Annotated in this window: 31 protein-coding genes and 1 pseudogene (1 of these 32 cut by a window edge); 24 read left to right on the forward strand and 8 right to left on the reverse strand. The window is 43.9% G+C overall.

The features are described 5' to 3' along the window. From BUC01_RS01325 to BUC01_RS01395, 13 genes and pseudogenes are all read left to right on the forward strand, one after another. On the forward strand, positions 1 to 82 hold the final stretch of the coding sequence (locus tag BUC01_RS01325; protein ID WP_025833218.1) for a hypothetical protein. It extends 350 nt beyond the left edge of the window; only the last 82 of its 432 coding nucleotides appear in the window; the start codon falls outside the window, past its left edge; its stop codon occupies positions 80 to 82. A 453-nt stretch (positions 83 to 535) separates the two neighbouring features. Beyond that, positions 536 to 718 (forward strand): hypothetical protein, encoded by a 183-nt coding sequence (locus BUC01_RS01330; protein ID WP_025833217.1) that lies wholly within the window; start codon positions 536 to 538, stop codon positions 716 to 718. Positions 719 to 1,172: 454 nt separating this feature from the next. Beyond that, the gene (locus BUC01_RS01340) at positions 1,173 to 2,066 is read left to right on the forward strand and encodes a helix-turn-helix transcriptional regulator (RefSeq protein WP_230327111.1); all 894 of its coding nucleotides are present in this window, start codon (positions 1,173 to 1,175) and stop codon (positions 2,064 to 2,066) included. Between the two features lie 201 nt (positions 2,067 to 2,267). Next, positions 2,268 to 3,281, forward strand: a complete 1,014-nt coding sequence (locus tag BUC01_RS01345; protein WP_025833214.1) for a DUF3871 family protein — start codon at positions 2,268 to 2,270, stop codon at positions 3,279 to 3,281. Between the two features lie 312 nt (positions 3,282 to 3,593). Continuing rightward, positions 3,594 to 4,181: a tyrosine-type recombinase/integrase gene (locus tag BUC01_RS01350; protein ID WP_025833212.1), complete on the forward strand. Its 588-nt coding sequence runs from the start codon at positions 3,594 to 3,596 to the stop codon at positions 4,179 to 4,181. 579 nt (positions 4,182 to 4,760) lie between these two features. Further along, a complete protein-coding gene (locus BUC01_RS01355; RefSeq protein ID WP_025833210.1) occupies positions 4,761 to 5,213 on the forward strand; it encodes a hypothetical protein in 453 nt (150 codons plus the stop codon). A 414-nt stretch (positions 5,214 to 5,627) separates the two neighbouring features. Next, positions 5,628 to 5,876, forward strand: a pseudogene (locus tag BUC01_RS25015) (peptidoglycan recognition protein family protein); the annotation flags it as partial. 20 nt (positions 5,877 to 5,896) lie between these two features. Beyond that, positions 5,897 to 5,998, forward strand: a complete 102-nt coding sequence (locus tag BUC01_RS25360) for a smalltalk protein (protein ID WP_159106514.1) — start codon at positions 5,897 to 5,899, stop codon at positions 5,996 to 5,998. A 164-nt stretch (positions 5,999 to 6,162) separates the two neighbouring features. After that, on the forward strand, positions 6,163 to 9,786 hold the full coding sequence (locus tag BUC01_RS01365; protein ID WP_073312472.1) for a hypothetical protein: 3,624 nt from the start codon (positions 6,163 to 6,165) through the stop codon (positions 9,784 to 9,786). Positions 9,787 to 9,832: 46 nt separating this feature from the next. Then, positions 9,833 to 12,919, forward strand: a complete 3,087-nt coding sequence (locus BUC01_RS01370) for a DUF6443 domain-containing protein (RefSeq protein WP_083595420.1) — start codon at positions 9,833 to 9,835, stop codon at positions 12,917 to 12,919. Between the two features lie 448 nt (positions 12,920 to 13,367). Continuing rightward, entirely contained in the window at positions 13,368 to 14,387 is a 1,020-nt protein-coding gene (locus BUC01_RS01380) for an Imm65 family immunity protein (protein ID WP_073312477.1), read from the forward strand. Positions 14,388 to 14,556: 169 nt separating this feature from the next. Beyond that, positions 14,557 to 15,771 (forward strand): RHS repeat domain-containing protein, encoded by a 1,215-nt coding sequence (locus BUC01_RS01385; protein ID WP_073312479.1) that lies wholly within the window; start codon positions 14,557 to 14,559, stop codon positions 15,769 to 15,771. A 338-nt stretch (positions 15,772 to 16,109) separates the two neighbouring features. Further along, positions 16,110 to 17,138, forward strand: a complete 1,029-nt coding sequence (locus tag BUC01_RS01395; RefSeq protein WP_025833202.1) for an Imm65 family immunity protein — start codon at positions 16,110 to 16,112, stop codon at positions 17,136 to 17,138. A gap of 163 nt (positions 17,139 to 17,301) precedes the next feature. Here BUC01_RS01395 and cysK read toward each other — a convergent pair whose 3' ends face one another. Beyond that, positions 17,302 to 18,249, reverse strand: coding sequence for a cysteine synthase A (gene cysK, locus BUC01_RS01400; protein WP_073312483.1), 948 nt, complete (start codon positions 18,247 to 18,249; stop codon positions 17,302 to 17,304). A 163-nt stretch (positions 18,250 to 18,412) separates the two neighbouring features. Between cysK and epsC the strand changes: the two genes are divergently transcribed. The 11 genes from epsC (at position 18,413) to BUC01_RS01455 (ending at position 33,068) form a co-directional block, all read left to right on the forward strand. Next, positions 18,413 to 19,312 (forward strand): serine O-acetyltransferase EpsC, encoded by a 900-nt coding sequence (gene epsC / locus BUC01_RS01405; RefSeq protein ID WP_025833200.1) that lies wholly within the window; start codon positions 18,413 to 18,415, stop codon positions 19,310 to 19,312. Positions 19,313 to 19,522: 210 nt separating this feature from the next. Further along, entirely contained in the window at positions 19,523 to 21,028 is a 1,506-nt protein-coding gene (locus tag BUC01_RS01410; protein ID WP_073312484.1) for a THUMP domain-containing class I SAM-dependent RNA methyltransferase, read from the forward strand. Between the two features lie 207 nt (positions 21,029 to 21,235). Further along, the gene (locus tag BUC01_RS01415; protein ID WP_139261780.1) at positions 21,236 to 23,401 is read left to right on the forward strand and encodes a S9 family peptidase; all 2,166 of its coding nucleotides are present in this window, start codon (positions 21,236 to 21,238) and stop codon (positions 23,399 to 23,401) included. A gap of 23 nt (positions 23,402 to 23,424) precedes the next feature. After that, complete coding sequence (purD, locus tag BUC01_RS01420) at positions 23,425 to 24,699, forward strand: phosphoribosylamine--glycine ligase (RefSeq protein ID WP_073312485.1); 1,275 nt, start codon at positions 23,425 to 23,427, stop codon at positions 24,697 to 24,699. Positions 24,700 to 24,775: 76 nt separating this feature from the next. Beyond that, positions 24,776 to 25,774, forward strand: coding sequence for a hypothetical protein (locus BUC01_RS01425; protein ID WP_073312517.1), 999 nt, complete (start codon positions 24,776 to 24,778; stop codon positions 25,772 to 25,774). After that, positions 25,759 to 26,235, forward strand: coding sequence for a YqaA family protein (locus tag BUC01_RS01430; RefSeq protein ID WP_073312486.1), 477 nt, complete (start codon positions 25,759 to 25,761; stop codon positions 26,233 to 26,235). The genes BUC01_RS01425 and BUC01_RS01430 overlap by 16 nt, the downstream gene beginning before the upstream one ends. An 18-nt stretch (positions 26,236 to 26,253) precedes the next feature. Next, positions 26,254 to 26,940 (forward strand): tRNA (5-methylaminomethyl-2-thiouridine)(34)-methyltransferase MnmC2, encoded by a 687-nt coding sequence (gene mnmD, locus BUC01_RS01435; RefSeq protein WP_025833198.1) that lies wholly within the window; start codon positions 26,254 to 26,256, stop codon positions 26,938 to 26,940. 13 nt (positions 26,941 to 26,953) lie between these two features. Then, complete coding sequence (locus BUC01_RS01440) at positions 26,954 to 27,886, forward strand: metal ABC transporter solute-binding protein, Zn/Mn family (RefSeq protein ID WP_025833196.1); 933 nt, start codon at positions 26,954 to 26,956, stop codon at positions 27,884 to 27,886. Between the two features lie 163 nt (positions 27,887 to 28,049). Beyond that, positions 28,050 to 28,901 carry a metal ABC transporter ATP-binding protein gene (locus BUC01_RS01445; protein ID WP_073312487.1) on the forward strand — a complete coding sequence of 284 codons (852 nt, stop codon included), beginning with the start codon at positions 28,050 to 28,052 and terminating at the stop codon, positions 28,899 to 28,901. A gap of 139 nt (positions 28,902 to 29,040) precedes the next feature. Further along, positions 29,041 to 32,385 carry a protein O-mannosyl-transferase family gene (locus tag BUC01_RS01450; RefSeq protein ID WP_025833194.1) on the forward strand — a complete coding sequence of 1,115 codons (3,345 nt, stop codon included), beginning with the start codon at positions 29,041 to 29,043 and terminating at the stop codon, positions 32,383 to 32,385. A gap of 68 nt (positions 32,386 to 32,453) precedes the next feature. Further along, on the forward strand, positions 32,454 to 33,068 hold the full coding sequence (locus BUC01_RS01455) for a polysaccharide deacetylase family protein (RefSeq protein WP_073312488.1): 615 nt from the start codon (positions 32,454 to 32,456) through the stop codon (positions 33,066 to 33,068). A gap of 93 nt (positions 33,069 to 33,161) precedes the next feature. On the opposite strand, the gene BUC01_RS01460 is transcribed toward BUC01_RS01455, so the two are convergent. From BUC01_RS01460 to BUC01_RS01490, 7 genes are all read right to left on the reverse strand, one after another. Continuing rightward, positions 33,162 to 33,725 carry a hypothetical protein gene (locus BUC01_RS01460; RefSeq protein WP_073312489.1) on the reverse strand — a complete coding sequence of 188 codons (564 nt, stop codon included), beginning with the start codon at positions 33,723 to 33,725 and terminating at the stop codon, positions 33,162 to 33,164. Positions 33,726 to 33,733: 8 nt separating this feature from the next. Then, positions 33,734 to 34,126, reverse strand: coding sequence for a hypothetical protein (locus BUC01_RS01465; RefSeq protein WP_025833191.1), 393 nt, complete (start codon positions 34,124 to 34,126; stop codon positions 33,734 to 33,736). A gap of 21 nt (positions 34,127 to 34,147) precedes the next feature. Beyond that, a complete protein-coding gene (locus tag BUC01_RS01470) occupies positions 34,148 to 35,146 on the reverse strand; it encodes an RHS repeat domain-containing protein (RefSeq protein WP_025833189.1) in 999 nt (332 codons plus the stop codon). Positions 35,147 to 35,152: 6 nt separating this feature from the next. Next, on the reverse strand, positions 35,153 to 35,707 hold the full coding sequence (locus tag BUC01_RS01475; protein ID WP_073312490.1) for a hypothetical protein: 555 nt from the start codon (positions 35,705 to 35,707) through the stop codon (positions 35,153 to 35,155). Between the two features lie 372 nt (positions 35,708 to 36,079). Further along, positions 36,080 to 39,274: an Lcl C-terminal domain-containing protein gene (locus BUC01_RS01480; RefSeq protein ID WP_073312491.1), complete on the reverse strand. Its 3,195-nt coding sequence runs from the start codon at positions 39,272 to 39,274 to the stop codon at positions 36,080 to 36,082. A 29-nt stretch (positions 39,275 to 39,303) separates the two neighbouring features. Beyond that, entirely contained in the window at positions 39,304 to 40,623 is a 1,320-nt protein-coding gene (locus tag BUC01_RS01485) for a PEGA domain-containing protein (protein ID WP_025833181.1), read from the reverse strand. A gap of 33 nt (positions 40,624 to 40,656) precedes the next feature. Next, on the reverse strand, positions 40,657 to 41,238 hold the full coding sequence (locus tag BUC01_RS01490) for a hypothetical protein (RefSeq protein WP_025833179.1): 582 nt from the start codon (positions 41,236 to 41,238) through the stop codon (positions 40,657 to 40,659). Positions 41,239 to 41,600: the final 362 nt, after the last annotated feature.

The following is a 41,600-nucleotide window of genomic DNA, read 5'->3' on the forward strand; positions in this document are numbered from 1 at the left end:
TGAAGAGTGGAATGAAAATCTGTCACAAGAAGATAGAGATAAAGAAATGGAATTTGTCCGAACTTGTGTCGGACTGGATTAAACTTGCTTATTTCAAAAACAGGTTTACAAAGGCAGCCGGGCAACTGACTGCCTTTTTTTATTGCCGTTTTTTACCTACTAACCAAGTTATATAGCACCTACTTCGATACGTTAATTAATCGCTAATATACAGTTATTTAACTATCTATTCCGAATATCGCCTATCCGTCAATAGCCATAAATATAAACTATTGACAAAAGAAGTGCATAAAGTCACTATTCTTGTCTGCCAGCTTATTCAGAGAAAGGAATAACGGCAATATGGCGATATAGACAAGCTATCTATAGAAAGTGTTCCTTTGATTAGGTACACCGTCCAGAAATGAGTATAATCGTATAGAGATAAAAAGATAAAGAGTTACCACGAGCAGGGGTATATCCAGAACTGCCTAGAATAATTCAAGCACTATAGATTTTACAGTATATAATGAAACTAACCTAAAACAATTCAATTATGGAGTATTACACGTTTGAACAATTAAAGGAAATGGCTTTTAGTGATGGAATTACTGGTAATAAGGTAGCTATCGGTATATGGGCTAAAATGAACGGCTTTCTAAAGAAAAAGAAGCAGATAAACAAGCGTAGAATTACATTCTACTTTAAACTGGATAATTGGCAGTCTCGTAATTTATGACTACCGGAGCCTCTCTATAAAGCCGTATCAAGAACTGCATATAATACTTGTTCCGGCATACATAGCCAGCCAGATAACACAAGGAAGTAAATTACAGATGTTTTTTAAAGATAGTCTTAGTAAAGTGGTACTAAGGAAAAATGAACCGTAGTCTATGGGAAATTTGACACCAAGTATAGGGGAAAAATGATACTCTATACATTACTACAATACTAACATTACAACTTAGATAATTCAGTGCTTCGCACTTCATTATCAGATTTTGAGCTTTCGTAGATAAGTAACTAATAACAAAAACGTAACATTATGATGATATACAACAACAGACTGTTCAATACCAGAAAGGAATTGAAGCGGTATCTAGGTGGGACACGTAAATACAACAAGGCTCTGAAAAACGGAGAGATTTATAACATATACCAAGAAGAATCAAATAACCAACCGTTTGCGCACAATGGAACAACAATATACGACACTGACAAAAGACATTAATAATATAGATAATAAGGACGCCATAGTATATGCCTATATAAAATCAAGGATGAATTATAAAACTTCCATTGCGGATAATGTTACGGAAAAGGAGATTTCCGAAAAACTAGGCATATCATTAAGCACTGTAAAAAGAAGCGTTGCAAGGCTAAAGAAGAATAAGAATCTTGTTGATAAAGTAATAAGTAACAATGTGATAGCAGAGGGAAGCTACAAGACGTACAACAAATATCATGTGGCAAAATGTAATGAGAACTTCTTCTATATTTATAACAGTTTCTTTAATGATGATATGAACATAGCAAAAGCCAGTGAGAGAATCAACGTAAAGAACTTCTTGCTTAAAATAAAGGCAATATGTAAAAAGGAAACGAACAAGTATATAAGTGAAAGTCCGTATCTGGATGGGCTTAACAAAACGGAACTATCTAAGAAACTGGGCATTGATGCAAAGACATTAAATAAATATCTGGAAATGGCAGTCAATGCAGGACAGATAAAATATATAACTAATGGTTTACTGATACTGAACAAGTCCATTATTCCAGATTTTAAAGAGGCTGATTCAGATACAAGAATCTATCATATTATCTATGACTGGTGCATTGATAACGGTGTTGTTCCACCAGATAGAAACGATGAAATAACAGTAATGGAAGATGGCAGTGTCAGAAGAAGAAACAGATTGCTTGCTGAACTAGCTTGTAAACTGGTTTATATGAAAGATGAAGAAATTAGGAGTTTGCTAACTAATAGAATAACTTCCGAAGAAATAACTTTGGAGTATATAGCTAAAGTGCTGAATATAAATAACAAGAAGAAAGAAGATATACAGTATTCCGTCATGCTTGACTAAACTAGCTAATCACCTATATTCAGTTTAGCTAAAAGTCAAGAGAGCAAATATATAAGGTACTTCATATAAGAATCCCCCTCCCCATTCAATCAGTAACCTTAAATATATAAGAGTGTCTGCCTTTACGGACTACGTGCCCCTTAGTCCCCCTCTGTATATTGATATAAAAAAGAATTATTAATCATTTAAACTTTTATCAATATGAATAATTTAGTTATCATGCCAACGGAGAAAAGAACTTTGAATTTAGGTGAGTTTGCAGAAGAAGCTACTATAATTGTGGAAGAAACTGCAAAGCCAAATATTACTTTCTTGGAAGCCAATACAGATTCTATTACACTGGAAGAACTTGCAAACAAATGCGTTGTGCCTACTTGGGCTAACTTGGAATCAACCATTTCACACCAAGACTTTGTTTCTTGTGTGCATGAAGCTGCAAACTCATTCTATGCAGGTGAAAAGGTGAGCTTTCCCGAAATACGAGTTTCACATATAGTACGTGGCAGAATACCGTCCGCACTTGGTAAGAAAGCAAGTGAACTGTTGGAATGTGAAAAGACACAATTCTATCAAAGACTTGCGTTTGCTTTTACTGTTCCAACCATTTTTGAAACGATAAGAGGGCAAAAACTTGAACTGTGCATAGGTGGGGTAAGAAATTACAGTGACTTGAATCTGTACCGTTCTTCCAAAGGCTTAGAAAAGTTTTCCGTCTTTATTGGCTGGAGAATGAAAATTTGTTCCAATCAGATTCTTACCGGTGAGGGTGTGAGGTTCAACATGGAAGTAACCAATATCAGTGAACTTTACAGAAATGTACTGGAATTGCTTAACAGCTTCAATGCTGCCAAAGAAATACATTTGATGCAGACATTATCAGATACTTATCTATCTGAAACACAGTTTGCACAAGTGGTAGGCAGAATGAGAATGTACCAGGCACTTTCACCTGCAAGACAGAAAGCAATACCAAGACTTCTAATCACTGACAGCCAAATAAACAGTGTGTGTCGTGATTATTACACCAATGAAGTTTTTGGAATGAAAGACAATGCCATATCTCTTTTTGATTTTCATAATTTACTCACACAATCAAACAAGAACAGCTACATAGACAGCTATCTACAACGTGGGGTAAATGCTACAGAGGTAAGTGTTGGACTGAACAATGTATTACAAGGACTGGATAATAAATATTCTTGGTTCTTGGGCTAAACTAACTGAAAGGGCATCTATTTATTAGGTGTCCTTTCTTTTTTAATAACTTAAAAATACTACAGAATGAATGATAATGAAAAACTAGTACTATGGGGCATACTAGTAGTACTGTTACTAATAATAATTGGTGTTATCAATCCCTTTTTTCTGATACTGATTTTATCTATCTTTATTTATATACAATCATAGAATATTCACTAATATGCAAAGTGAATGTTTTGCTAGAAATCAACACATTAACTAATTGGCTAGTATGTTGGTAGTGGTAAAATATTCACTTTTATTTATTTACATATAAAACAGAACATTATGAGTTTAAAATATTCAAGCACTACAGCAGATTATCTGGTTTGGTCTGATGCAATGAATTTAATAAGGAAATTGGCTAAAGATGGAAATTACAAAATTTCACTTCTTATTGCTTTGGGGTGTTTCACTGGTCTAAGAATATCTGACATTCTAGCTTTGAGATGGAAACAGATACTATATACCAGTGAATTTACAGTAATAGAGAAAAAGACAAATAAGGTGAGAACTATTAGGATAAATGCCCAACTTGGGCAGCACATTAAAGAATGCTATGAACAGATAAAGCCTATAGGAATTAACGCACCTATTTTAGTGAGCCAAAAAGGAACTGTTTTCACTATCCAAAGAATCAATGTGATACTAAAAGAGATAAAGAAGAAATACCACTTAAAAGTGAAAAACTTTAGTTGTCATTCACTTAGAAAGACTTTTGGCAGACAAGTTTATAACATGAATAGTGACAATTCAGAACTAGCCTTAGTTAAACTTATGGAACTGTTTAATCATTCCAGCGTAACCATAACTAAAAGATACTTAGGTTTAAGGCAGGAAGAAATTCTACAAACTTATGACTGTTTGAGTTTCTAATCTTTAGCTAGGTAGAATTATTCAGAAATTTGCTTTTATATGCCGACTTCTGAATTTTCTACCTACTTGAAGTTATAAGGAAGAACAGCTTACCAGGTGATTTAATAAACAATAGTTCTTGCTAATCAAACGTAATTTAGTAACTTTGTGCCAATTCCAGACACCTAATGAGTTAGGGACTGGAAGGACATATTAGTTAATAAAGAGCGTTATTGATATTATCCCTTATTGGAATCTGGACAATTTCAAAAGTCAAGGATAATAAGCAAGGACGCTCACGTCAATGTTATATACCTATCTATAAAGATGGTCTATATATCGTTTGGCGTGGGCTATTGTTTATTACTTGACTTGGGCAGTCCAGAGCCTCAATAAGATAATACTCAATAGTTCCCACGCCTCTTTTATTTTGTAACAGTCAATAGGGAACATTGGCTATAATACTATGGTAAAAACAGACAGTCTATCTATCAATTAATAAGTATGCAGCTTCTTGTTGTGTTCCTCATGCTTATTCTGAACTTATTTATTAATGCTATCTATTGGGAACATAGAGGCACAAATAAACTTAGATTAAAAATGAAAACTTTTAGATTAATTGGAATGGCTTTATTAGCCGTAGTAATGTGCGTGAACTTTACTTCTTGCAGTAGTGATGATGATGAAGAAGAAATATCCGCTTCATTGGAAGGAACTTGGTATTATGACTATGGTGAAGGATGGGAATTATACAACGGTAATAAAGAACCTTGGAGTACAGACCCAGACCCTTATAATCCCAATGACCGCGATGCAAGTACAAAAATGGAAATAAAGAAAGTGGGAGAAAACCAATATTCTATTTCTACCTATTACTATGATAATGGTGCTTGGCAGTATAGCGAATCGGAAACAATCACACTAAATGGGAAGAGTTTTAAATATGATGGTGAAAACTGTACAATCCTAACTTTAACATCTAAAACTTTGATTTATGAAGTAGTAGAACCAAACGGAAAATATTACGATAAATATACTTATATTAAGATGTAACATTATCTATTCTGTTACAAGCAAAAAGCCAACCTACCCATTATAAACAAATGGATAAGTTGGCTTTTTCAGTTCTGAACAAATCATTAACGCTTTCTCCTTTTGAACTTCATGGATGGGGTAAGTCCATACGCACTTTCAGGAAAATATGTGCGGAGAAATTTGTCACTTGCTAATCTATAAGTGGTAATAGTGTGCGTTTCCATGTAATCGGGTATAAGGCATACCCTTGCATCTTTTCTTATCTAATTTTTCATAGCTATAAAATTTTGAGTTTCACATATACAACTGTATTCTGGATTATGGAAAATTCAAAGCAAACAAAAACAATATTTTGATATACAGCATTTTAAGTCTACAATTAGCTTTTTAGTTTATTATATCATAACACGATATCTAAAATATACAAAATAATACAACGCTCATTCCATCGGCCTCTGTTATGAGGGCGGTCTGGACTGCGACGGAAAGCCTGCAGATACCCGCACTCCAGAGCAAAGAAGCGCGCTGCGGCTGCTCGTGTGCCAGTTGCTGAAGCGCTTCCGCAACAGTTACGTCTGCGGACACCGCGATCTCAGCCCGGACCTGAACGGGAACGGGGTGGTGGAACCGGAGGAATGGGTAAAGGAGTGCCCGTGCTTCGAGGTAAGCAACGATTTATAAATGACTAAATATTGAACATTATGAAAATAAGTAAAAATACTTGGAAGACCATCCTGAAAGTAATTGTTACCATAACTACGGCTATCGCCGGAATACTTGGGGTGAAAGCTGCAGGGTTATAAAAACTTTTTAGAAGGAGGCATCCGGACAGTTTGCCTCCTCCCCTATAGAGTTTGAAATAGAAATCATAGATATTATAAACAATAAAGACTAATGAATAATGAAAAAACTACAATGCTTTTGTAATATAAAAAGAGTGTTACAACGCTCTATTGCAATGATATGTATGGCTTGTGTAATTCCGACAAGCCTGCAAGCACAGATCACACAAAAGTCTGATGACTATTCGTTGAACCGTAATCCCAATAACTATTCTATTGCTACTCCCAATGCAGCTACTTTCAATAAATACATGGATAGCCCGGTAGATCTCTATTCGGGAACTGCACAAGTTAATATTCCGGTGTATACGTTGAAAGACGGTTCTGTGGAACTTCCTATCAGCTTGTCATATGCCACATCGGGAATTAAAGTGAATGAGGAAGCAGGCTGGGTAGGATTGGGATGGATGCTGGATGTCGGTGGATGCATCACCCGCAAGGTTATCGGAGAAATAGATCGTTACAATCCGGAACCTTACTATAAAAATGTAATGGCAGCCTATGAGCAAACCGGAAAACTGAGTAATACGACTCATATCAAAGGCCCGTGGAGTTCTGATATGCGTCTGGCTATGGACTGGTTCTTGACAGAGCCTTCTATGCGTAAAGCCCATTACGAGGGTAGATTCAATCCTGATGTATTCTGTTACTCATGTCCCGATGGAAAGGGGCGTTTTGTTATAGACAGCCGGAATGACAGCATTTATCTGTTGGACCGTCGAGAGGATGTGAAGATAGAAATAATGACAGAGCGGTCGTTTTCTAATGGCCAAGTTGTAAATGCCTTAGGCAGTAGACTGGTAGGATTCAAGTTAACTTTCCCTAATGGAGTAGCGCATAACTTCACGCTTATGAGTGTGATGAGTACCAACTTTCCTGTTTATATGGGAGTTCAGTCCGAGTTTTATGCCCTTTCGCAGACAGTTTATCCTAACGGGCAGAAGGTGGATTACAGCTATGACACTACGGCGGTTAACTGGGGATTCAGCTATGGGGAAAATCTAAAATCAGTCATTCTTTCTTCAAGCGTAAGGGTGGACAACAATCAGGCGTGTGGTGACAATCGCGTGGCACGAAGCCACAGTTCCCGAAATTTTATAGATTGTACGGGACGGGAGGTAAACTTGACCCAAATAAAGACCGACAACTATGAGGTGCATTTCGTATCCAGCTTGCGCGATGATTTGCCCGAAGTGAAGAAACTGGATAGGATTTACGTGAAATCACTGGCAGCTGTTCAACCGGCGGATACCTGTTGTTGGGATTATCGCTTCTCTTACGATTATTTTATCAGTGAAGATTCCGGTAATTGTTGGAGCAAGTATGCATCCCACCTTTCCGTTTACCGACAAAAGGAGCATATGCTGAAACGGCTCAAGTTGAATACCGTATTTGCTACGGTAGGCGGGCAGGAAACAGAAAAATACCGTTTCTTTTATAATGCAAAAACATTGCCTCGGAAGGATTCTTATGCAGTGGACTATTGGGGGTATTATAACGGTCAGCTGAACAATACCTCATTTATTCCGGATATCTATTATCTGATGTGGCACGATCCAATTCAATATCAAAAGATACAAGATTTGCCACGAGACAATTCGGAACCTCTATCCAAAGCCATGCGTGCTTACGATTTTGAAAATAGTAAGGCTTCTATTCTGACCGGTGTGCAATATCCTACCGGTGGCTATTCGGAGATTGTGTATGAACCTCATCACTTTGTGGACTATTTTGTGCCTACTTTATTGCAGACGCGGACAGATCTACCTATGGAAAGCCTGACGATTTATGATAATAATTCCTTCGACGACCATGGCAGTGATTTGTATTCTACCCCCAAAAATCATTTCTACTCTTTCAAGGAAGACAAAGTGGTGACAGTGACTCTTAGTCTTTTTAGGGGTAAAAACACTTGGAAATCAGTAGCCGCGCACCGCGCATATCTTTATTACATAGAAAATGATAAGCCTGTGCAGAAAGATCTTTCGTTGAAGAAAGAATGTGAAGCGTTACACATCAAGGAGGAGATAAATCATCAGTCACTTCCTTCTACCACCGTGTCGAAAAGCTATAAGCTGACCGTGAAGAAAGGTACGGGCTATTTTGTGGTGGACTTGCCTGACGAGTTGGGCGACCAGACCATAGGGAGTGGGACAGATGCCAGGATTTCCATGCTCATCAAGTATGACAATAAGGTAGAGGGAAAACGTGAATCGGAGGGAGCCGGAGTCCGTATCAAGGAAGTGAATTTCTACGATTCACCATCTAAAGGCACCTGCTTGCAGCAGATATCTTATGAATATGTCAATCCGGAAACCAACACTTGTAGTGGATTACTACTGAATAAACTCCAGTTCGTTAATTATTATCCGGGAACTTATGATAAACTTGGTCAGTATTTTACTACGGCGTGCAATTTTCAGAAAGTAGAATCTATTGCTTGCCGGTCGGATAAATTGGAATTGTCGGGTAGCAACTTTTTTTCTTCACCCTATCAGGCGTCGGCCAATGTCGGTTATACTTATGTCAAGGAGACAAAACACAAAGACGGGCAAGAAGGCTATACTTGGTACAAGTATCATAACGAAGAACCACGGATGGAAGAACATTCTATTCCGGTTTATAGTCCATTGAACGGTAGTTTGCTTGAAACGGCGGTTTACAATGCTGCCAAGGCACTTGTACAAAAGACGCAATTCGCTTATGAAGCTCCTGTTTATCGTTATTATTTCGGAATGAACTTTTACGACCGGATAAATCTCTTCCCGGAACTGTTCTATCAGTCGGGATGGCAATGTATGGCTATGAGCGATAATAGTGATGGGGCATCGTATTATTTAAGGTGTAACAACTTTCTTTTCTATGCACAGATGGCGTTCTGGCAAGCAGGTTTCGAGAACACCTATGTGGGCAGTATCAATCGCCTCGCTATGGTAGTCCATCCCTTGAATTTTCACAATATCCGGTTGAAGGAGAAGAGAATGTGGAAGGACGGAGTAGAGATCTGCGAAACTTACAACTACAATTTGCAGACACAGCAATTGAAGGAAAAACAGATAGGACTTTCGGATGGCAGTACACTGAAAATAACTTATACTTATCCTAACGATTGTCCTTGGGGAATCTACACAACAATGACTCGAAAACATTGTATTTCTCCTATAGTCGAAGAGAAAAAGTTCAAGAATGGTCGGCTGATGGAAAGTATTTTAACGGAATATCTGCAAGTATCTGAAGGATTGTATCTTCCGTCGGTGCAGCATTACTCGGAAATAACAACCCCACTTGTCGCTTCTACCATGACTTTTTCGTCAGCGGGGCGTAATAAAACAGTCTATCCGGCAGATAACATCATGTATCATCATTACGATAAATACGGGCATATACTCAACTTATCTGTTAATAACCGGGAAAGTACTTATTTATGGAGCTATAAAGGGCAATATCCTGTGGCAGAGATAGACAATGTTTCTTATGATACCGTGAAAGCGGCTCTTGGCTCTGTTACTCCCGAGAATTTGTCGAGTATGCCGATTCCTAATATGGATTTGTTACGCAGCCTGCGTACTAAGCTTCCGGCTGCTCATGTCCGGATATACGAATACAAGTCTCCGGCCGGAGTTTCCCGGGCGATGCTTCCCAACGGTAATACTGTTGGCTATGAATATGATTCCCTTAACCGTCTGGTGAAAATGAAAGACTATAATGGAAAGACGACCGGAGAATATAACTACCATTACAAGCCGTGAACACTACATCTTTTTGATTTGAAAGAACTTGAAAAAAAGTATGATTATGAAACGATTCAGTATATTTTTATTGTTATTAATAGCTGCCTGCGTCATGAATGCGCAGGTCAGCACAGAGAACTACATCCGCACGCGCAAGATGCTGAATGATACGGGGAGTTCTTATTTGGATGATATTGCTTATTATGACGGACTTGGCCGACCTTTCCAAACAGTGCAGAAAGCTGTGAAAAATGGTAGTCCTGTAAATAAAAACCTCGCTACTTTGCAAGAGTATGACGCTACAGGGCGTGAGGGGAACAGCTGGTTACCAATCCCCACCGGCTCTTCCGTATATCTGGCTCCTGCCACTTTTAAGAACAGTGCCCCGGGGAAGTATAGTAATGACAGTCGCCCTTACAGCCAGCCCTTTTATGAAGCCTCGCCTTTGAACCGCATACTACAACAGTACGGTCCCGGAACTGCATGGTACAATGCCGGTCGACCGGTAAAGACGGAGTATTTGACAAATACTGCCACTTTGCCGCTGAATTGCCGTTATTATACCGTAAATGATTCTTATACATTGAGCGGTGGCAGTAGTAGCTATGCTGCCGGACAACTTTCAGTAGTAAAGACTATGGATGAGGATATGAATGTGAGCTATAGTTTCACCGATAAGCTGGGACATCTGGTATTGACCCGGCAGATACAAGGTAGCGAACCGCATGACACCTATTATGTATATGATGAAAAGGGAAATCTGTGTTTTGTGTTACAACCTATGTATCAGAGTTCAGCGAATCTTGATTTGTATGCTTTTCAGTACAAATACGATGGTCGCAACCGCTGCGTCTATAAAAAGCTACCGGGTGCCAAACACATCACATACACCTACAACGACGACGACCAATTGATTTATTCGCAGGACGGCAGACAGCGTTCCCAGAAGAAACTGACATTTTATGAATACGACCTATTGAGACGCTTGATCCGTCAGGGAGAATGTACAGATGACCGTTCTTCTACTTCCGATCATCCAGGGCCTAATGGTGAAATCCCGACTTCCGCTTCAATGGTATATATACAGAATTACTACGACGATTACAGCTTTGCAGGAGGAAGCGGCTTCCCAACAGCCTCTTTCACCAAAGATACTTCAGGGCATGGTAAGGGATTCCTGACAGGAAGCAGTATTACAGTATTTGGAACCGATATGAAGATTTATGTTGCACATTACTACGATATAAAGGGACGTGAGACGAAAACCGTACAAAGTAACCTGCTGGGTGGATATGACGTGACAGTTACCACTTATACATTTACTGACAAACCTGCTACTGTGACACACACGCATACAGCAAACGGAAAGAGTACATGGACAGAAGTATGTACTTATACCTATGACCATGCGAACAGAATAAGTAAGGTGCAACATACGTTTGGGGGAACTACAATTACTTTGTATGATGCTCTGTATGATGATCTTGGCCGTTTAAAGACCAAGTCCTTGCACGGTTCTACCACGAATAAGCTGACTTATACTTATAATTTGCGCAGTTGGCTGACGGAAATCACTGGTACTCGCTTTACACAGAATATGTATTACAATACGGGTGTCAGCACAGCGAAGTATAACGGTAGTATCAGTAGCATGACGTGGAAGGCGGGTAATGAAAGCACTGTGAGAGGTTACAAGTTCACTTATGATGGTTTAGACAGGTTGCAAAATGCCATCTACGGTGAGAGTGCGAATATTAACGCCAATACCAATCGCTTTTCGGAGAAAGTGACAGCTTACGATAAGAATGGAAATATCCTTGCCTTGCAACGCTATGGACAGACTTCTGCCAGTGTTTACGGTTTGATTGATAATTTAGCCATCACTCTGAACGGTAACCAGTTGAAAGCGATAAATGATGCGGTTACAACTATGGCCTACAATAACAGCTTCGAGTTTAAGAATGGTGCAAACGCCACTACAGAATATATGTATGATGCCAACGGCAATTTAACGAAAGATTTAAATAAGAATATAACTGATATTCAGTATAATTTTTTAAATTTGCCGGAGACAGTCACGTTCTCTGATGGGAGTACTATTTCTTATCTATATAGTGCGGATGGAGTGAAGCTTCGCACGATTCATAAGATTGGCAGCACTACCACGACTACGTACTATTGCAACAATGTGGTCTATGAAAATGGTGTTCAGAAGCTGTTGCTGACGGAAGAAGGGTATCTTTCTTTGAACGATAGCAAATACCACTATTATCTGAAAGATCATCAAGGGAATAATCGGGTAGTTATCAACCATAATGGCAATGTGGAGGAGACGAATCATTACTATCCATTTGGTGGTGTGTTTGCTTCATCTCAGAATGTTCAGCCTTATAAATATAATGGCAAGGAACTGGATACAAAGAAGGGGCTGAACTGGTATGACTATGGGGCGAGACATTATGATGCAACACTGGGAAGGTTTACGACGACGGATAGATTTGCAGAGAAATATTATTCAATCTCACCATATCAGTATGGAGCGAATAATCCGATTGGAAATATTGATATCAATGGAGATAGTATTGTTGTTTTAAATCATGGTGAAGGGATGCATATGGCAATGCTAATCCAAAATAATGATAATAAATGGCAATATTTCTCTGTAAATGGAGATAATGTTTATATATCAGGAAAGTTCTTTGGTGGACGGAAGTCTGATGATATTGCTGTCGGTGAATTTAATAGCCCACAAGATTTCTTTGAAAGTTCTTATAATTCAGCAGGAAATGGAAACGAGGATGCTAATTCTATTAATGGTTATGGATTCTCCGAGGGGTATATCATTCCAACAACTGCAAAACAAGACAATATGATGCGTACTACTTTTGAAAATATTAGTCAAAATGAAGAATATGACCTTTTAGGAAATAATTGCAGTACCACAGTACAGCGTTCGATGGAGGCTGTTGGGATTAAAACATATGATATGAATATGAGAAGCTATAAAGTGCCTGCTAGTCATAGTATCGGAGAGTCATCTTTTGTTGTTACTCACGCTGATGCACGTCCTATTATTCCTCGGTCTTCCTTTAAATCAATAATAAAGCATAATCCACAAGGGAATATGATATATAGAATAAAAAAAAGATAACTATATGAGAAGAATAAAATGGTCTCCTATATTAATTCTATTTCCTTTCATAATAACATTACATACTTTATGGAGAGCGTATGTTTGTGTCTGGACTGCATTTAGTTTTTATATTATAATAGGATTTATTGCGGCAATGCTTATTGTACTTTTATTAGATCGTTTTTTTGTAATGTGTGTAACGATTAAAACGCTCTGGTTAACCGAGATTTTGGTTATATTATTTGCTTTGTTGATGTTTTTAAATAAATGTACATAAATTGTTGCTTTTTGATATAGTTGGTTCTTGTTCAATCAAATATCCTATCTGTTCGTTTCGATTATTAGGGTTTTAATTCGCCTAAATTACAATTGAGGATGTGTCACTTCAATCGAAGATAAAAGAAATGCCTATCAAAACATCTGATGATATTCTGAAACATATGGGATTAAAATAAATATTGTGAATATGAAGAAAAGGGAGATTTTATTGTTTAGCCTATTATGGTTATTCTCAGGATGTATGTCTAGGCCTTCTGATATAGATATATATCAGAAAGCTATAGGCTATATAATGCCTCTTGTAGACAGTGGGTGTATTACTAAAGAATATGTTCATATATATGAACATTCTGAAAATGATTCCAATAGTGTGTATTCATTTTTTGAGGGAGATGATCCATTTGCAAATTTTGCAGAATTCCCATCTAAAATAATTAAAGTAAGGGGCAGATATTTCTGTTTTATAGAATTGGATGAACCGGAATTGTCCTTAGAGCAAATAAACCGAATTACTAATCGCGACAATGATGTTGTCCTGAATTGTCTGGATGTAAATGGCGATATTTGGTTTATGGGGGTCTCAAAATATGCAAACGATGGAGCTGTGGTAAAAAGAACACCTGATGTAGATTATATAATTGACTATGCGGAGTTGTGGCCCTATTTTTCGGGCGGACATCCTGTCGAGAGAAATTTTTATATGTGTTTGTACAATCATAATGTGGTTTTGTCAGATCCTAAATATTTAGAATCTGATAGCTTGAAGTTTCATATTAAAAAGGTATGTGGATATATATATGTGGCAAATAAAACTGACTCTACAGTTTTCTTATCTCCTAATGTTTTTGATAAGACTTTTATAGTTGCAAATGGAACTGATACTCTTCTTTTTTCTCTGCATGACTCACTACCTGTTAAAATTGCTGCTAATGGATTAAGGGCATTGCATTATGAAAGTAAAGAAAATAGTTCTTTTTTTCAAAGGTTGCCGTGTGAAAATGCGTGGATGGCTTTGTATAGGTTGTTAAGTGACTCTACTTATTGCCTATTGAAGATAAATAATGAAGCAAAAGCGATCCGTTTATTACACCATGATAATCATGCCAATCTTCTTATAAATGATTCGGGTAAGACTTTGAAGACTATTTGGAATGAAGGAGTATTCGACAAGGATAAGCGGAATTCTAGGTTTTTCAGTCTGGAATAATTAGGCTTGGACATTTTATCATGAATAATTGGAAAGTAGAAGAAGTTAATCTATTCATAGTTAACTCTCTTTTGACCTTCCAATTATTATAATTATATATAATGTGAAAACCCTTGAACGTCATGGACGGATAGGCGCTAATACTTATGGAGTAGTGGATCAGTGAGCGATGAAGCTGAACGACAACCGGTTGAGTCGTGTTGACGATAGTTCTACGGCTACTTCTGTGGGTGATGGAACTGTTTTCAGAAACGGTGCCGGTACTGAGGGTGACTTTGCTTATGATGTCAATGGAAATTTAACGAAAGATTTGAGCAAGGATATAGTGGGTATTCAATATAATGTGCTAAATTTACCTAGTCTCGTAATATTCAGGGATAATAGCGCTTTTACCTATATCTATGCAGCTGACAGCAAGAAACTCCGCACACTCCACCACATAAAAGATATTGGCACCACCCAAACGTACTATTGCAACAATGTGGTCTATGAAAATGGTGTTCAGAAGCTGTTGCTGACGGAAGAAGGATATCTTTCTTTGAACGATAGCAAATACCACTATTATCTGAAAGATCATCAGAGAAATATCAGGGTGGTTGTTGACCAGAGTGGAAATACGGAAGAAGTGAACAATTACTATCCCTTCGGAGGTATATTTGAGAATACGGGTAATGTGCAGACTTACAAGTATAATGGCAAGGAACTGGATACGGAGAAGGGACTGAACTGGTATGATTATGGGGCGAGACAGTATGATGCGGTGCTGGGAAGGTTTACGACGATGGATAGATTTGCAGAGAAATATTATTCGATGTCGCTATATCAGTATGGAGCGAATAACCCAATAAAGAACATAGATGTGAATGGAGATAGTATTGTCGTTTTAAATCACGGAGAAGGCGTACATATGGCTATGTTAATTCAGAATGATGTAAATAAATGGCAGTATTTTTCGGTTAACGGAGATAATGTTTATTTTTCTGGACAGTTTATCGGAGGACGTACATTTGATGATATTGAAGTTGGTGAGTTTAACAGCCCGCAAGATTTTTTAGAAAGCTCTTATAATTCATCTGGAGATAAAACTGACGTATCTATAAATGGATACGGATTCTCAGAAGGGTATATTATTCCAACAACGGAGGAACAAGATATTATCATTCGTAGTACTTTTACAGAAATTAGTCAAAAAGAAGAATACAATCTTTTATGGAACAATTGTAGTACTACCGTACAACGCTCAATGGAAGCGGCCGGAATTAAAACGTATGATAAAAATAAAAGAAGTTATAGAATACCAGCTAATCACAGCTTGGGAGAGTCTTCTTTTACAGTAGTTCATGGTAGTGCTCGTCCTGCTATTCCTAAAGTTTCCTTTAAATAAATTATAAAAAACAATCCGCAAGGAAAGCTTATACATAGAATTAAAAGCCGATAGTTATATGAAAAAGATAAAATGGTCTCCAATACTGATTTTATTCCCTTTTTTGATAGTACTACATACGTTATGGAGAGCGTATATATGTGTGTGGACTGCTTTTAGCTTTCCTCTTATAGTTGGTTTTATGATAATGATGCTTATTGTAGTATTATTAGATCGCTTTTTTGTCATGTGTGTAACTATTAAGATTGCCTGGATAATTGAAACTGTGATATTAGTGGCTACAATATTACTATTTTTTAGTAAATGCGTGGGACAAGCATAAAATAATATTGCAGAATATGAAGAGAAAAGAGATTATACTATTTGGTTTGTTATGGCTACTTATAGGGTGTATGCATAAAACCAATGATATCGATATGTATCAGAGGGCTATAGGATATGTAATGCCTCTTGTGGATAGTGGGTGTATTGTTGATAAATACATTCATATATATGAACATTGGGAGAATGATTCCAGTACTCTATATTCCTTTTTCGGGGGATATTCTCCGATCTCGGATCTTGCCGAATTTCCATCTAAAATAATCAAGGCCAACAATAGGTATTTTTGTTTCATAGAGTTGGATGAGCCAGAGTTATCCATAGAGCAAATAAATCAAATAACTAATTGTGACAGTGCTGCTGTCATGAGTCGTACTGATGTAAGTGCCGATATATGGTTTATGGGAGTTTCAAAATACAAAAATAGCGGAGCTGTTGTGAAAAGGTCTCCGTATGCAAATTATATATTTGAGTATACAGAGCTATGGCCTTATTTATCAGGAGGTCAACCGGAGAAAACCGACTTTTATATGTGCTCGGTCGATCATGATATGATCTTGTCGGGCTCTAGCTATTTGGAGTCGGATAGCCTAAAATTTTATATAAAGAAAATATGTGGACAAATATATGTGGAAAATAAGACTGATTCCACAATTGTCTTATCTTCTGATGTCCTCAATAGAACTTTTATAATTGCAAATGGATCTGATACTCTTAGTTTATCTCTGCGTGACTCACTGCCTATTGAGATTCCCGCTAATGGTTTTGAGGTCTTTTCTTATGAAAGTAGCGAGAACAGTTCTTTTTATCAAAAATTGCCGTGTAAAAACACATGGATGTCTTTGTATAAAATACTGAGTGATTCAACTTTTAGTTTTCTGAAAATAAATGGCAAAGCAAAAACGATTCGCTTATTACATGAAGATTCTCCAACTCATTATATAAGAAATGATTCAGGCGAGATTTTGAAGAAGTTTCGGAATAAAGGAGTGTTTGATAAGGAAAAACGAAATTCTAGATTTATTGGTACACTCTTATATAGCTGAATATTTGATTGGTAGGTGAATTCTTGTTTCATTTTTTGCTGGAATATTTATTGGGGTGTCTCATCTCTTTGGATTTCCAATCCTTTAATTTGAGTTTTCCCTGTCTCCTATTCTGAAATATGGGTAGAGACAGGGATCATTTATTCACCCCATTACAATTGTATTACAACGGATATTCATCAAACGCATACAGCAACGTCGAAAGATAACGTTCGCCCGTATCCGGCAATAATGCCACTATTGTTTTCCCGGCATTTTCAGGAAGAAGCGCCAAGCGGGTAGCCGCACTGACTGCCGCACCGGAAGATATGCCAACCAGCAAACCTTCCCGCTGTGCCAGTTCACGTCCCGCACGGATGGCATCATCATTCGTCACCTGCAATATCTCATCCACTACCACCGGATTGTAATTTTTAGGAACAAAACCGGCACCGATACCCTGTATCTTATGCGCTCCCGGAGCACCTCCTGAGAGCACCGGAGAGTCAGTCGGCTCCACAGCCACAACCTTCACACCCGGATTGTGCTTCTTCAAAGCAGCGCCTACACCGCTCACCGTTCCGCCCGTACCTACACCGGCAACAAAAATATCGACCACTCCATCCGTATCGCGCCAGATTTCCTCTCCTGTGGTACGCTCGTGCATGGCAGGGTTGGCAGGGTTATCAAACTGCTGAAGAATCACCGCACCGGGCGTGGCAGCTTTCAACTCCTCGGCACGGGCAATCGCACCTTTCATGCCATTGGCACCCGGCGTAAGCACCAACTCGGCACCAAGAGCTTTCAGCAGATTGCGGCGTTCGATGCTCATAGTGTCAGGCATCGTAAGAACCAACTTATACCCTTTGGCGGCGGCAACGAAAGCAAGCCCTATTCCGGTGTTGCCACTGGTAGGTTCTATAATCGTGGCTCCGGGTTTCAGTAAGCCGGATGCTTCGGCATCTTCAATCATGGCCAGCGCCACACGGTCCTTCACGCTTCCGGCAGGATTGAATGACTCCAGTTTCACTACCAGACGGGCTTTCAGTCCCTTCGATTTATTGTAATTACTCAGCTCCAGCAAAGGAGTGTTGCCCACGAGATCGGTGAGCTGTTTAGCTATCTTTTTCATCACTTATTTGGTTTTAAATTATACTCTTCTTTCTAAATGACAAAGATAATGGGTTAACGGTTCACAGGAAATACCATATTTGTGGGATTTTCGTACTATAAATGAGGGATTTTCGCTGAGAATAGTTACCTTTGCCCCACCTTATTATAAAAAGGATATCCCAATGAGTCCATTGAACTTTACTCACATTTTGACACAGGCAGTCGATGAACTATCGGAAAGTTCGTCTTACAAAGGACTGTTCCATCAGCACACGGACGGCACTCCATTGCCTTCGGCCCGGGCACTGCAAGACATTGTAGAGCTATCACGTGCTATTCTCTTCCCCGGATATTTCGGCAATTCCACAGTCAACAGCCGCACCGTCAAGTACCACATCGGCGTAAACATCGAACGCTTGTTCGACCTGCTGACCGGGCAAGTACTCGCCGGCCTTTGCTTCACGGGAGACGGTGAATGCACTTGCTGCACCGAACTCCAACGCGAAGAAGCCGCGCTCATTGCCGCCAAGTTCATCAGCCATCTGCCGGAAATGCGCCGCACACTGGCCACGGATGTGATGGCCGCCTACAACGGTGACCCTGCGGCACATAGTTTCGGAGAAGTAATCAGCTGCTATCCCGCCATACGCGCCATCAGCAACTACCGCATCGCGCATGAGTTGCTGAAACTCGGTGTGCCCCTTATCCCGCGCATCATCACCGAGATGGCCCATAGCGAAACGGGAATCGACATCCATCCGGGCGCAGCCATCGGCAGCCACTTCACCATAGACCACGGTACGGGCGTAGTGATTGGCGAGACGTGCATCATCGGCAACAACGTGAAGTTGTACCAGGGCGTCACGCTGGGTGCCAAGAGCTTCCCGCTGGACGAGGACGGCAAGCCCATCAAGGGAATCCCCCGCCACCCGATACTGGAAGACAACGTCATCGTTTATTCCAACGCCACCATCCTGGGACGCATCACCATTGGGCAGGGTGCCACGGTAGGCGGCAATATCTGGGTAACGGAAGATGTACCGGCAGGTGCAAGAATCGTACAGACCAAAGCCAAGAAATGACCGGCTTTAACAGATAGTTTCCGGAATATACAGATGCGACGTATCGGATATATAGATGCAACACGCCGGATATATAGATGCAACACACTGGATATATAGATGCAGCACGCTGGATATATAGATACAAGACGTTGGATATATAGATGCGATACTCTGCCGGATAATAGAGAAAATCAATATAAAACAGAATAGTCAAACAGTAATAAATAAATGAACGAACAATTTCAAATGATTGCCAAAACCTTCCAAGGACTGGAAGAAGTACTGGCACAAGAACTGACTGCATTAGGGGCAAACGACATAGAAATAGGCCGACGCATGGTGTCTTTCAGTGGAGACAAGGAAATGATGTATAAGGCAAACTTCTGCCTGCGCACAGCTATCCGCATTCTGAAACCTATCAAGAACTTCACCGCCAAGAATGCCGATGAAGTTTACGAACAAATCAAAGCCATCCATTGGGAAGATATTCTGGATGTGGAGAAGACGTTTGCCGTGGACGCCGTTGTGTTCAGCGAAGAGTTCCGTCACTCCAAATTCGTCTCTTATAAGGTAAAGGATGCCATCGTGGATTATTTCCGCGAGAACTTCAACAAGCGCCCGTCCGTGCGCATCAACCGTCCGGATGTGTTGCTGAATATACACATTGCACAGACCACATGCACGCTTTCACTCGACTCATCGGGTGAGTCGCTGCACCGCCGCGGCTACCGGCAGGAAGCGGTAGAAGCCCCGCTGAACGAGGTGCTGGCTGCCGGAATGATATTGATGACGGACTGGAAAGGGGAATGTGACCTGATTGACCCTATGTGCGGTTCGGGAACGATACCCATCGAAGCGGCGCTGATTGCGCGTAACATTGCTCCGGGAGTGTTCCGCAAGGAGTTTGCGTTTGAGAAGTGGAACGACTTCGACCAGGAACTGTTTGATATGATTTACAATGACGACAGTCAGGAACGCGAGTTTACGCATAAGATATATGGTTACGACAACAATCCGCAGGCCAATGAGATAGCCACGCATAATGTCAAGGCGGCGGGCGTATCGAAAGATATCGTATTGAAGTTGCAGCCTTTCCAGCAATTCGAACAGCCGGCGGAGAAGTCCATGATTATCACAAATCCGCCCTACGGAGAACGTATCTCCACGAATAATCTGTTGGGACTATACCAGATGATAGGCGAACGCCTGAAACATGCTTTCATCGGAAACACGGCATGGGTGCTTTCTTACCGTGAAGAGTGCTTCGACCAGATAGGGCTGAAACCAACCCAGAAGGTGCCTTTGTTCAATGGTGCACTGGAATGTGAGTTCCGTAAATACGAGATTTTCGACGGGAAATATAAGGAGTTCAAGAGACAGGAAAGTGAGGGCGAAGGCGAAAACGAAGAATCTGGTTTCAAGACAAGAGAACCGAGAGAATTCAAGCCGAGAGAAAGCCGGGAAAACCGGGACTTCAGACCGAGAGAACCGCGTAAACCGGGTGAGTTCAAGTCCAGAGATGACAGACCGAGAGAGTTCAGGCCGAGAGACGGTAAACCCCGGGAGTTCGGTTCGAGAGAGGATAAGCCCAGAGGCGAGTTTAAGCCGAGGGAGTTCCGCAAGGATGGAGACAGGGAACGGAAACCGTTCGACAGGGAACGCCGTCCGGAAGGAAGCGGGGAGTTTAAGCCGAAAAGGGAATTCAAGCCGAGAAAAAGGGAAGAAGGGGAGTAAGTCGCTGCCCCCCAACTTGGGGTTCCAAATTGGAACCTCAAGTAATGATTAAAAAATAAGTTGGGATATATTCCTTGAGAGTATCTGTCATCCTGAGCATAGCCGAAGCAAGAGAATGAGTGCTGCGGTGCAAGTGAAAAGTTCCCCTTTGGGCAGAATAGAAATAAAAGGATTCAGAAAAGAGAATGAATGATAAAGACAATGAACATGAAGATAATCAGTAAATGGATGGGAATAGCACTACTGGCGTTCCCCACCCTCTTTGCAACAAATAGTATGGCACAAGATTTAAAGAAACCGACGCTGGAAGATCTGCTTCCCGGCGGAGAAACCTATCGCTTTGCTGAAACCCTCCATGGAATACAATGGTGGGGAGACACATGCATCAAGCCCGAAATAGACTCCTTATTTACAATAAATCCCAAAACCGGGAAAGAGACCTTACTCGTAACACGCGAGAAAATCAATCAGGCTCTGGCACAGGAAAAGCTGGGCAAACTGAGCCACCTTTATCAGGTAAGACTGCCCTGGGCCGACAAAACGCAGATACTCGTCAGCCTGCCCGGAAGCTACGCCGTCTACGACTGGAAAGCGGACAAGATTATCAGCAAACGTGAATTCCCAAAAGAAAGCGCCAACCAAGATTATCATACCACAAGCGGCAACGTGGCCTATACCCTCAAGAACAACCTCTTCGTGAATGGCACTGCCGTAACCGACGAACCCGACGGCATCGTATGCGGGCAAAGCGTACACCGCAACGAGTTCGGCATCAGCAAAGGAACTTACTGGAGTCCGCAAGGCGACCTGCTCGCCTTCTACCGCATGGACGAAAGCATGGTGACGCAATACCCGCTGGTAGACATCACCGCACGGGTAGGCGAAGTGAACAATGTCCGCTATCCGATGGCAGGCATGACGAGCCACAAGGTGACCATAGGCATCTACAACCCCAAAACGCAGAAGAGCATCTATCTGAATGCAGGCGACCCTACCGACCGTTATTTCACTAACATCAGTTGGGCCCCGGATGCCCGAAGCCTCTACCTCATCGAGCTGAACCGCGACCAGAACCATGCCAAACTCTGCCAATACAATGCCGAGACAGGCGAGTTGATGGCCACCCTCATCGAGGAAACACACCCCAAATACGTTGAGCCCCAGCATCCCATCGTATTCTTGCCGTGGGACAGCAGCAAGTTCATCTACCAAAGCCAGCGCAACGGCTTCAACCACCTATACCTCTACGGCACAGACGGCAAACTGCTCAAGCAGCTGACCGAAGGGAAATGGTTAGTAAGCGACATCCTGGGATTCAACACCCAACGGAAAGAAGTCATCTTCAATGCCATCGACGCTTTGAGAAGTGCCAACTTCGCCGTTAACGTAACCAGCGGAAAGCGCAGTCTGCCCTTCAACATCAACACCACTACCGAGGGTGTGCACACAGGATTGCCCAGTGCATCCGGCACGTACATCATCGACCGCTATTCGTCGCCCACCGTGCCTCGTAATATCGACATCATCAACACCAAAACTTTCAAAAGCATCAACCTGCTGAGGGCTAAGAACCCCTTCGAAGGCTTCACCATGCCCAGCATCGAAGTAGGCACTATCAAGGCAGCCGACGGCGTGACCGACCTTTACTACCGCCTCGTAAAACCCGCAGACTTCGACCCGGCCAAGAAATATCCCGCCATCATCTACGTCTACGGAGGGCCTCACGCCCAAATGGTTACCGGCGGATGGCAGAACGGTGCCCGCGGATGGGACATCTACATGGCCGGCAAAGGCTACATCATGTTCACCCTCGACAACCGCGGCAGCGAAAACCGTGGACTGGAATTTGAGAACGTCACCTTCCGCAACCTCGGCATCGAAGAGGGAAAAGACCAGGTGAAGGGCGCCGAATTCCTGAAAAGCCTGCCCTACGTAGATGGCAACCGCATCGGCGTGCACGGCTGGAGCTTCGGCGGACACATGACTACGGCACTGATGCTCCGCTACCCGGACGTGTTCAAGGTAGGTGTCGCAGGCGGTCCGGTCATCGACTGGAGCTATTATGAAATCATGTACGGAGAACGATATATGGACACCCCGCAAAGCAATCCGGAAGGTTACAAGAACTGCAACCTGAAGAACCTTGCCGGCAACCTGAAAGGACACCTTCTGCTGATCCACGACGACCATGACGACACCTGTGTGCCGCAACACACTCTCTCGTTCATAAAGGCCTGCGTGGATGCCCGCACGTATCCCGACCTGTTCATCTATCCCGGCCACAAACATAACGTCATGGGACGTGACCGTGTGCATCTGCATGAGAAGATAACACGGTATTTTGAAGATAATTTACAAACAAAACAGAAATAGTAATTAAAATAAATAGATATAAGATGAAAGTATTATTATTAGGAAGCGGCGGCCGCGAGCACGCCCTGGCATGGAAAATTGCCCAAAGCCCGAAAGTAGAGAAACTTTTTATCGCCCCCGGTAATGCCGGCACCAGTGCGGTAGGCGAGAACGTGGCCATCAAGGCAACCGACTTCCCCACCCTGAAAACTTTTGCCCTGGAACAGAACATAGACATGATCGTGGTAGGCCCCGAAGACCCGCTCGTAGAAGGCATCTACGACAGCTTCACCGAAGACGCCACCACCCAACATATCGCCATCATCGGCCCCACCGCCAAAGGTGCCCAACTGGAAGGCAGCAAGGAGTTTGCCAAAGGCTTTATGGAACGCCACAGCATCCCCACCGCCCGCTACAAGAGCATCACTGCCGATAACCTCGAAGAAGGCCTCGCCTTCCTCGAAAGCCTCGAAGCCCCCTACGTGCTGAAAGCCGACGGCCTCTGCGCCGGAAAAGGCGTGCTCATCCTCCCCACCCTCGAAGAAGCCAAGCGGGAACTGAAGGAAATGCTCGGCGGCATGTTCGGCCAAGCCAGCGCCACGGTGGTTATCGAAGAATTCCTCAGCGGCATCGAGTGCTCCGTATTCGTGCTGACGGACAGCAAGCACTACAAAGTCCTCCCCGTAGCCAAAGACTACAAGCGCATCGGTGAAGGCGACCGCGGTCTGAACACCGGCGGTATGGGAAGCGTCACCCCCGTTCCTTTTGCCGACGAAGAGTTCATGGAGAAAGTACGCACCCGCATCATCGAACCCACCATCAACGGACTGCAAGAAGAAAGAATCCTCTACAAAGGTTTCATCTTCCTCGGACTGATCCGAGTGAAAGGCGAACCGATGGTGATAGAATACAACGTCCGCATGGGCGACCCGGAAACAGAAAGCGTCATGCTGCGCATCCAGAGCGACTTCGCCGAACTGCTGGAAGGTGTGCGCGACGTGAACCTCGACACCAAGACTTTGGTAATGGACCCGCGTACAGCCGCTTGTGTCATGCTCGTCAGCGGCGGTTATCCCGAAGCCTACGAAAAAGGCAAGGTAATGACCGGATTTGAGGCTGCCGCAGCCACAGACAGCATCCTCTTCCATGCCGGAACCGCCCTGAAAGACGGAGAAGTGGTGACCGCCGGAGGCCGCGTGATTGCCGTATGTTCATACGGTGAAACCAAGGAAGAGGCCCTTGCCAAAAGTTATAAAGTAGCGGATATGATCAGCTTCGACAAGAAGTACTTCCGCCGCGACATCGGATTCGATTTATAAAAGCAAGTGTCTGTCATCCTTCGACTACGCTCAGGATGACAGACACTCCGAACCATAAAATTATTATATTGCTTTGATACGAAGTAAACGATTACAGAACCGGATTACCGCGGGACGCTTCACGCTTCCCGTAGCCATCCTTTTATCCCTGTTCTGCTGGGTACTGACCTCTGTTTTATTACCCGAAATTCCGGTAATGAAGAGCGGTTATCCTTTGTGGGAGAGCATCGACAATGGCTACATTCCGGCATGGGCAAACGCGCCGTTGAGCTTCCTCCTCTATGGCATCATCGGTTACTTCCTGATAGAACTGAATAACGCCTTTGCCATCATCCGCATGCGTGCATCCGTGCAGACAGCCATCTATTTTCTGCTGATATCCGTCTGCCCCGCCCTGCACCAACTATATGCCGGAGATATTGCTTCTGTGGCATTCCTGATATCCCTGTTTTTCCTGTTCAAAGGCTACCAGCATCCACGCCCGGCGAGCATCCTGTTCTATTCATTCCTGTTCATCGGAGCGGGCAGCCTGTTCTTCCCGCAACTGACATTGTTCATTCCGCTTTTCTGGATAGGCGCACACAGTTTCCAGGCACTCACCCCGAAGAGCTTTTTCGGAAGCCTTGTAGGTTGGAGCCTGCCCTACTGGTTCTTGCTGGGACATGCCTATTTTTACGATGAAATAGAGCTTTTTTATCAGCCTTTCATCGAACTGGGCACCTTCCAACCCGTCACCCTGCAAGATTTCCCATTGTGGGAGATTGCTACGCTGGGCTATCTGTTTGTAATGTTTACAGTAAGTTCCGTACACTGCCTGGTGGCAGGCTACGAAGACAAGATACGTACCCGCAGTTACCTGCATTTCCTCATCTTCCTGAGCTTTTGCATCTTCGGGTATATCCTGTTGCAACCGGCACAGACGGTTCATCTGCTGCCCCTGCTGCTGATAGGCGTCAGCATCCTGACGGGACATTTCGTGGTACTGACGAACAGTCGGGCTTCTAATGTGTTTTTCATTTGCGCCCTTGTGGGGCTTGTACTTTTATTCGGATTTAACGTATGGACGCTTTTATAGATTCACTCATTCAACTCATGATAGACTGGGGCTATCTTGGTCTTTTCATCTCCGCAGTACTGGCGGGCAGCATCGTTCCGTTCAGCTCGGAACTGGTGATGATAGCGCTCGTAAAAGTGGGACTCAGTCCGACGATGTGTGTACTCTTCGCCACGCTGGGCAACACAATCGGCGGTATGACGTGCTATTATATGGGACGTCTGGGCAATGTAGTCTGGATAGAGAAATATTTCAAAGTAAAGAAAGAGAAGATAGATAAAATGCAACAATTCCTGCAAGGGAAAGGGGCGCTGATGGGCTTCTTCGCATTCCTGCCTTTTGTGGGTGAGGCATTGGCCATTGCACTGGGTTTCATGCGGAGCAACGTATGGCTGACCACTTCGTCCATGTTTGCCGGAAAACTAATACGCTACGCTGTGATGCTGCTGGCACTGGAAGGAGCGATATCAGTGTTTGCCTGAGAAAAAAACAAAAAAGAAATGAAACGGATTATCGAACATACGGAAGACGGAAGCGCAACGCTGTTTGTGCCGGAACTGAATGAACATTATCATTCGGTGAAAGGAGCACGCACGGAGTCGCAGCACATCTTTATAGATATGGGCCTGAAAGCTTCGGCCGCACCGCAACCGCATGTTCTTGAAATAGGTTTCGGCACGGGGCTGAATGCCCTTCTCACACTGGAAGCCGCCGGACAGGAGAAACGCCCTGTACACTACACCGGCATCGAACTTTACCCCCTCGCCTGGGAAGAAGTCAATGCACTGGGATATAGCGACAACCCGTCATTCGAGAGACTGCACACTGCATCGTGGGAAGAAGATGTGGAAATATCTCCATATTTCACTCTGCGAAAGATAAAAGGAGATGCGAATACGGTGATTAATTCTTCATTTTCACCCTCCGTCGTTTATTTCGATGCTTTCGCCCCCGAAAAGCAACCCGAAATGTGGAACGAACAATTATTCCGCTCTCTTTACGTTACTATGAATACAGGGGGGATATTGACGACGTATTGCGCCAAAGGCGTCATCCGCCGCCTGCTGCAAGCCGTCGGTTTTCGTGTGGAACGCCTTCCGGGACCTCCGGGCGGAAAACGGGAGATACTGAGGGCTACAAAAGTAATTGGAAATCAAGAACTAAAACAATCAATCATACAACCATAAATATAATATAATAATGAAACGAACATTCCTGTACATACTCACCGCTTTGCTTGCAGTCGGCTGCAAGAACAGTAGTGTCCAAAGTCATAAGAACAATGATGACAAGCCCGTTATCACCGTCACCATCGAACCGTTGCGTTACTTCACCGAAGCCATTGCGGGCGATAACTTCAGCATCATCAGTATGGTACCCAAAGGCAGTAGCCCGGAGACGTACGACCCCACCCCGCAGCAACTTGTAGACCTTGCCAAGAGCAAAGCCTACTTCCGCATCGGCTACATCGGTTTTGAACAGACCTGGATGGATAAGCTGACGGACAACGCCCCGCACCTGCAATTCTTCGATACCTCCCGTGGCATCGACCTGATTTATGACTCCTCACACGCCCACCATCATCATGGTAACGACGAGGGCCATACACACGATTCCATCCAGCACGACGAGCACCAGCAGGCCATCGGTGTAGAGCCCCACCTCTGGAGTTCGGCCTACAATGCCCAAATCATTGCCGGCAACATTCTGAATGCCCTGTGCAGCATCGACAAAGCCAACGAGGAAGTTTACGTTGAACGCTACAAGAATCTCTGCAACCAGATAGAGCATACCGACAGCCTCATCTGCCACATGCTCTCCGTCCCCAATGCCGACCGGGCTTTCATGATTTATCATCCGGCACTGTCCTACTTTGCCCGCGACTACGGTTTGCATCAGATTTCTATTGAAGAAGACGGCAAAGAACCTTCTCCCTCCCATCTCAAGAATCTGATAGATACATGTAAGAAAGAGAAAGTCCGCGTCATCTTTGTGCAGCCGGAGTTCGACCGCCGCAATGCGGAAATCATCGCCAAGCAGACAGGCACCAAGGTAGTGCCCATCAATCCGCTTTCTTATGACTGGGAGGAGGAAATGCTGAACATTGCCCGGGAATTGGTTATTGAGAAGTAAAAAGGAAAGAAACGGCGTACAGGATATATAGATGGGACGTGCAGGACATATAGATCGGACGCGCAGGATATATAGATGGGACATGCAGGATATATAGATCGGACGCGCAGGATATATAGTTCCTTCGTCCACAGTATCAATGAACAGTAAAAACAAGGAAGCAATGAGCACGCCCCTTATTGAAATAAAGAATCTCAGTGCCGGCTACGACAGCCGTACCGTGTTGCGTGATGTGAACCTAACCGTTTACGACCGTGACTTTCTGGGCATTATCGGTCCCAATGGCGGTGGAAAAACAACTCTTATCAAATGTATCCTCGGCTTGCTGAAACCCACAGCCGGAGAAATCTTGTATAGAGTTACGACAGCCCCGAACAACAACCCTGCCCCCCTCGTCGACAGCGCAGCCAACCCTCAATTCTCAACTCTCAACTCTCAATTCTCCATGGGTTATCTGCCTCAGTACAATAGTATCGACCGCAAGTTCCCCATTACTGTGGAAGAAGTTATTCTTTCAGGCCTCAGTTCGCAGAAATCACTGATTTCCCGTTTCACCGCATCACACCGTGAGAAAGCCCGCCAGGTCATCGCCCGCATGGGACTGGAAGGGCTGGAAGACCGCGCCATCGGTGCACTGAGTGGCGGACAACTGCAACGCGCCTTGTTGGGACGCGCCATCATCTCCGACCCCGAGCTGGTAGTCCTCGACGAACCCAGCACCTACATCGACAAGCGCTTCGAAGCCCGCCTTTACGAACTTCTGGCAGAGATTAACCACGACTGCGCCATCATCCTCGTCAGCCACGACATAGGCACCGTGTTGCAACAAGTGAAGTCCATAGCCTGCGTAAACGAGACATTGGATTATCATCCCGACACGGGCGTAAGTGAAGAATGGCTGGAACGTAACTTCAACTGTCCGATAGAATTATTGGGACACGGAGCACTGCCGCATCGCATACTGGCGGAACATAAACATGGCGAGGGATGTGGGTGCTGCCACTGCGAACACTAAAAAATCAATGTATATCTTTTAACCTATCCTAATAAATACCCTTCGCCGCCATAGTTTTAGCGGTTAAATCACTATATTTGCGCCCGTATACGCTAAAATACAGAGTTATAACTTAAAAAACATAACGAATTATTTCCGAATGAAACAGTACAGAACCGTAAACAACCTCGTGGGTTGGATTACTTTCATCATTGCAGCCACGGTCTACTGCATGACCATAGAACCGACTGCAAGTTTTTGGGACTGCCCGGAGTTCATCACTACCGGCTATAAATTGGAAGTAGGACACCCGCCCGGAGCACCTTTCTTCATGTTGGTGGCAAACCTGTTCTCACAATTTGCCTCAGACCCCAGCACAGTAGCCAAGATGGTGAACTACATGAGTGCACTGATGAGCGGCGCTTGTATTCTGTTCCTCTTCTGGAGCATCACGCACCTGGTGCGCAAACTCGTCATTACCGACGAAAACAATATCACCCGCGGACAACTGATTACCGTTATGGGCAGCGGTCTGGTAGGTGCATTGGCTTATACATTCAGTGATACATTCTGGTTCAGTGCCGTAGAAGGTGAAGTTTACGCTTTCTCTTCCCTGTTCACCGCCGTTGTATTCTGGCTGATACTGAAATGGGAAGATGTGGCGGACGAACCGCACAGCGACCGTTGGCTCATCCTCATCGCTTACCTCACGGGACTCAGTATCGGTGTCCACCTGCTGAACTTGCTTTGTCTGCCCGCCATCGTGCTGGTTTACTATTATAAAAAGGTGCCCAATGCAAATGCAAAAGGTTCATTGCTGGCATTGCTGGCTTCCGGTATTCTGGTGGCTGTCGTACTCTACGGCATGGTTCCGGGTATCGTGAAAGTAGGCGGATGGTTCGAACTTCTCTTCGTGAACACACTGGGAATGGCTTTCAACAGCGGTGTGATGGTTTATATCATCGTACTGGCAACCTCCATCATCTGGGGAATATATGAAAGCTATACGGAAAAGAGCAAGATGCGTATGGCCATCTCTTTCGTGCTGACTATCGCCCTGTTGGGTATCCCCTTCTACGGCCACGGAGCGAGTGCTGTAACAATTGGTATCACAGTCATCGTCCTCCTGCTGGTTTACCTCAGCCCGAGAATGCAGGAAACCATGAAAGAGAAACACCGCGTGTCGGCACGCACACTGAACACTGCATTGTTGTGTACCATGATGATCGTGATCGGATATTCCTCTTATGCCATCATCGTCATCCGCTCCACCGCCAACACGCCGATGGACCAGAACTCCCCTGAAGACATCTTCACCCTGGGCGAATATCTGGGACGTGAGCAATACGGAACCCGCCCGCTCTTCTACGGACAGGCATTCTCTTCCAAAGTTGCCCTCGACGTGAAAAACGGCTACTGCGAACCGCGTATCTCCTACAACGGAACCAAGTATATCCGTAAGGAAAAAGCCACTCCCGACGAAAAGGACAGCTACATCGAAATCCCCGGACGTATCGAATACGAATACGCTCAGAATATGCTCTTCCCGCGTATGTACAGCTCTCAGCATACCAATGAGTATCATGCCTGGGTAGACATCAAAGGCACTGACATCCCTTACGATCAGTGCGGGACAATGGTCATGGTGAACATGCCTACGCAATGGGAAAACATCAAGTTCTTCTTCTCTTATCAGCTCAACTGGATGTACTGGCGCTACTTCATGTGGAACTTTGCCGGACGCCAGAACGACCTGCAAGGCAGCGGAGAGATAGAACACGGCAACTGGATCACAGGCATTCCGTTCATCGACAACTGGCTGGTGGGCGACCAGAGCCTGTTGCCGCAGGAACTGCAAAATAACAAGGGACACAACGTCTTCTACTGTCTGCCTCTGTTGCTCGGTATCATCGGTCTGTTGTGGCAGGCATATCGCGGACAGAAAGGCATCCAGCAGTTCTGGGTAGTGTTCTTCCTGTTCTTCATGACGGGTATCGCCATCGTGCTCTACCTGAACCAAACGCCGACACAGCCGCGCGAACGTGACTATGCGTATGCGGGTTCGTTCTATGCTTTCGCCATCTGGATAGGTATGGGTGTGGCAGGCATCATCCGCCTGTTGCAGCACTATGCCAAGATGAAGGAACTTCCGGCTGCAACCCTCGTATCCGCCCTCTGCCTCCTCGTCCCCATACAAATGGCAAGCCAGACTTGGGACGACCACGACCGCAGCGGCCGTTATCTGGCGCGTGACTTCGGGCAGAATTATCTGATGTCCCTGCAAGAGACGGGTAATCCTGTCATCTTCACCAATGGTGACAACGATACATTCCCCTTGTGGTACAACCAGGAGACGGAAGGTTTCCGTACCGATGCCCGTACTTGTAACCTCAGTTACCTGCAAACGGACTGGTACATCGACCAGATGAAACGTCCCGCCTACGACTCTCCGTCACTGCCCATCACCTGGGACCGCATGGAGTATGTGGAGGGAACAAACGAGTACATCCCCATACAAGCCGACTACAAGAAGAGCATCGACGCCCTCTATGCCGAAGCCGAAAAGCAGGCACTGAACGGTAATCCGGAGGCTTTGGTCAATGTGAAGAAAGAGTTCGGAGAAAACCCGTACGAATTGCAGAACATCCTGAAATACTGGGTGCGCAGCAAGAATGAAGACCTCAAGGTAATCCCGACGGACAGCATCGTACTGAAAGTAGATAAGGAAGCCGTACGACGCAGCGGTATGATGATACCGGGCGACAGCATCCCCGACTATATGCACATCTCACTGAAAGGCAAACGCGCCCTCTACAAGAGTGAACTGATGATGCTCGAAATGCTGGCGGAAGCCAACTGGGAACGCCCCATTTACATGGCTGTCAGCGTAGGTACGGAAAATCACCTCAACATGGGCAACCACTTCGTCCAGGAAGGCCTGACCTACCGCTTCACTCCATTCGATACCGAGAAGACCGGCGTCAAACTGGACAGCGAAAAGATGTACGACAACCTGATGAACAAGTTCAAGTTCGGCGGCATCGACAAGCCGGGCATCTACATTGATGAAAATGCCATGCGCATGTGCTACTCTCACCGCCGCATCTTCTCGCAACTCGTCAGCCAGCTGATACGCGAAGGCAAGAATGACAAGGCAAAGAAAGCGCTGGAGTATGCAGAGAAGATGATTCCTGCCTACAACGTGCCTTACGACTGGCAGAACGGCGCCGTACAAATGGCGGAAGCCTACTATCAGCTGGGCGAAACGGAGAAGGCGGACAACATCATGAAAGCACTTGCCGACAAGGCTGTGGAATACCTCACCTGGTATCTGAGCCTGGATGACAAATGCTTCGCCATGTCCAGCCGTGAAATCATCGACTATCATCTGCCTATCCTCAGCGCAGAAGTGAAGCTTATGCAGAAGTATAATTCCAAACAGGCTTCGGTATACGATGACAAGCTGAACGAATTGTATCAAATGTGCGTCGACCGCATGAAATAACCCATATCAAGAAACCGATGATTAATGCAGCCATGCACTAATCATCGGTTTATTTTTAATCAGACACAATGTTTATAGAACAGCCTCCCGAGTTTGTCCGAAAACTATATCCCGGTGCAATCTGGCGAATGGATCCGAATGAAAAAGCCGTCTATCTGACTTTTGACGATGGTCCTATCCCCGAAGTCACCCCATGGGTACTTGATTTATTGGACAAACACAACATCAAAGCCACCTTCTTTATGGTGGGAGACAATATACGCAAGCATCCTGATGTATATCAAATGGTAGTGGATGGCGGCCACCGCATCGGCAACCATACGTTCAACCATATCCGAGGGTTCGAATACCTGTCCGCTAATTACCTTGCCAACACGGACAAGGCAAATGAAGTGATGAAAACAGACCTCTTCCGTCCGCCGCACGGACATATGCGCTGGGGACAGTATTTCACCCTGAAACGGCACTATAAGATAGTAATGTGGGATTTGGTGACACGTGATTACAGCAAGAAGCTGCGCGGACCGCAGGTGCTTGCCAATGTGATGCGGTATGCACGGAACGGGTCCATCATCACTTTCCATGATTCGCTGAAGTCCTGGAACAACGGTAACCTGCAATATGCATTGCCGCGGGCACTGGATTTCCTGAAGGAAGAAGGATACGAGTTTAAGTTGCTATAAGGACTTATACAAATGACAAAAGCCAGAGGTTTATATGATTCATCACATAATCCTCTGGCTTTTCTTTTACTTATACTACTTTATAATATATATTCAACGCTTTATATAATGCGGACAGTTAGCAGGATTAAAGCTATTACATTCAACTTCCTTTCCCTCATATTCACTCTCCTTCAAGCACACACGCCTGCCTGCTCCTCTAATCTCACAATGGTAGCAGTCATCACGAGTCACTTTCCTACTTCCCCCTTTACTACTACTTCCTCCCAGGAAATAGAACATGATGTAAAGTACAAGCAGAAGCAATAAAAACATTATAATCCACATTGCCAGCTGCAAAGCAAGAGATGTAAGCAAGAGACAAAAGAAACCATACCCAATCTTTGCTCCAATACTCAACGTCTTCCCTTTGAAGTTGGGTAAAATCTTCATTACCATAGCAGCCAAAATAGCCACAGCACCAATGCCTGCCACCCAGTTCTGGGCAGTCTTCCCGGTAGTGAGCATCTGTACAAGAAACAATACAACGCCCACACCTATAGCCACCTTCAGTGCCATAATGAATCCTTGGCCCGCCAACGGCTGGTAACCTTCTTTTCCAAAGATCTTGGCATCGAGCTTATCAATCCAGGAACTTACTTTATCTAATATCTTCATATCGTTTTTTACTTAATGCTGTCAAACAACCACTTTCCATTCTCATTCACTACTCTGACACGCATCCGATACTCTTTTTCACCAACATGAATCTTAAAAGATGCGTCTTTCATCGAACCGTCAGCAGCATAGTCCGAAACTTTTAAAAATTCCACGCTTGCACCTTTAAACCGTTTCTTCTGATAATCTACAGTCTCTTGCGTCCAGTCTTTCAATAGCCCGTGTTGGTATTCAGTCGCATACTCCTGCACATCAGGTAAAGTTCCTTTCACATAATTATTTATAGCCAAAGTTGCCACTCCTTCCGGAGTATTCTCTACCGAAGCGGAACAAGCCACAAATGCAGCACACACCATTACCAAACATCCCAATAAACCGAATAAAAAATCTTTCTGTTTCATACTATTTTCTTTTTAATGAATTTAGTTTTCAAAATAAGCAATCGTGCGGGAATCGTAAGTCACCTGTTCGCCTTGCACTCTTTTTCTGTCGATCCAGTTGCCCTGTTCATCATAAGTATATTCCATTGTTACAGGTGTACCGTCAGCATAACGCTTTTCCTGATTTTGTGCTTGGGGCTCAGGATAGGTACATACGGAAGAGATTACCTCAACAGGATTTTGATGATCATCGGGAGTGTACTTGAAAACACGTTCCTGTTTCAAATAATGTTTCTTTCCGTCATGCGTATAAGAGGATTGTACCTGCTCCAGCATAAAATCATTCTTGTCATACTTGTACTCTTTCTTTTCCTTCTCTTTCCCGGTGTCCGGTTTTTTGTTTCCGGGAATTTCAGGAGCATACTGGCACTCTTCCGTAATGTTTCCACGGCCATCGTATTTATAACCGAAGCGTAAAATCCGGCTGACTTTACCCATAAAGTAATCCGTTTGTTCCAGAATATTGCCTGCGGCATCACATTTGTATTCCGTAGCATTTTTCTCGTCATCATTCATATAGCTTTTTGTCAGCAGTCCCTTTTCATTATAAATAAAATGGTTGGTACTGTAAAGCTTGCTCACACGTTTTCCGTTGTCATAAGCATTGTTGTATTTTTCCAATGCCGTCATATTGCCATTTCCGTCATACACCTCTTTCGTTTCCAGAGAACCGTCCATGTTGCTGTAACGACTGACAGATAGCAGCTTGCCATCTTCACCATAAGTGTATTCAACCAACAGTTTTTCTTCCGTATCCATATCCATCCCCTCTTCCACATGCGATTCGCTAAGCAGATAGCCCGCCTCGTTGAAGACATACAGAGTCCCTTCTCCCAAACCGGAGATAGCCTTGAGAGATTTCACTTTTCCCACAAGCCCCATTTCCTCACGATCACATTTCTTTTCCTTCTTCACCACTCCACCACCGCATGCCGACAGCAATACGATGCCACAAAAAGCAATTAAACCTATCTTTTTCATATCATTTTAATAATTAAGTTCATTATGCATCACAGGTATATTCGTCAACTGAAGTTGATCTTTCTCCAAAGTGGTGTTTATCCCCCGGCAGAAGACAATCACCTTCGTGAGTAAATCTATCGGTTCTTCCACAGGAATAGACACCAGGCACTTCACGGGAGTATCTCTGGGTAGGAAACATTGCGCCACATCTCCCTGCTGACCACCGAATTTAAAGGTTATGCCGCGTTTATAGACATTCCCTTCGGGGTCGAAAGCCATGCTTTCTCCATCATCAGCTTCCAGCTGCAAAGCAAACTCCAACTGGCTTTGATTTATTATCAGCAAACTGATCTTTACAAAATCTCCCGACTGTTCACAGTCCCGGAGTTCTACTTTCACTTCCGGATCAGGAGAAGTGACTTTGGTTGCAGACACATCTCTCCTACCGTCACTACTGCCGGCGGGAGAAAGGAGTTCACGCTCAACGGCCTTGCCCAGTTTCTTCAGGAATGACTGGGCATACATGGTATGCGTTGAGCAAACAAGTAACATACAAACTATCAAAATTTTATTCTTCATACTAATGTATATTTAGGAGATTAATAACGTAAAAGTTTAATCATAAGTATTGACTGCAAAAGCAGTTACTGATTCCGGAGTATTTTCTACCAAACCTGAACAAGCTGAAAATAAGCAACATCCCATCATGAGAAGCCCTAACAAACCTAACACAAAGTTTTTATGTACCATAGCATCTAATATTTTGACCTCCAAGTCCCCAAAGGTCTGTTAATAAATTCACAAAAAGAATACATAGAATTGCATGAGCTTTATCATTGAATGACAAGAATAAGGCACAATGTACTCTTGTAAGTACTCATATCCGGTAAATAAAGAGATGTGTTACTAAACAGATAATGAATGTAACACATCTTGTTTGCAGCAGAACAATCAGTCCGTTACAGCTCGGACGGAAAATCCAATCGCCCGTGCCAGAAATTTAGTACCTTCAGCCGTATCACTAAAAAATAAGCAATAGGCATTACCTGTAGAGAAGCTATAGACTCTACTTGACCAATACCTTCCTTCTGTTCCATAATTATTTATTAAATTATAACTTCGGTTTCCGGCAGCAGGAAGAAATATAGTATTCCCATTCGGTCCTGTCACCAAGAGACCGTTCACTCCATTCTGGTTCGTCCAAAACAGTGTACATTGCGATAGAAGTTCATTGATTTGTTCCAAAGTGGGCAAACGCCAGTTTCCTCCCCACTTTACATGGGCTATATCATATTGGGTACCACTTATATCTTCGGGAGTATTCACTATATCAGGCTCATAATAATCACTCCACATACCTGTATATCCCCAGCAATAGTACCCTCCATTATCTTCCGGTTTACTTGCACCTATATTCATATCCGCCCATTTCACGCTTAAGCCTAAATCAACAGCTTCACCTACCGGAAATTCATCTTTCGTGATAAACTCAAGCTTGTCACCATAGACTGTCCCCCCCTTACTGTTTATCGCATAGGCACGAACATAATATTGAGAATTGGGTACTAAATCACTAAGATCGGCTTCTATTCCATTTCCTCCTGCTACGGATACAATCTTACTGTCATCCGTTGTAGGAGTTTTCAGATAACTATAACAGAAACCCTTTTCGACAATAGCAAGTCCCTCATTCGACGTTATGCTGGAAGATACAGATGCCCCTGTACCGGAAATACCGCTTATAGAAGTTTCGCCAACAGTTACGAAATCAGAAACCGGACGCACTGAAAATCCGCTAGTGCAATCATCATCTCCCATACGCCCATCTGTCATACAGTAAGCTTCATAAGTATAGCCATGGGAAGACGAAGAACCTGTTCCAGTCCAATAATAAGAATATATTCCCTGAAACACTATTTTTGTCCCTTCACGCGACCCGCCATTAGGCAAGAAAATAGAATTCCCGTTAGGTCCTGTAAATTCTAACCCAGAGATACCATTACGCGTAGCGGTAGTCTTGATACACTTATTTAGCAGTTCTTCCATTTCCGCTTTCGTAGGCATTCGCCAGCTATCACCCCACTTGGCCTGTGCAATGTCATATTCCGTACCGCTAATTTCGCCTCCGGCACTAACGCCCGGACCATTTCCAGTAGCCGTCCCCGTTGGATCTCCCCAACCATACAAACCTCCATATTCCTCAACAGAAGAAGCACCTACATTCCAGCTGGCCCACTTCACACTCAGTCCGAGATCAATCGGTTCACCCGCTTTTTCCGAAGGAGTGACAAAGCTTGTCACCTTCCCATAATGGTAACCACGGGCATTTTTCACATATCCACGGACGTAACATTTCAAATTAGAGGATAATCCTTCTATGGCAGCCGCAATAAGACTTCCTTCTGCAACAGAAGTTACGTGTTTATCGGCATAAGTTGGGTCAGGGTTCGTTGCACTATAGCAGATTCCTTTCTCCAATATCTCTCTTCCGGCATCAGAAAGTATCTCAGCGGAAGCTGTGGCAGACGTCTGGGTAATATCCGATACAAAAGTATTACCGATTGTAACTCCTTTTTGGGTGGTAAACTCACTCACCGCTCCATAATAAGTACCTTTTTCATTGACAACATACGCGCAAATGTAATATTTCGTATTAGCCGTCAAACCGGCCAGATTTGCTGCAATATCATTTCCCTGCTTAGAAGAAACCTTCTTTGTATCGGCCACAGTGGGAACCGCATTGGCAGAACTATAACAAAAGCCCTTCTCTGTAATAGCGAGGTGGTCACTTGTTGTCAGAATTTCAGCAGATGCTGACGCATCGGTATCTGTTATGTCACTAACGATAGTTTCTCCTATATCAACGGCAGTGGTGAACTCCGCTACCTCTCCATAACCGGTTCCTTTACTGTTTGTAGCATAAGAGCGGATGTAATAGGTGGTGCCTGACTCTAAGTTCGTCAACACGACACTGTATGCCGCCGTAGTTCCGGGCACCACAATCTTGCTGTTCTCTATGATAGGCTCTTCAACCGTTTTACTCAGACAGAAACCTTTCTCCGTGACTTCGCTACCATTCTCAGAGATTACGACTGAAGCAGCTTTGGCTGTAGTAGGTTTCACTTCCGTCACTGTGGTCACATCCAAGTCCGGGAAATTAAGTGGTGTTTCATAAGTAAACGTCTCGCTGTACCCTGTTCCCAATGCATTGGTTGCATAAGCGCGAATGTAGTAAGTGGTCACCGGCTTTAATTCATCAATAAGAAGGGAGAATGTCTCATCATCCCCTTCCACCACTTTCTTTATATGCGCTGTGGTAGGTTCTTCATTTTCCGTACTCCAGCAGAAGCCTTTCTCCTGAATGGGCATTTCTCCGTTACTGACAACCGAAGATTCTACCGTAACACTAAGAGGAGTGGAATTTACTTCGGTTATGGCAGCCAATATCGGAATCGTTGCAGCCTTTGTCTGCACAGTCATTGTTTCGCCATATCCCACTCCTATGCTGTTGACTGCATAAGCCCGTACCAGATAAGTTTTCAACGGCTCCAAGCCTTTTATCTTAGAAGTGAAGACCAGTTGCTCCAAAGGCACATTGGCCATATTATCAGCTATCGTAGGTTCTTTTTCATCATCGCTTTCGGAAAGTTTCCAGCAAAAGCCCCGTACGGTAATCTCACTGCCGCCTTCATCTTTTAGGGTTGTAGAGAGCGTAATACTCTGTTCGTCTACCGCCTCAAGAACCAGACTGTTAAATAACGGAGCACTGTTCGCTATCGTAGTGAAAGTCTTGACTTCTCCCTTAGCGATGCTACGACCGCTGCTGGCATACGTGCAATAATAATAAGTAGTGCCCGGAGTCAGGTTCTGCAAAGAAACCGTAAAGGACGCAGCCTCTTCCGCTGCAATCTTTACTTCCTCATACTCGGCCATACTCTGTATGGTAGAATACAGAATACCACACTCTTTTACAAGAATGCCCTCTGACTTTTGTACGCTTCCGGACAACGTAGCCCCCACACGATAAATTTCCGACGCCTCACCCGTGCTCAACTTCGGGGCAAAATTTGTCGGTTCAGTATCTTTCTCACAACCCGCCGCCAACAACAGCAGTATACCTCCTATAATATATTTTAGTTTATTCATCTCTGAACGTTTTGATTAGCAATTATGAATCAGAAAAAGAAGCCGAGGCCGGCGCTGAGCTCATGATATTTGAAGCCGACCGTCTGAAAGCCTACGGAAACAGCGAACTTCCCCAGTCTGCCGATGGCTCCAACCTCGGCGGCAATGCCCGAAGCCGAATGGTCCGTGTTCTTCACCAGTTCGTCTTCCACCGTTTCCCAAGCCAGTGTACGGTTGCCGTAGCCCGCACCCACATAAGCGTAAAGCGGTTTGGCAAGGCGACGCATATATCCAGCCGTAACGGACATACGGGCCTTTTTCGTCACACCCTCTTTATAATAAGGTATACCCGTTCCGCCGCTGGTCAGCTCGCCTGTATCATCACATTCCAGCTCGGTGGAAGCCGAACCGAAGTCACTGCGGAAACGAATATAAGCTCCATTCGTTCCGACAAAGCCGACCATACCGCCAAAAGAGGTTTGTGAAGGATGATAACCCGCTTCCAACATCACAAGCGTACGGCGGGGCTCTTTAGGTTTGATGGTAGAAACCATACGGAAAGTATGAGTGGTGGTGGCTCCGGCCGATACGCTCAACAGGGTATCCATCTGGAAGAAAAAGTCTTTCTCCACCCTGATATGATAGGAACGCAACGGCAGGCGGTCACTCTTATAAGGAGTCTGCCCCACAAGTGCGCTATCAATATAAACTTTAGCATCCTGTTCGGGCAGAGAGAAGACTTCCAGATAGCCGAAACGGGGTTTCAGGGTCACACTCATTATCTTCTGCTCACTTCCCAAATCTATCACTCCGGCATCGGAAGCATACATGGGCGCCTCCACCCGGTAAGTATGAGTCCCTTTCTTCATGGTTGCAGTGAACAGTCCGTTTTCCGTCGGAACTTTCTCATCATCAATATAGATGTCTGCCGTTGCAGGTTCGGGACGCATGACAAGAAGCTGCGTATTGGTATCTACAGCAACTTGCCGCGAACCGTCATCCACCTGAATCTTCATTTCATAGACCGTTCCTTTGTCGATGATATCCGGATAAAAGTAGTTACGGAGCACTCCGAACTTATCGTGCATAATGGAGATGCGCCTCGCACCACGAGGAACGTAGAGCCATATTTCTCCCGTCTTGTTTTCGCGCGCCGCAATGCCCAGTGCGTCGGGTTCGAACATAAGGTCCTTAATTGTGGTAACGATACGGATAAGCGCGCATACTTCTCCGTTCTGATCTTTACGGGGGGCTGTGACACGAGCCGTAATATCTGTCTCCATACGGTTGAACGAAGTCACTTGAATTTTATCCTGCGCCTTTATCCCCACTCCTATACAAAGGAGGATTCCGATTAGGATTGCTTTCATGATTCTCATAATATTCTTTTAATTTAATACAGTTCACCTATTCATCATCTTTCTCAGCTTCTCATGTTCTACGGTCACCAGTTCCCGATCCAGCTTGATGTGGTGGCATCCGCCCCGCTTGCCCGTGATATCATAAAACTTCATCCGCGAAGGCCCCGCCACCTTGAGCAGCCTGTTGCGGATAATGGAACAAGCCTCGTAAATGCTATTACTCATCGGGTCTACCAGATTACCGAGTATCTGCTTGATCTTGTCCGCTTCAATATTCTTCTTCATCACAATCTGATAGATATTATACAACTCCTGCAAGTAAGCACGCATCCCCTTAAAATTCACTCCTTCGGGATGAATCAGGAAAAGCAGGAACACGGTCTTGGGCAGGCAAGGCATCTTCACTTCCTGGTCCGAATAATCAAGAAGAAAAATGCGCGTTTCTTTATCAATGTGAACACGGCTTACCACCCCATCGGTAAAGTAATTTAAACAAGACTTCCCCTGTAAAATAGAATGCAACAATTTTATGATCTCATCATCACCCGAGAAATCATTATTCTTAATAAGATCTATCAAGAAACGCCTTGCCGTGTGATAGGATATATGTGCTTTATCGTTCATTATTTCCATCTATTATTACAGTTCCAAAATTAAGTTAATTACCTTTACAGCTTCATTTGCAACAAGGTTGTTTACAAAAAAAATATTACCTTGTTTTACTCCATAAACAGCTTATATAGCTTGTACACCCACTAAAAGCACCTTTTTATAATAAAGGACAAAAACAAGGTAAAAGGACATTTCCTACCTTCTATACCCGAAATGAGGAAAAGGTAACAGGGAAAATGGAAAAAAGTAATGCAGAAGCGCTCGTCCCAATAAAGAGGCTGTAGTGTACTGAATAAGTTGACACTTCTTAATCCACTAAAAAAGATGGAAAAAGGAAAAAAGAAGTACAACTTGTACAGCGATTCAGATCGAAT

The sequence above is a fragment of the Bacteroides stercorirosoris genome (assembly GCF_900142015.1).
In the GTDB taxonomy this organism is placed as follows: Bacteria; Bacteroidota; Bacteroidia; order Bacteroidales; family Bacteroidaceae; genus Bacteroides; species Bacteroides stercorirosoris.

What these genes read in the sequence shown, in the direction of transcription:
- mnmD (WP_025833198.1), top strand. Translation starts at nt 26,254, where the DNA reads ATGAAACGGATTATCGAACATACGGAAGACGGAAGCGCAACGCTGTTT.
- BUC01_RS01465 (WP_025833191.1), bottom strand. Translation starts at nt 34,126, where the DNA reads ATGAAACAGAAAGATTTTTTATTCGGTTTATTGGGATGTTTGGTAATG.
- BUC01_RS01475 (WP_073312490.1), bottom strand. Translation starts at nt 35,707, where the DNA reads ATGAAGAATAAAATTTTGATAGTTTGTATGTTACTTGTTTGCTCAACG.
- BUC01_RS01460 (WP_073312489.1), bottom strand. Translation starts at nt 33,725, where the DNA reads ATGAAGATATTAGATAAAGTAAGTTCCTGGATTGATAAGCTCGATGCC.
- BUC01_RS01350 (WP_025833212.1), top strand. Translation starts at nt 3,594, where the DNA reads ATGAGTTTAAAATATTCAAGCACTACAGCAGATTATCTGGTTTGGTCT.
- BUC01_RS01490 (WP_025833179.1), bottom strand. Translation starts at nt 41,238, where the DNA reads ATGAACGATAAAGCACATATATCCTATCACACGGCAAGGCGTTTCTTG.
- BUC01_RS01380 (WP_073312477.1), top strand. Translation starts at nt 13,368, where the DNA reads ATGAAGAAAAGGGAGATTTTATTGTTTAGCCTATTATGGTTATTCTCA.
- BUC01_RS01480 (WP_073312491.1), bottom strand. Translation starts at nt 39,274, where the DNA reads ATGAATAAACTAAAATATATTATAGGAGGTATACTGCTGTTGTTGGCG.
- BUC01_RS01430 (WP_073312486.1), top strand. Translation starts at nt 25,759, where the DNA reads ATGGACGCTTTTATAGATTCACTCATTCAACTCATGATAGACTGGGGC.
- BUC01_RS01410 (WP_073312484.1), top strand. Translation starts at nt 19,523, where the DNA reads ATGAACGAACAATTTCAAATGATTGCCAAAACCTTCCAAGGACTGGAA.
- BUC01_RS01355 (WP_025833210.1), top strand. Translation starts at nt 4,761, where the DNA reads ATGAAAACTTTTAGATTAATTGGAATGGCTTTATTAGCCGTAGTAATG.
- BUC01_RS01365 (WP_073312472.1), top strand. Translation starts at nt 6,163, where the DNA reads ATGGCTTGTGTAATTCCGACAAGCCTGCAAGCACAGATCACACAAAAG.
- purD (WP_073312485.1), top strand. Translation starts at nt 23,425, where the DNA reads ATGAAAGTATTATTATTAGGAAGCGGCGGCCGCGAGCACGCCCTGGCA.
- BUC01_RS01440 (WP_025833196.1), top strand. Translation starts at nt 26,954, where the DNA reads ATGAAACGAACATTCCTGTACATACTCACCGCTTTGCTTGCAGTCGGC.
- BUC01_RS25360 (WP_159106514.1), top strand. Translation starts at nt 5,897, where the DNA reads ATGAAAATAAGTAAAAATACTTGGAAGACCATCCTGAAAGTAATTGTT.
- BUC01_RS01470 (WP_025833189.1), bottom strand. Translation starts at nt 35,146, where the DNA reads ATGAAAAAGATAGGTTTAATTGCTTTTTGTGGCATCGTATTGCTGTCG.
- BUC01_RS01445 (WP_073312487.1), top strand. Translation starts at nt 28,050, where the DNA reads ATGAGCACGCCCCTTATTGAAATAAAGAATCTCAGTGCCGGCTACGAC.
- BUC01_RS01385 (WP_073312479.1), top strand. Translation starts at nt 14,557, where the DNA reads ATGAAGCTGAACGACAACCGGTTGAGTCGTGTTGACGATAGTTCTACG.
- BUC01_RS01485 (WP_025833181.1), bottom strand. Translation starts at nt 40,623, where the DNA reads ATGAAAGCAATCCTAATCGGAATCCTCCTTTGTATAGGAGTGGGGATA.
- epsC (WP_025833200.1), top strand. Translation starts at nt 18,413, where the DNA reads ATGAGTCCATTGAACTTTACTCACATTTTGACACAGGCAGTCGATGAA.
- BUC01_RS01395 (WP_025833202.1), top strand. Translation starts at nt 16,110, where the DNA reads ATGAAGAGAAAAGAGATTATACTATTTGGTTTGTTATGGCTACTTATA.
- BUC01_RS01330 (WP_025833217.1), top strand. Translation starts at nt 536, where the DNA reads ATGGAGTATTACACGTTTGAACAATTAAAGGAAATGGCTTTTAGTGAT.
- BUC01_RS01340 (WP_230327111.1), top strand. Translation starts at nt 1,173, where the DNA reads ATGGAACAACAATATACGACACTGACAAAAGACATTAATAATATAGAT.
- BUC01_RS01415 (WP_139261780.1), top strand. Translation starts at nt 21,236, where the DNA reads ATGAAGATAATCAGTAAATGGATGGGAATAGCACTACTGGCGTTCCCC.
- BUC01_RS01345 (WP_025833214.1), top strand. Translation starts at nt 2,268, where the DNA reads ATGAATAATTTAGTTATCATGCCAACGGAGAAAAGAACTTTGAATTTA.
- BUC01_RS01370 (WP_083595420.1), top strand. Translation starts at nt 9,833, where the DNA reads ATGAAACGATTCAGTATATTTTTATTGTTATTAATAGCTGCCTGCGTC.
- BUC01_RS01455 (WP_073312488.1), top strand. Translation starts at nt 32,454, where the DNA reads ATGTTTATAGAACAGCCTCCCGAGTTTGTCCGAAAACTATATCCCGGT.
- BUC01_RS01450 (WP_025833194.1), top strand. Translation starts at nt 29,041, where the DNA reads ATGAAACAGTACAGAACCGTAAACAACCTCGTGGGTTGGATTACTTTC.
- cysK (WP_073312483.1), bottom strand. Translation starts at nt 18,249, where the DNA reads ATGAAAAAGATAGCTAAACAGCTCACCGATCTCGTGGGCAACACTCCT.